A 55454-nucleotide genomic window follows, 5' to 3' on the forward strand; every position below is an offset into this window, starting at 1 on the left:
AATCATCTTGCTGTTCTCGTCGTCGACCGGGACTGTCCAGCGAATGATGTGAAAGCGGCTAAAGTACTTCTTGGCCGACCCGTCCTCCGACGTGTATGCGTGCAGACTGAGATTTGGCAACACCTGATGCTGTACGCGGACAAAGAGCTTGTGCTTGTCGACGCGACGCGCACCTGCGCAGGCGAGGCTGCGGCCCTTTTGAACCGGAACGAAGTTCATGTCGGGTGCCACTTCCATCGACGCGGCGCCGACCTCATCGAAGGTCGTCCCCTGATAATGGCCCCCTACGACGCTCTTTCCCGCATGCAGGGCAGTCGGGTGATAGTTATCGGCCGCATTGTCCTGGACCTGCAGCCAGTTGCAGTGCTGAAAATTGCTGTACGGGACGAGCTCGTCGCCTTCCATCACCGTAAAGTCGCCTTCCCACTCGGGGAACGGCGGCTCTTCATCAGGCGGCCCCATATAAGCGAAGACAAGACCATTACGCTCAACTGCCTTATAAGCGCCTTGGCGAATCGAGCACGCAAACTTTTCCGCTTCCTTTTCTTCGCCCTTCGGAAAGGGCACGTGCAGACACGCACCGTCGACATCGAACACCATGCCGTGATAGCAGCACATGATGCCGCGCTCCTGGATTGCGCCGTATTCAAGGGATGCGCCCCGGTGCACGCAATGCGCATGCAGCAAGCCCACACGACCGCTGCCGTCGCGAAAAGCAACCAGCTCTTCAGTGAGGATTTTGAGGAAACGCGGCGTGTCTGTCAGTTCGATGGACATGCACACTGGATGCCAGAACCGGCGCATGAATTCGCCCATCGGCGTACCCGGGCCAGTCTCGGTCAATTCCGGGTCGTGGTCCGGCACCTTATTCGCGTAATAGCCCCCGAACGGAATCAGTTTCTTCACGACCGCGCCACCGCCGCCGGTGCCCTTCTGGTCGTCCATCTTGTCCGATTTCACGCTCATGATTTCCTTCCTCCAATAATTGATAGGACCACCGCATCTGTTCGTGTTCTGACCTCTGTATACAGAGAGTAGTATTCGGAGTTCAAATTGTCTGTATGGGTAAACGCTGATACGAGGGAGGGGTAGATGGCGCGAGAGAGCCAGGCGCACCGATTGATTGCAAGCGCAAGGCCGGCTGAAAGGTCGTCGCAAAGACGTCAGGCGGCGTGTCCGTCGAACTCAGGAACGCTGGAGGCGCGGCGTCTGCGGCGTTAAGGAGATGAACGGTGAGAAACCGTCCCGTTACCTGAACGGAAAACCTGCTGGAGCGGAACATGAAAACACGAACGAGCAGTCCCTGCGTTGTCAGGTCGAAAAGTGGCTCGCACCGGCGCCCACGATGCACGTTCATGTAACCAGATTCAGTCGCACCGCAGGGAATGGGAGACGCTACATGTGCGTCGAAACGTCGTCACCAGCCGGAGCGCGCGGGTTGTTTTTCCTCAGGAACGGTGACGGCAGGTGGAGCGTGTTCCCGCCCACTGCCAACAGGCGGAAGTCAACTGCAGAGCCCCCTCTCGTGCAGGTGGCCGCCGCCACGTTTTGATGACGGTCACGAGTTTGCCGCGCTCACTCCCGGCGCTCGGGATTCAAACGATGCCAAGGGCTTCGGATTTATCACGCCGGACGACGGCGGGGACGACCTGTTTGCCCACTTCTCGGAAATCAGTGGGCAAGGTTTCAAGTCGCTACAAGAGAATCAGAATGTCAGCTTCGACGTCAAGATGGGTCCGAAAGGCAAGCAGGCCGCGAATATCAAACCGGTCCAGGAGGAAATCTGTGTGCTGGTGGCGCACGATTCCCGGTCCGTCGGACATCGCATTTTCAGGGCAGAGTCGGCGCAAGAGTGCCGCCCGGCACCAAGCGCCGAGATTCCGCGTCACGCGAAGCTTGGTATAGGCGGCGCCTGGCTGGACTGTCGTCGCGGTCGCACGCAGCGGCAACGAAGGAACACCGCGCCGCCGTGCAATTCGCCAGCAAGAGGAATGAAATGGCCTGGGTTATGGCTCGGCCACGCACTCAACGGCGTGGCGACGCCTCAGTCCCTAGCCGGTTTTCGTCACCCCTGGCAGCCGGCCCTTCGGGCCGTCTCCGTTGCCGTCGGCTTCCGATTCTTCCTCATCTATCTGAAACCGCGCTTGTTCCCAATACTCGTCGGCGCGTCCCTCCGGGCTGCCGTCTTTTTCCCAGAGCTGATAGGCCCTTACACGAATCTTCTCTTCCCGCGAATCGTTATCCATTGCATGGCTCCTGGGCAGGTTCCCCACGACCAGCTACTCATCAATTTGTACAGCGACCCTTTCGATGGCAGAAGACGCAGGCGCTGACGACAGAACAGACCAACTCAACGTCGGCGAATATGTGAAAGCTGCCGGCATCTGACGTTCCGGACGCTCTCCTGCGTTCCCCGGCAACCGGCAGCATAACGCTCCCTGACCGGGAGCCTGACCATGCAGATTGCAGGGTACGCCTCAAACATCACCGCCGTTAATAAGCCTTCTTCATTCCGCCACTGTCGGAGGCTGGCGCAGCCATTCCCCCCTTTTTCTGCATCTTCGGCTTCATCTGCTTTTGCGACATTTCACCTGACTTTCCCATAGTGTTTGCACCCGACGCGCCAGATGGTGACTCTGTCGTTCCGCTTGCATTCGGGGTTCCCATTCCAGTGCCACCCTGGCCTGCACCGGCGCCCCCGCCACCAGTTGTTCCCGCACCCTGCGCGTAGAAGGCGCCCGACAGACTCAACATTAACGCCGAAGCAAGCAAGATTCCTTTCGTAGCAACTCGCATGATGGGCTCCTCCGTGTGCAGAGCGACCGGCTGCGACCCAGGTCGGTGCAGTCCGTGTCCTGGTTACCGCAATTCCCGTGCCGCTGGTGGCCCTGGCATAGGCTCCTCAGTATCACCATCGGCCGTCATGAACTAAACTGCCGCGCGCACAGCGACGTTGTTCCGCGCGCTAACCCGCATACGCCGCTGCAGCGCGTGAAGGGAATTCCGCCGTGCGATTCTTTCCGTTTGCAAGATTGCAGTCCGGCGGGACGGTGAGACTTTTAGGAAGCAGTGTGGAATCCCCCCGAGGAGCGCATTGCTGGCGCTGGGATTTATGTCGTCGCTATCGGCTCCAACCATATTCTGGAACATGAACGTCACGCCTGTGCAGAGGATGTGCGCAGTCTGGTTTCTGAGCCGTTGACGGCCCCAATTTGTTTGCTTTTCAGTTCGAACCTTCTACTCTTCGGTTGAAGCCCGGCCAATATCAAGGGAGGCTTCGCGTTCCGCTGAATTGGTATGTTTTGCGTTCCGAGTCGGTAGGCCCGCCGCGTGTGGCCAGTGGTTCCGGCGCCGCGATGCACGTTTGCCTTACTGAACCGGTCGAAGAAAAAAGGAGGAGCAAATGAAGGCAACAAGGAACACGGTCGTCGGACTGTTATCAGCTTTTGCGCTGGTATTCGGGAGCGGTACGGCCCGGGCGCAGGAGACTGGAGCGCCGAAAATGGAACAGAAAGTGTTTGTCGATAATGAAAGAGTGAAAGTAGCCGAGAACACTTTCAAGCCGGGAGCGGAAAGTCCGAACATCGCTCGCCCGTTTCGGGTCGTGCGCGCTATCAAGGGCGGCAAATTCCAGCGCATTTACGCCGATGGCAGAAAAGAGGTTGGCCAGTACCAGACTGGCGACGTAGAGTCCTTCGATGCCGGCCCGCCGCACATCTTCAAGAATTTGGGGGACACTGAAATCGTCCTGTATATCGTGTACATCAAGAAATGAGAATCTCGCTTTGGTCAGCCGAGATGGGACGGTTGTTCAGTTGCCCCCAGCATGCACCACGATTCATTATCGCAGCACGTCCAGTATCCCGAAGGGCGTGCCGGGCCACAAGGCGGTGACTATCCCGAAGGATGTGACGCTTCTCATCACGATGGGTTCGTAGGGCTTGCCAACCGCGAGTACCACTCGGGTCGTAAGGTCATCGGGCGGTGCCGAGCACCGCCGCCTGGCCAAGGTTGGCTTGGCTGCTTGCCAGGCCTCAGTAGTTGCCACAACCGGTCTACGTTGCTGCCACAAGGTCATCAACCAACACGTGCTTAAAAAGGAGGAGGTCATGCTTCCGCGCACCGGTTTTTGGCACGTTGTCTTCAATGCGTTCTGCCTACTCATCGCTCTGCTGCCGGACACCGTACACGCACAGGCTGCGCGTATGGAAGTCACCCCCTTTGAGTCGCTGACACTGACCGACCAGGAATTCTTGACAGGCCGCGAGGACGGCAAGCCGGTGACCATCGCCGGCGAACTGCGCCTGCCGCGCGCGGGCAACGAGCGATTCCCGCTCGTCGTTCTGCTGCATGGGGCGTGCGGCGCCTGCGGCCTTGTCCTCGATTGGGAGCGGGATTTGCTTGCGATGGGCGTCGCGACTTTCGTCGTCGACAGCTTCACGAGTCGCGGTATCGTCAACACGAACGACGACCCATCGCGGCTCGGCCAACTGGCGCAAACGGAGGATGCGTACCGCGCGCTCGCGCTGTTGGTAAAACATCCGAGAATCGACGCAACGCGTGTGATGCTGATGGGTTTCTCCAGAGGCGGCCACAGTACGCTTTACGCGAGCCTCATGCGGTTTCAGCGCATGCATGCAGCTGCGTCAGAGGCCCATTTCGCAGCCTCTGTTGCTTTCTATCCGAGCTGTAACTTTCGGTACCGCGACGATGACGACCTCACTGCGCAGCCAGTGCGTGTGTTTATGGGGACTGCCGATAACTACACCTCGATTGGGGCATGCCGGGACTACGTTGACAGGCTGAAAGCCAAGGGTAAAGACGTTCAGCTTATCGAGTACCAGGGGGCTGGACATACATTCGACGCTCGAGCGTACAATCCGCCGCGAGTGCTGCCACAAGCGCTGACGACCCGAAACTGTCAAGTGGAGGAAGGAGACCACGGGCAGTTCGTTAATGCCAAAACCAAGCAGCCGTTTTCATACAGCGACCCCTGCGTTGAACGCGGCACGACCCTGGCATACAACGAGGCAGCAGCGACGCAAGTTAGGAAGGACATGGCCGAATTTGTCGCGATGACGCTCAAGCCAACGCGCTCGCCATAGCTTTTTGACCCACGCGATGGCCGGAGCGCCGGCGTGCGAGCTGCCGCTTGAGCCCGAGGCTAGCCTCGCTTGGCCTTTAGAGGCGCCCAAGCCCTTCGAACTCCGCGAAATCGACCCGCATCACTTCCCGGGAGAAAAACGCCGCAGTGATTTCTGGAATTCTTCTTCGGACTGCACCTTGTCCGCAAGCGCGGCCTTGAGACCCTCCTCGGCATCGTGCAACAGGACGAGCCGACCGTGCTCGGCTTCGAGAGCGTGGTCGTAATTCAGCTTTCGGGCGTCGACAATCGCGACGTATGCCGAACCATTCTTCGTCAAGACTTTCTCGGCACCTGCGACGACGTCTTCGGCGAGCTCCGTCCGTCGCGAAGAGGCCTCGCTAATGGGAATCACATCTTGAGCGCGCGAGCAGTGCTCGATTCTCGGAATCAAAACCGTCGACATTCGACGTCGTGGTTGCCATGTGTTCCTCTTTGGCTGCTCGACGCGGCCAGGTTCGCTCAACAAACCGTGCTTGAGTTATTGCGCGGAATGGCCACCATCACTTATCGCCATGTTTTGTTGGCAAAGATGTCATTCAGGTCGTCAGCCGGCGGTAAGCATTCAAATGACGCACCAGGCCCTGCTGGTCGCCACGTGTCTCGAGCAGTATTACCAGATTGTGATGTGCGTCCGCGTATGACGGATTAAGCTCGAGACATCGTTTATAACTGCGCTCTGCGTCATCAAGCCGGCCTAATTCCTCAAACGGGGCTCGTCGCCACAGGAAAGCCGCAAGCGGCATCAGCGAAACAATGAACGTGGAGACGTCTAGGCTTCCGCGCCAGCCCGAGGAGTCGGCAACTTGAAATCGCGAGCGAGCCCGGCATTATGCTGCGCTCGCTTTTTATGTTTCGGCCGAGTCAACGCATGACGAGGTACGAGGTTTTGCCTTACCATGGTTTTCTGGGCGGGCTGGCGGCGCTTGACACATTGCGGAAGGCGAATATGACAGTGCTCTCTTTGGTCTGGAGGAACCCTCCGATTATCCGTGTTGCCTCTAATCGGCGTGCTTCTCATCGTCTGGCTGCGACGTGCACAAGCTCGCTATGTCAACGAGGGTCGCCTGCTGCCGAATTGGATGCGGAAAGCAACCCGAGGCTCCGATGTTGACAGGCTCAACGTCGGCGAAAAAAGTCTGCATTCAACTATGGGTCCCGAAACAATAGTCCGGACGGGTGACATGGAAGAGCTTACGGCCGAGTCCCAACTACAGGCGGAAGGTCAGACTTCAGTGCCACGCACGGTCAGAGATGCCCTCGCTGCACAGCCAGGTACGATTCTTGTTTGGAACATCACGATGGAGGGAAGCGTCTGCGTACGCGCGAAAGCAGAACGGCATGACCGTGTGGTGTGACTGCGAGGAGTGGGCGCTCCATTCCGGCCAAGAGCTGATGATGATTGACGCTACGTTGAAGATGGCTGGAATCGACACCCAGCGCCTTAGCAGTAGGGTACTTGTCGAGCCGCGCGAACCGAGCCAAATATTGGTGGGGAGTTGTACGGAGGGCCTGCAGAGGTCAACAGATGCAAACTGAAAAATATCGTGGATATACGCTTTGGGGCCATGCAATCCTGCACCAGGAAAACATCCTGCAACGGAGACGATTCGCAGGAAGCGGCACAATCATGCGCGACACCAAGGTCGTAGAGGTGTCTGGGGTGCTTAGCTCTTTCGATACTGACGAAGAGGCAGAATCAGCAGGCCTTTCGTGGTGTCGCGCGTGGGTCGATAGCCATGGCTAGTGCGAAACAGGAGGGATGTACTTCATCTTTCCCCACTCGCACTCGCTCAGATTTCGGGAAGATGCTCCGAGCGGGTTGAAGTGTTTGTCTCTCGCGACTCTCAAATCGATGCTGGGCGTATCACGACGAGTGGTGGACGAATCGATGTGAACCGAAGAAGCGGTACGTTTTCTGAACGTCTCGCATGCGTACGCAACTTCGTTTGTCCACGCCCGCTGTGCGTGAGTATCACAAGTTGCGACGCCGAGAAAGCCACCAAACCAGGCAGTGTCTCGTGGACGTGTCGCAAGAAGCCGGCATTTACGGCGACCACAAAAGAGGTGAACTCCTGGCGAGCGGAAAACACGAACCTCGACACGGGCGGTGTTGCGCTTAAGGGACTCTCATGCCTGTACAGAGGGCAGCCAGGGAGTGCGCTGGACGGCGGTGACTTCCGAACAGCTTGACGCTTCCTTAAGGCGGCGCCGGCTTGATAGCAGAAACGCCGCCCGTGCGCACAGCCCTTCGTCCTGGTTGCCATCAGCGCTACCCTCGGGGATATTCAGAGCCGTACAACAACAATACCGAGAAGATTCATCGGAACAGCTGTCTTGAGCCAATCTTAGGGGCTCCTCGCTCACGCGTAGGTTACATAGATTAAAGATTATAAGATTACCGGAGTGCTCGACCGAGAAAACGGCTTGCCTGCAGCACAGTTTTCGGAAGTGGATATCCATTTCCCGTGTGTGAAGGCCACGCAAAACGTGGGTCGAGGACAAGTTGCGCGTGGGTGAAGGACAAGTAAAACGTGGGTGGAGGACAAGTCACGTCGATGAACTTCGACAGAACAGTTGCGTCACGAGAACGATGCGCAACGCAGCTGCAGCTTTGTACGTGCTTGCATCAGCCCGTCGCCTGGACATGCCGCAGAGTTTCAGCATCCTCATGAACGGCTTGATAGGTCGAAAACCGTGCTCTGAACCAGATGAATCGTCGGCGAAGCCCGGTTCAGCCAACCAGCCGGCGATAAGCACTGAGGTGTCGAACTAGACCCTGTTTGTCGCCGCGAATCTCGCTCAGCCGGGCGAGGTTAAAGTGTGCGTCGGCATGCGTCGGGTCAAGTTCTATGCATCGCTGATAGGTCGCCGCCGCAGCGTCATAGCGTTTCAGCTCTTCGAGAACGACCGCGCGGTTGAAGTGCAGTAACGCGTCATCTGGGAAGTGCCCTAACGCCCCATCAAAAATGGACAATGCCTCGTCGCAGCGCGTTTCTGCCTCGCAGAGCAAAACGCCCAGATTGGTATAAGCGTGGTAATGCGGTGATGGCGCGAACTCCAGCACGTTCCGGTACGCCTGCTCCGCGCCAATAGCATCGGTCCCGGTGAGTTGTTCCGCGAGCGCAAACCATTCCTCCGCTTGCTGTTCGCGACTCGTCTGGTTTCGCGGTGCCGAGTCGAGGAACGCGACCTCGCCTCTAATAGGTGCGACCTCGAAGTCGAGCAGGTGCTGGCCGGAAGCGGCGTCCCATTGGGCCTGTCCTGACCTGACAGCCACCGTCTCGCCTACCGATGTGATTCGGATTCCAGACAGGGGAAGCTCATCAGGGAGTTCGGCCTTCAGCTTGGCGAGCGCCCTCAGAATCTTCCGTGATGAGACTTTGGCTGATTGCAACTGGAATGCTGTGCGCAAGACCTTGACATCCTGGAAAGAGAATCGAAGCTCGTTTCTGCGACCGCGCGCCGGGTGAACGAATCCGGCTTCAATCAGCCCAGACAGCACCCGACGCGAGACGCCCAGCAGCGATTGAAGGCTGCGCAACGAGTAATCGTTTGACTGATTCGGTCTGGTCACTTGCGTGCTCGAACCTTTGCCGGTGGCGCCTCTTTGATGTCGGCTTTCGGTGTGGCTCGTTTGACAGGGCGCCTTGGTTTGGCTGCCAACACTTCGACGTCAGCGGCGGTGGTCTTCTTCGTTGCCGTTGTCCTGGCCGGCGCCGTCTTCGCCGGTACGTTCCGTTTCGCCTTGTTGGCGCTGAGACTCGCCCGAAGCGCTTCCATCAGGTCAATTACCTGGCCGCCCGACTCACTCGTGGACTCCTCTGGAGACACAATCTCCTTGCCCGCAATTTTCTGGTCGATGGCCTCCAGAATCCGCTTCTTTTCTTCGTCTTGGTACGCCGTCGGGTCATAGGCGTCCTCCGAGACCTGGTCGATGATTTGCAGCGCAAGCTTGAGCTCAGTGTCGGTCACCGGCTCCCGCTCAATGTGCAAGTCGCTCAATGCGCGCACCTCATCTGCGAAGAGCAGTTGCTGGAAAACCATGCCGTCTTCTGCCGGCCGAACCTGAACGATACGAGTCTTTCCTTTGTACGACCATTTTGCGAGCGCGCACCGTTCGCTTTGGCGCATCGCCTGCTGCAGCAGACTGTAGGGTTTGCCACCCCGTTTGTCCGGCGCAATGAAATACGCCTTGTCGTAGTAGAGCGGGTCGACCGATTTTTCCGGCACGAAAGAGACAATTTCTACAACGTGCGTAGCACCCTCTTCAAGTGCCTTCAGCTCGTCCGCAGCGAAGATGACGAACTGTCCCTTCTCAAACTCGTAACCCTTCTGCGTGTCGGCGCGAGCCACCACCTCGCCTGTCGCCTCAGAGATGTACTGCTGCTTCACCCGCCCGCCTTCTGGCGTCAGGAGATTGAAGCCAACCCCTGAGGCACTCTCCGTGGCCGAGTACAGTTTGACCGGGATGGAAACCAGCCCGAAGGAAAGCGTCAGAGACGCGATGGAACGAGCTGCCATGGACTTCTCCTCGTAGCCGGCGGCAGGAAGCTCGCGCGGCTTCCGATTACGGCTGCACAAGCCACCGGTCGGAGGTCAGTCGCTATCCTCCCGGCTTTTTTGCAAGCTTAGCACCGGAAAACCAGTTTCTGGAAAGCCGAAACAAGTGCGGCTACGGGATGCCCCTTCCCATTGAAGAACATTCGGTCAGACGACAACTCACAATGGATACGACCGGACGGAGCGGACTTGCTCCCCTGGAGGTCCGGTTTTTTTGGAATGCCAATGCATTGACGGTTCTTCCCCGCACGGAGGGTCTGCGCTGATTTGCGCTGTTGGCGCGGCTCTACCATCGCTCGCCTTCTTGCCGCGCAGGCTGATGCCGCTTCAGGAACAGCCGTTGCGGCCTCTCGGAACACAAACCATCAGGAGTTGGAAATGGCTACCCATCCTACCGAGCAACGCGCGGCCGACGACAAATCGGAAAAGGACGTCGATACAGCTGTCGAAGATACGTTCGCTGCGAGCGACCCGCCGTCGACCGGTGGAGCGACGAAAATCGGGCCGGACGCGAATGCTGGAACGCAGACAGACAGCGACGTTCCAGGAACAGAACCGGACGAAGACGTTCCCGACGAGGAGACGCCTCCGGAGCCGTCTCCCGGCGACCAGCCGCCGGACGAAAAGGCACCGTGACGGGGTATATATCCGCGTGTGCAACCAGACCCGAGGCTCGCCCGATTTGCGGCGGGCCCATCCGGGCTGGCAGTAAAGGGCATGAGCTGGATGCGTCGCGCCGAAGCAGTGTCCCGTGGGCCGCCGTCGGCGATGTGGATACACCGTGCGGAATCAACGGCCCCGAGCGGCGTTAGCTCTTCCCCTGACCTGCTAGCCCACTCAAATGTCGGTGCGGCGGATGATTCCGCCTCCGGCTGGTTTTGAAATGCAGCGGTGGCGATGCGCGACAATCGTCCTGGCTTCGTATGCCCTCGGGTGACTGGAATCTGACACCGAGCCGCACCGGCTAGAATACCGACGGTTTTCGAGCCGCACATCGGTTGAACAGGCCGACGACGAGCGACCGGTCGCCTGGCCTGCATGCTCGCGTCTCTTTGGGATTGTCCCCTCAATACGCTCGCCACGCGGAAGTTATTTCGCGCTTGAAGCAACGTCAATTCTGACGTTGAAATTTCGAACGCGGATGCAAGGCGGCATGCTTAATGCGCAAAATCGATATGTCCCGAGTTGCTGCGCTATGGCTCTCATTCTCCTGGTCGACGATGACGGTGAATCACTGTGGATGCTTCAGCTGGTTTTCGAGCGAAGTGGTCACCGGGTGCTGCTCGCGGATAGCGGTGAACCGGCGCTGGCGTTGGCGGGGCGCCATCTGCCTGATTTGATTATCACCGACTGGAACATGCCGGAAATGGACGGCATCGCCCTCTGCGAGCGGCTGAAATTTTACCCTTCACTTGCGCAGATTCCGGTGGTGATGACATCTGGCGAGTTGCCGCCCAAAGATAGGTCCGCGCTGTGGAACATGTTCTTCTGCAAGCCCGTCGACCTGAAAGCCCTTGAGTCTGCCGTCAGCTCGCTCCTGGCCCGGCGTTTGTGCTGTTCCGAAAAGCGCGTCAATGTGCCGGCTCCGGCGCCCGAGCGTTGGGCCCCGATGCCCTCAAGGTATTGGGCGTAACCGGTGAACGAACGGCATTCCGAGAGCGCCTCGCGTCTATTGAGGGCGCCATGTGCCGAAGTTCACGTCGGTGCGATAGGCGTCAGCGGCGAGATGTCAGGCGCATCACTAAATGCCTCCGTGAATCCGCCTGAAGGCTCAATTAACCACCGCAGGGGGTCGCAGAATGTTCGGGTCGTCATCAACAGGAAGTATCGTGGCCATGGGTCGCGCCGTGCTCGTATCGAAAAATCAACGTTGCTGGAACTGGAAGGACATGAGGTCAAGCGGGCGACGAATGGACCTGACGCGCTCGCGATAGTCGAGTCTTTCAGTCCTGATATTGCCCTCATTGATATCGCAATGCCAGGCATGGACGGTCAGGAACTGGCAGAGCTGCTCCGTCTTCGCGCGCAATGTTCGCAGACGAAGCTCGTGGCCTTGACGGGCAGCAACCGCGCAACCGGCATGCCCGGCAACCGACGAACGAATGTTCGACGCTCATCTCATCAAGCCGCTGTCACTCAATGACCTCGCGTTGGTCCTGCGGGCTTAGCGCGAACGTCAGACTGAAGTTGCGCATCCGGAGACCGTCCAGCCTTTCGCGCCGAATTCGTGGGCACCCGCCTGCGGAGGTATGCTGCTTGCTCGTTACGGAAGCACCATTTTCGATGGAGGTGAATCATGGGCTCAATTAACCCGCAACGTGGCCCTCAAGGCGGAGCCAACATCGTCGGCGGTGGTATCGGCGACGGGCCGGGACCAGACGTCATGGCTGCCGCGACGCTCGACGGGACCAAGGTGATGTCTTCAGACGGCGAACACGTGGGAAAGATTTCAGACATCATGCTTGATGTCCGCAACGGACGCATCGCCTATGCGGTGCTGTCTGAAGGCGGTTTTCTTGGGATGGGGTCTAACCTGCATGCCATCCCATGGAGTGCGCTGACCCTCGATACGGACCAGAAGTGTTTCTTCGTCGACATCACGGCACAGCGCCTCAAGGACGACCCGGGCTTCGACAAGGACCACTGGCCCGCCATGGCAGATGCGAAATGGGGAGAGTCAACGTACAGCTACTACAACCGGCAGCCGTACTGGTCCGCGACCCAAGAGGTGGTGGAAAGTGACCCAGCTTTCCGGCCGAGTGAGCATTGAACACTATCGGTAAGCTGTCCCGGGCGGAGGGCTTATCTGCCGCTCCATCGCCTATGCCACTATGGCTTGCTTCGGTGGCATAGGCGCATTGCTTTCCTTAACCACCAGACGCGCGCGAATAATCGGCACTGCAATCTGTATCGCGCTCGCCGCGAAGACGGCGAAAGCGCCATCGTGGGCGTACTGCCGAAACTCACCCCTAGTAGGTTTTTTCATTTCACTACTGGAGGCCGGCGAGCTCATCGCCCCTTTTTCTGCATCTGATTTTTCGACTTGCTGCCAGAGTGACCCATCGTGTTCGCGCCGGGCACCCCAGACATCGTGTCCGTCGCGCCACTCGGCACCCGACAAATCCAAAATCAGCATCCACAGCATGACGACGATTCTCGGAGTAATCGTTGGCGCGACGCTGCTGGCCGCTGTCGACTACGGTGCTGCGGTCGGGCTTCGCACACGTCGTCGTGAAACGCTGGATGCGCAGCGCAGTCCTTTTCGAGAGGTTTATCTTGGCGGCGGACGCAGCAGTCACCCTGAGAGGGAGCAAAGCGCATCCGGCACTAAGGTGCGAGGGCACTCCAAATTGCAACATTCAAGCGTCGAGCATTTGAACTACGCCGCCGTAACGGCATGGGGTGCGAACCCCTTTTTTTGCCTTGCGCCGCCTGCGCCTCTTTCCTATCCTCCGAACAATTGAATTAAGGAGCTGCTTATGTCCCAGGTAAGAAAAAAGATTTCCGTGATATTCACTGCTGCTCGCCTGAGTGCACTCGATGACCGCTCGGCAAGCCGGTTTCGAGGTCGGGTCGGGCAGGTCATAGCGTATGAGCCCACGGGAAAGCACGTAAGCGTCGAATTCCCGCTGGATGGTGAGCGGCGGCCAGAACGGCTTGAGCGGGTTCCGCTGGAATACCTTGAGGTCGTCCACGCGCACTCTAGCGCTCCAGCCCACTCTCGTGCACACTCACCGCACCCGAATACAGCTCGAATACAGCACTCTGCAAGGTTCAAGCGAAGTTAGATTGCCCGCGCATGCCTGACCACGATAGGAGAAGAATGTGACCCGAAAAGGGAAAGACCGACAACTACCAGTCCGCTGCGGGTTGCGTTCGGGCCACCGCCGCCGTCTGCCGTCTATGAGCAGCGCGCCCCTACGCGCCAGCGCGAGTCATCGCGGGCCCTGAATTAGTCATCGGCTGGCATGGTGACCGGTATTGGGACGGACATCATTATTGGAATAGGCGCGACTGGGACGCGCGCGGATATCACGACTATCGCCGCGGCTAACTTCCTCCTCGGGCCAGTTAAGCGACAGGGACCACGACCGATGCGACAGTACGAGGTCAGCGTCGAAACGCTAGGATGGTCGACGGAAGAGACATTATGAAATTGGTCGGAGTTCGCTCAGGACATTCAAAAGCCCGGCAGGTCAAGCGTAAGCAACATCTTGGGACTGGTCAGCTGAGGATGCGCTCCACCAGCTGACGACAGGAGGTCCAACATGAAACTTGACGATGCCACTTTCCGGCAATTGCGCCGTCTCGCTCCGGTTATCGACGACGTACTCAACGCACGAGAGGTCGAGCACGCAGACCAGGCCGTCGGCCTGGATTCAATTGCTCAGTTGTGCTCACTGTTGTTCGACGCGTACCACGACCAATACCCGGTCGAGATTGCGCAAGCGCGAGCTGACGCCGTTGAGTCGCAGTAACACACTTCCTCTGGACCGGCTGGCGGCTTCAGGTATCGCCGGTACAATCGAAGAACCTGTCCCATTGACCTCAGAACATGACTGCACGCCCATGCGTGCAAGGCGACTTATTGGCCTGGAAAAAGCCGGCGCGAGGTGGGCCGGCTCTCCGACACCACTTCACTTTGGGTTTTATTGCCCCACCAACTGGCTGACGAGCCGACGAGCGGGCGGAAAGAAAAGCACGAGCACAGTCGCACCGGCTTGAATCGATGGCGCGTCGGGCACACCTGGCGTATCGCGTACGGACGCACGGCACACCGAGCCGATGCTCCGCCATCGTCATGCAATGCGGATTAGGCGTCCCGACTCTGCCCTGTGCAAAGCCAGTGAACGTCGAGGTTGAGGTCGGCGGCAAGACGCGTACAGGTGTTCAACGGCGGCACGGTGATTCCCTGTCGCCAGTAGTCCACGTGGTATTTGCTGACACCCAGCGCCGTTGCTGCGCGCGCAGAACTGAGGCCTGCCTGTTTGAACGCCCTGTCAAGGCGGGCCGCCAATGCCCGTCTGAGGCGGTCGTTCCCGATGCTACGTTCAAGGTGACCGCTCGCGGTATCCTGGTGCATCATTTTTGATATCTCTCAGTATATTTTTTAATCGCTGCCCGACGAATCGCGGCCCGGAGTCAGGCTACTTTCCGCTCATGACGGGTCTTGCGACTTTGCATCGCGACAGCCCGTCAGGTTCGTGACCAATGCGACGAATGGTTGAAAATTCCTGATGAGGGATGCCTTGCTGTATTACCAACATGATCGAGACTTCGGTGGCAAGCGCTGCTGCAAGAACCGAGAGGGTCCCGCCGAGCCACATCGTGAGCCTGTCGACATTCTTCTGCGAGAAGCGGAGCGGAGAAGCCATTCGGCGAATGGGTTGAGCAATTTCATGTCGTGCCTCTTTCGTGTCGTTGACGACCGCGACTTGTGGCCGGGGCGGCGTGCACTTCAGCATTTCGATGAATTCTCGGTCGCAATTCGGAAGACACAGCTTCTCGGCCTACGTCTGAAGCGCTCGCGCCTACGCATCGGCCTTTGTATGCGACGTAGCGCCCGTTTGAACATGCGTCCGATGCGTCGGGATGGCAGCTTAAGAATCGTGTCGACCTCATCCGGCGCGTGCACGCAAATCATGTACGCCACGCGGGCGATGTCCGCCCGCGCTTTGGCACCAAGTCTCCTTGTCCGCCGCCCAACACCCATGTGGCGATAGCGAATGCGGGTATCGCTACGCCCTCCAACGCGGAGATATTTTGCATCCGTGCCGGAAAAATGGTTTGCCGTGTGTTTTACCGTCACTGCGAGCCTCCAGTTATGTACTCGCCATCGTAAAGCGATATCGAAAGCAGGTTCTACGTCGCGTTTCATATTCACGTTGATAGATTTTGGCCGCCGCAGGCACCGCCAGCAGCGGCCGGTTCTCCCGTCACACACTTACAGCAAGTCGATGCATCTTCGAGCCTTCGTTCAGTTGACTGCTACCAACCGAGCAACACGCGCAACCGTGCCATCAGCCAATCCGTTTCCATGCGCTCCGTCCATTGCTTTCGTTCGATGGCCCTCCGCATCCGCCTTATCGTCACCTCGCGCGGATGCTCTGGGTACTTGGCTGCATCTTCAAGAGTCTTTCGAATAAGCTGCTGTGCGAGGTCTTCGCACATATCCCATCGGATATACCGCTCTTCCGCAGTCAAGCCGACGATAAGCCTGCCGTCAACCCAACGACCCGCGAGTTTTGGCTGCGTGCCTGACAGCAATGCAGGCGTTGGGTTCCATGGAAAGTCAACCGGTACGCACGAGGTCAATCGCTCATCGCGATGACGACGCTCAGCTTCTCGCATCATTTCGATAACGCTTATTTCTTCATCGAGCTGGTCCCAGTGCAGACCAGCGCCAGACGCAGAAATGCGGACGTCGCTACGTTGCTCGGGCGTTGTTACCTTCAACTTTTTAAACCATTCCATGAGCACGTGTAGCACGCTGCTGGCGCCAAGACGAACGGTGAAGCCGCTTTCGTCGAATGTCGCTTCGATGGCTAAAAACCAGTTCCTTTGCCTCGTGTGACGAAATGCGCAGCGACGAGATTTACGCTTGTCCGTAGACGCCGCACTCAGGTCATCGCGTCGATGTAACACAAGGCGATGTCCGCCGACCGGGCAAGGACGGCGAACAGGCACGTCAGCATGTCACTTTCAAGTCGCGCACCGTCGAGTCCCGCGTGGCGCAGAATTGCTGCTGCAAGCCTGCTGCTGGCTACATCACGATGCCCCTGCCATCTACCATGCTCGATGTCTGTGGCGGACAGGCAGTACGTGCATTCCAAATCGCACTCGTCGGGCGGAATGATGAGATGACCGAAAAGCTCGCCGACGGCTGCGCCGACGTAGGTGATGGCAAGTTCGTGAGAATTCATAGCGTATGGGAACGTGATGGTAATCCGACGTATAGCGCGCGCACCGTACCCGCATCTGCACCGGCAATCTTTCGCCCGGAAGATGCCCTACTCCGGCCATACAACATGAAAGGGCTCGCCGCAGCGAGCCCCGTCGAATCAGGTGATGCGATGCCATATGGTCAGACTCGCCAATGCCCTGTCAATGGAAGCTGGCGGCGGAGACCGTTCGCGCGAACTGGTCGACCACGGTAAAAACCGCCTCCGGAATGACGAAAGAAACACAGACATCTGTGACCTCTGGCAAACCGGGAAACCGCTTCATCGAGTCGATGCGCATTGCGCTTTCGAGCACATGCTGGCCGTTCGCCACTACTGCGGCTGCATCCACATCCTCGAGTGATTGCATCAAGGTCTGCACCTGGGTTATTCCCTGCACGAGCAGCTTCTGGCGAATGAGCAGCGCTTCCTCCGTGTCGTTGCGGCCAAGCGACAACTGTACCGGCGCGTCCTGGAGCGACTCGAGCAGCCCGGCGACGGACGGCTCGAACAGCGGCAGCACGAACCGGTGCTGCAATGTGCCGACCTGCTGCGCGAACAGGCCGTAGTTACCAGCCGCCCCGCCTGTCAGCACGGTCATCTGCATGGTGCACTCACCCCTGGCGGCGGCCAGCGCGTAGAACATCCGCTCATCGACGTCCCCGCACAGGTACCAGCCGCTCACCCTTCGCTGCAGTGCCGGTCTCTCTGCCAGGCTGTCATTCACTTCGTCGGGTCGCATCACACGACCGCTACTGACCAGCACACCCTCGATGACCATCGGTTCAAAAAACATCTTCTTTGTCCTCACACGTGCGCGGTATTGCGCACCCCCGTGTAGCGACCGGGGAGAGATGGCCATTGTATTAACCCGACGCCGGACTCCCCTCGTAGGCTGACCGCGACTCGGTGGCAGATGTCTGCGGGCGTCCCGGACTTCCATCTTGTCAAGCCGGTTATGGGATTCGTTCATGGTGCGAGCGACTGGGCTTGATTGCGAGCTTGGCGAAGCGCCCCTGCAGGCTGTGCTCTAGGCGTTCTGCCGGTTCCCACAGGCGGAGATGCGCCGGGCTATGATTCACGCGGTCCGGCAGATACGCCAGGTCCAAAAAGCAGGTCCGCTTGCTGCCGCCTAACCGAGGCGCCCACTCCGTAGTACCGGGTGCTGGACGGTGGCTCCCGATTGACGCGCCACCGTTCAATCAATCGGGGCCGCTAAGACAGCCGACCGTAACCACCATCATTCATCGCCCGGAGTTGTTGCCGTCGCGAAATGCATGCAGGCGTAACAGCGCATGGAGTGGGTCCAGAGCGCTACCTGAGTCCACGGAAAGAACTCCGAGAAGTCGAGAAGAAGTAAGGCCCGCGAGTGCGGGCCCGCAACCAAGCGCAGTTTGACTCTACGCGCAGCAACAGGTAGTGGGACTGCAACGCGCGTTATCACTGATAGGTCCTGTCAAGAGCGACGGCCCTGGTTGTCCCGGAATGCAAGCAACCGCAGGTGGCGGACAATTGTTCCGTAGCTGCCTGTTCCGAGCTCAAGTCGAACGTTTTTTGGACCAATTCGCCGGCGCTGCTTTCGCAGGGACACGCAAGCCCGCACTACGTCGACTGCCGTAATACCTCTTCTTCCTCTCATCCATGGCCTCTCACAAAGTGCCCCCTTCAACAGGCGGGCTCACTGCGTGTAGCGACCAGGCAGAATTTCGTAACCGAAAGTCCGTGCAGGTTCTGAAAACGTACATCATCCTTCGACCTGGACGCCACAAAACAAGGGCCATCAAATGAGCACAACCTGCCTGGACACAAAATCGGAAGGAGTTCGAACTGTTATTCACATGTCACCGGCAATGATGGCGGCAGCCGTCATCTCCGCCCAGAAGTGCGGATTGAACCTGCGTGAGTGGCTGGACCGCGCGGTTGCCAGTCTTATCGCGGATGACTATCCAGACGGAGCGGCACCATGGTCGGCGCAGTCTGCCGACCTCTTTGCGCAGGTGGCCAGCTGTTCTCCCGAAGTTCTGCATGGACGCTGGGCCCTGCTTTACGAACACGTGCTACTGGAGCGCGACCTATGGCATCACTCGGAACCGACGCAAACAGAAATTGAAGACGGATTTTTGCCAGAGGCGCCCTACATCGTGCCGGCACGGCTGCGGAAGGCTTGGCCGAGGCTGGTTTCAACAGTCTTCGTCCTTTAGTTGCTGCGAGGACCTGACCTTTCCACGCCACCTCACGACACGCATATGAAATACGAAGACTTGTTACGCGATGCACGCAATGATGCCCCGACCGCACCGACGAGAGTACGCGCCGCTTTTGACGCCGTATATACGTGCTGCAGGCCACCGCAAGACGGAACCATCGAGCACGCATTGGCGACACCCCGACTGTGCGCCGGCGACGCCGCGCTTGTTAGCAAGCTGGCCGGCTGGGTGCTGCATGTGGCACCGCTGGGGCCACTGCCCATGTCGCCAGAAGAAGCGGTGGCACTCACCGAGCGTGTTCACAAAGCCGAGAGGGACGCATGTTAAGGGTCACTATAGAACTTTGGCCAGGCGGCCGCGAGTCGGGCAAACGTGTGATTGCAACGGCGGACATCGCGCGCGTTAAAAATGGCGCACTCGCGGACTACGAGGTGGAGCTGCGCGAATCGCTGCTTGATGACATCGGGGTCGGTGAAGTTGCGCATGTCCGCACGTATCCGCGGTGGTCTGCTTCGGTGTGGGACCTTGTAGGCAGATGTATCGCCGCTGCACTAAACGGGGGCAAAGAGGAACTGCCTGGGCGACCTGTGCTGCCCGAAGTGCCGGTGCATGTCAGCCGGGACGGCAGAGCGTACGTGCGGTTGCGCGAAATTCCCGAACCGTCTCGCACACTTTTCGAAAACAATCTGCGCAGCTCTGGGTGCCCTTTCGTGCTCGATGACCCCGAGCCACGGGACTGCGCGTGGTCGCATGACTGGCAGGACTTTCTGAATGGCTACCGGTAATGCGACGCGCAGACCTGCTGTCAGTGTCGGAGGTCGCGAGGCTACTTTTTGTTAGCCCCCACTATGTGCGCAAAACGCTTATGCGTAGGCATGTCCTACGCCCCGTTTTGGTCATCCGTGGCCGCAAGTTTGTGCTGCGAGAAAGAGCCGAGGCGTACCGACGCAAGCGGCGGAGAATTGCGTGCAGGGCGCTACGCGAACTGGGGCGGATGCAGCAAGAAGCAGGGCTGTACGACAACACAAAAATAGTCAGATGAGCGTGATTCCTACTCCGCCTCCCGCAGTGCCGCCGCCTGTGACTACCGGCGGTCTGATTCTTTATCTCGATTTTGACGGTGTGTTGCACCCCGAAAATGTCCTCATGCGGCCCGGAAAAGGACCATTTATTGAGTCGCCTGATGGACATAAGCTGTTTGAGCACTGCGAGCTGCTCGAAAAAGTTTTGCTGCCATATCCTGGCGTCAAGATTGTGCTGAGTACGAGTTGGGTGCGTGTGTATAAAAGCGTCGCGCGAGTCGCACGCAAACTGACACCCGAACTGCGGGCACGAGTAGTGGGGGCTACGTATCACGAGGCGATGGACCCTGAGTCGTTTAAGCAAGCACCGCGCGGCATACAGATTTGGTCAGACGTCCTGCGCCGCCAACCGACAGATTGGATAGCGGTAGATGATGACTACCTGCACTGGCCGACATGGTGCCGCGACAAACTTGTCCGCACGCACGAAGTACGTGGCATCAGCCCGCCGGTCGTGCTGGCAGAGCTGCGCGCGAAGCTCGCGCTGATGCATGGGGAGTCACCATGAGCACTACAAGCTATAAGGTGCCGGAGCCGCTCGTAGACACGCGGGTGCGCATTTACGCGGAAAGCATGAGCACGCTTTGCCAGCAATCGCACTCGCGCCCGGTATGTGAGGGGCGGTCGACTATGCTCGAGGGTACCCCGTGGCATCAGTGCATTGTTGCGCTGCGCTCGCGGTCTGTCGCGGGACCGTTTCCTGTATCCAGCGCGATAGCTGTAGTTGTCAGGCAGCGAGCGCTCACTGTGCCTCCCACGCTAACGACCTGGCTCGTTGACATTGCGGTCGCGGACGGTACTGCGCATGCGTGTGTACAGCACGCTACCGAGGGTCGACGTTGGTTCCATTGCGATTTCGACTACGGACGACGTCATGGCCGTCGCCATCAAAGTTCTTGAAGCTGCCGATGCTTGAAATATCGTTTTACGACGGCGAGTACATAGGCGATGCGGCATTGCTCACGAAGCTCTGCGAAATTGAAGGCAGCGTCGTGCCAGATGGTCTTCCGCCTTACTCAGAGCTGGAGGAAACACTGCGCGCGCTTGAGATGTGCGCCGAGCGGTACAGCACACCCCATCCAGTGAGTGAGTGCTTTACCGTTTTCATTGGTCGCGGAACTGACGCCAAGGTCAAGCCATTGATGCGTCTCGATGTTATGGCTCGCGAAGGCTGCGCCAGCGCAAGCGTGCTGAGTGAAAACAGACCATGCGAGGATACATAAAGCGTCGCTTACGACTCAAACGACGACGTCGTGACGATTGTGACCAAAGTACTAACGAGCCTTGTTCAATGACGCCGATGCTAACCACGCTATCGGCGCAAGCAAAGGCCTGCCTGGCACTCGAGATTTGTTAGCCACACTTCTTGTGTGCATGGGAACCAAGCATGATGAAACTCGAAGACCGCGTCATGCGCTTCATTGCAAGGCGGCACAGCGTCGTAATTCTGCGGTCAGAGCTCGCGCAATTGGGGAGCCCTGCGCAACTAAGCCGCGTCTTATCCAATCTGGTCAAGACCAAAAAACTGGTGCGAGTCAGCGTGGGAATTTACGCCAAAACGCGGCTCAATAAATTCACGCATGAGCTTGCGCCGGCCGCTACGTTTGAGGAAATAGCAGCAGAAGTTTTCCGGAAGCTAGGAATCAATATCGCTCATGGCAAGTTGGCTCGCGACTACAACGCAAGCAAAACGACTCAGGTGCCAATGCTTGCGATAGTAGATACGGGGCGACGTCGCATCACGCGGCGAATTTCTCTGGGAAGCAGGTTTATCACCTACGAGCGAAGCGGCGCACACCGGCGTAAGGAGCAGCAACCATGAAAGTACGAGACATTCTGTGTCGCTTGCAGGAAGCAGACCCCGAGGCCGTGGTCCTCTACCTAGCGCCGTACGCCGACGCCGACGACGGCGAAGCGGAAGAAATCTGCGACGTGGTCCTTGTGCCTGACGCGTGGAGATGCGAGCGTCACCGGTGTGGCGACGGATGTTTTTCGCATATACATCACCCCGCCACCGGCGGCCTTTCTTTGGGCTGGGACCAAAATACCGATGAGCAATGGCTTGAACAAGTGGTCATCCTGTCATCAGTGCAGCGAGGTCAACATGGCTGACAGTGGCTGGGACATTGCGATGCGCCGCATCGACGCGGAGTACGACCTCGCTCAATTTGTCGCCTAATCGCTTGTGCGCAAAATCGCGGCGAACGGTTTCCGGCTACCGGCGGCAGACCGCGTTAAGTTTCAGCAGTTGCCCGACGACGTGATTGAGCGCATCGAAAGACTCGTTCGCGATGCATACCTTGATGCCGGTGAAGACGTTGGAGGCGAAGTCTTGCGTAAGCACTTATGGCAGCAGGTCCTAACTGCTCGACGCAAAATGGTCGCAAATGGTCAACTGATTTCAAAAAACCTATTCCGCGAACGCCTCGGCCTGACCGAGCGAAGGCTTACCACGACAGATTGCAGGCAATCTGCCGCATCCTCGTTCCCGCACCTGCTGGGAGTCGCCTCCACTTTCTGTCGTCGACACGAGGCAGCCTGAGCGGACGAAGCCCGGTGCAGATGCTTGATGACGACGATGATTTCAAACGACTGCGACAAGTGGCTGCAGCGTGGGCGGCCGAGTGGTCGCGCACGTCTGTCAAAGTCTACGAAGGCATGCACGAGACTGAACCGAATGGCGCCACGCAGTTGTACACGGCAAGCGCGGAAATCGACCCGCGCCGGCCGCTGGGGAACGTGCGTCAGAGGCGCTACACGCGGGAGGATACGAACGGCCGGTAGGTCCATATCCTGACGTTCGAAAATTTACCCTCTTTGTTGAGCGACAAACAGCCGGAGATGCTACGCCGACGCAGGAGGCTTGCGTGCAAATCGTTGTGGACGGCGATGACATCCGGGTCCGCATCGTCGCTGCCCCGGGGCACTGTGCTGCATTCAGAAACGGTACCTGGTGGCAAGCACGAGAGTTTCATCGACATTGCTAAGCGTGTCATCGGCTATCTCTTCAAGCACTGACCATCGACTGTGAGTGCGCATAGGAAAATGAAAAATCCTAACGAACCGGTGGCAATCGGAGTAACTGTAAGTGAGAAAGATTTCGCGGTCTCGTTGAAGGATGGACGCATATTTCGAGTTCCCTGGCGATGGTTTCCCCGCTTGCTGGCAGCGACGCCCGAGCAGCGAAGCCAGGTTCGAGTCTCCGCATCCGGCGCAGAGTTGCACTGGGACCAACTTAACGAGGACATCAGCGCCAGCGGACTGATGCGTGACTACGAGCAACTTCTACTGGAGGAGCAGTTGGGCTCTCAGGTCCCCAACGATTTTCCGTGCGACACGACGCCCGCATCACTGTCCGGCACACAGCCGAAACTCGCCGGGCGGATAATTGCAGGACGGTTTGTTGTCGGTCTAACGGCGCCAGAACGATTCGAACGCTGGGATTTGTGCGAGGACCTCGCGCAGCAGCTTGTTCAAAAAACCCTAAAAGATGCAGCTAAATATCCGCATCATCCGCACGACGTCACACTGCGGCGGATGAGGAGGGCGATTGAACGCAAAGGGTGGACAAGCGTCGTCGAAACGGATTGGTTGATGGAACGGTTGGGCATCCTGCTCGGCTGGTAGCAGAACCTCACACGGACACTTATATGCACATCGACTTGTGGCAGGTTTGGCGTGAGAACTCGCTGTTGCTCGCGATACCGGTGTGCGCGGCAGTCGTCGGGCACGCAATCGGCCGACTCATTCGCGGTCGCAGATGACACTCTCTGGACTCCCACGTCGGCTCAATGGCTTTACGTCCGCAAAATCGTGTCCGTTGGTGAGCGACTCCATATGGGCAGCAGGAAGCGATGCAGAAAGGTACTCATCTGTTGCGTGAAGACGGCGCAATTTACTGACGACGCTCCTTGGAACACGGTCATCTGCATAACGCAGTTGTCCTTGATTCGCGACCAGCGTGTCAGCCATTTGTCGTAGCACATTCCCGCACAGGCGCCAGCCGCCAACGACCCTTCGCCCCGCCGGGCGGCCCGCCAGGCTTTCTCGCACTTCCTATGGTCGCATCATGCGACCCATGCTCGCCCAAACCCCGTCAATAATAACAGGCTCAAGAAGCACGCTCTCCCCCGCACATCGACGCGATATTGCGCGCTACGTGTAGCGAGTGACCATGAGGGGCCCAGCGCATGCCTACTGACGCTGGAAACTGGTGGGCATACTCAAGGTGTCTCAGGTGCTGGTAGCCGGCAACAAACGCTGAAGAGCCAGTTCTTCGCCGCTAGCGGGCAGGTCGATGAGTTTTAGGTTCTCTGGGTCATACTGGGTCAGGATGGAGCGAGTCCGCTCAGACAAGGGCTTGCGCCGAGCGAGTTCCAGCATGAAATCCGTGACCGTATTCGATAATGCTCGCAAGTGGCTCAACTTTTCTCCGATATACCGACGAGTTATGGCATCTTGCGTGACAACCATTCCCTCGGCAGAGACCGCCCATCTATGCGTGAGCAAAGCGCCTACCTTGCGCGTGTTGTAGTCGAAGCATAGATTGGCGACAGTGGCAAACGTTCGACGCAAGTCTTGTGGGCACGACCGAAAATTGAACTCTTCGGAGACGGCCTTCATCGCGTCATGCATGCGGCTTTGATGCGGATAAGACTTGCCATGGTGTGCCCGAAATACATAGTCGCCATCGCTCTGTTTACGTTGCTCAAATCGTCTCTTCAAAAGCTCGAGAACGAAATCACTGAGCGGCAGAATTCCCGTGAAGCCCTTCCAGCCCGGCTGTTTTGGTTGAACGAAATAGAAGCCTTGCTCGAAATCAATCTGGTCCCACCGCAATCCCAAGCCAGCCAGCAAACGTGTGCCCGTCATCATGACAAGCGTGACTGCATCTTTCGAACTCTGTCGGCTCAGTCCGGCGTCAATGGCGTCAAACAGATGCGGGAGGTTGACCGTGTCTACGTGCCGCTTCTTCTCCGGCGGTTTTGGCAACACGCGAAGATAGCGAGCGTTGTTCATCGGATTGGAGTCCAGCACTCTCAGTGCAACGCCCATCCCGTAAATACCGGAAATAATACTTTGGCAGTTTCTCGCCTTCGACAGACTCTTGCCCTTAATCCGCACCAAGAGTTGCATCCACTGCATGACTTTCGTATCTGCAAGATTCCATTGCGAAGGGGGGGTTTTAAACCCTTCCTCGGCCAAGAGGTTCTTCCGGAGATATTGGTTAAACACCTTCTCGTAGTTTGTCTTGGTCTCCTTTTCTAGCGGCTCGTTCTTCAAAGTTATCCGATTCGCGAGGTAATAACGGAATCCGTCCTCCAGCGTGTCGAAATGCGTACGGTCAGATTCTTCCCGTCGCTCAGATTCGGACTTCGCTGCGTCGCCTTTAATCCTCGCGACCTCTGCTTTCGCCTGCTCGTAGTCCAGCGTTACCCGACCGTCGCCGTCTGCAGCGACTGCCGCGTACTTAAGGGTTCCTTCCCTGAGCAGTCCATCCTTGTCGCGGAATCTGTAGTACCAAACGGCCTTCTTGAGCGGCGACACACGTATCTGTAACGAGGTCGGATTTGAATCTGTCTTCCGGCCAGGTTTCATCAGTGCGGCTGTGAGAGCCGACTTCGTCCCGAAGTTCACTTTAGTTGTGCTCCGACGACCACCCTCGTCTGGATTCTCTTTCGGCACGGTTTTCCCCAAAGGCGTCGAATATTTCCCACAATTTTCCCACAAACTTTATACGTTTTCGATGGTTTTGTGGGAAAACAGAGTCATTACGCCTGAGTTACGCATATTTTTTATATAATAATCATGTAGTTGTACGTTACATCATATGACGCAGGGGACTCAAAATCCCCCGCCGCAAGGCGTGCCGGTTCGATTCCGGCCCTGGGCACCAAAAGATGTTCCGGCAAGTGCCGAAGTATTCCGAGAAACCCCGTAAGATCAAGGTCTTACGGGGTTTTTTATTCTCCGACGGTCCGAGTTGACCTGTCGACTGCCGCTGGTATGTGGTGGTATTTTTGGTGGTATCTGGCTCGTTACCAGGTTTTATCCGGCGGGAGATACCACCATGCAGGCTCGCAGCGGCCGACTCTTTCGAGGCAGTCGCGCGCGGCTGGATGGATGAGCGCAAGAGCGGCGTCGCGCCCGCCCAGCACGCGAAGACGCTGGCCCGCATGAAAAACGACGTGTTCCCGTGGCTTGGCAAGCGCCCGATTTCCGACATCGACGCGCCCGAGATTCTGGCCGTGCAACCGTAGACGCCCTGCTCCACTGAGTCAACTTTCAGTTGGGCGAAAAAACCTCGACTGTGGTGAGCGGTCTCCATCGCATTTGCGTTTGATCTGAGACGATTGCTTCGCGGTATGCTCGCACTTGTCTTGCGTTTGAAGACAGAAGGAGCACCGGCACGCGCATCATGTCAACCGACCTAACGGTCCGTTCAGTAACGATTCAACAGCATCCTTCGGCGATCTGATTGCCTTTGAAATCGCACGTCAAAAACAACAAAGAAAATAGGAACTGCAGGATAGGCTCGCGCCCGTTATGGGCACCATGCCCGTTATCATCTTTCAATGACGCTGGAATCGGGGAAGGCGCCTCACAGATTTCGCAACCGGATGCAACGCGATTCGATCCCTCGCGTGGGGCTTCGGTGAAATCGCGGGCTAGCGCCGTTCACTGGCCTTGCATCTGTTCGAGGCGCGATGGTTCTACGGGGTCAACGGTGACCGCAGTGTGGTGTTCGTCGCGCGCGTGCCGGACCCTCTGTCGCTCAACATCGTCGCGCAGGTGCTCAACGCTTTGCTGCTGCCGTTGGTTGCAGGATAGCTGATCGCGCTGGCGAGCGGCACTGTGTTGCCCGCTGCAGAGCGAGTGCGCGGCGCATTTCGCGTGGCGCCGATCATTGGCGTGAGCATCGCGTGCCGCATCGGCATCGTCGGGGCGCTCGGCGTATTGCTGTGAGGCCGATCAGACATGCCGGGCGATCATCGGCCGGCATGTCAACAGTCGGCCACGATAAAGCGGCGCAATTGACGCACAAACTCCGCGCGGGCGGCGGCAGGCAGTTGCCGTCCGACGGGAATACGCTGCCAGCCGTCGCAAAGGTAGACGGCGCCATCGCTGTCGCCGACAGACACGGCCAAGCGGGCCGCATTCATCCGATGCATCGTGCGGCGTCCGCGCTCGTGTATTTCGACGATCACGAACGGGGGCGCGAACGTCAGCACCTCGCCGTCCGTCGCGTGCCTGGAGTAAGCGATAAAGGCGATGCCGACGGCCACGGTGCAAAGCATCGAGAAGGGCAGCGCGAGCCACACGCCGAATGCGAATGCCGCTACCACGCCGATCGCGAGGACGAGCGCCATGAGGAACACGGTCGCGGCGAGCGACTGCCGCGGCGTGAGGGAGCAGTTGCGCTTGAGGCGCCACTCGCGGGTCGGCACACCTCCCTCGCCGTCAAAAGGGCAAGGCCCGTACGACCGCCTGAAGTATGCGTACATGATCGAAAGTCCCGCATCGTGGAGCCATTCGTGACGCGCAATGCGCGTGCCGCCAGCGTCCACGCCGCTTGCAATGTCACCGTTCCGCTCGCTACGGTATCTACCTGTGGCACTTCATCTGCGTGCCGTTCGTCGCGATGGTGCTGACGGTGCTCGCCGCGTCTATCGCGCATCATCCTCGCACATGTCGAACGGCGCTTTCACCGGAATGGCCGAGCATGACGATCTCGACGAGGCGCTCATGTTGTTGCGCGGCGAGCCTTTTCTGCTCTGGAGACCGGTCGATCAACACGGCACCGGACTACGACGGGCCGCCCGCGTCCGCCTTGACCCTAGGGGATGCGTTGCGCTCGAGTCTCATGTACAGGTTCGCCGCCACGATACCCAAGACGATGTGAGTGAACAGGCTGGCCCAGTTGCGCGCTTCTGCGAACCACGGAAAAAACTGTGTCATGCCGTAGAAATTAATCAGGTAAACGGCTACAGCGAAAGCGCCACCGGTCAGTGAAGCCATCCCCATGCTCGAGTCAAGGTTGAATGACGTCATGATCAGACCGAGGATAAGCGCGAATACGATGGCAAGGGCAAAATGCACCACAAAGGCCGCGAGCACGATGCCAATTGAGAATGCTTGCGGCGATCGCAATGCACCTCGTCCCAGAATGATCGCGGCGACCATGTGTGGGGGCTCCAGCAGACTTCCGCCCGTCGTCAGTGCCATCAGGATAACCCCTAGCACCAGGAACACAACGCCCGCAATGACGCCTGCCAGCACGGCTGCCCGCCAGTCGAGCTGGCCGTGTGTGAAATGATGGGAATCCATGTGAAGTTGCACAATTTGTCTCCCGATTGATTCGAATAATTCATTCTAGTCCTCCAACTCGCGAGACTGATAGCTTCGCATGGCTGTCGACACCCCGACGGATGATCCTCGTTCTGGCGACGACGTGGCGTGATGAACTGTACGTGCAAGAGGCCCTGGAGGCACGTCAGCTGTTGGCCGCGGCAGACCTGTCAGCGGATCGATAATTAGTCTTTTCAGACACTGCGCTTTACGGCGCCCGTCGACGGCGAGCCGGTTGAGTGCGGCAATTACCGCCGAGGCGCTGGAAGATCATTTCGGCGCCCATTCCGCGCTGGAATCCGCCTTAATGGCTGCTTTCGACAACGGCCGCAATCCTATCCGCTCGGTTTGCGCGGAATCGATCGACCAGAACGGCGGCAAAGGAGTAGTGTTACATAGCGGACTGTTCAGAGTGGACGGCATGGAACCCGATCGCGGCATCACGGCATAGTCCCGGCGCGTGCCACCGCATGCACCTCTGTCTCGGCGCGGGTGAGGTGGGGCGGCATAGTCTGCAACCGCTAGTCACCGATGGAAGGAGGCCACATGTCACTCATCGTCGCAGCACGCTTTACGACATTCCCCGCCGCTGAAAACGCGGCGCAACGGCTCTTCAATGCCGGTTTTGTCGAGGAGGACGTCACGCTGTTTTTCGTCAATCCGATCGGCCAGCACGCGCGTTTTCGGCCCGGCGGCGATATCAGCGCCGACGCAAACGCGAGGGAGGCGCCGAAGGGTGCCGAGATGGGCATCGCGATTGGCGCAGCGGTTGGCGCCGTGGTCGGCGTTGGGATCTTCGCGGCGTTTTCGGCGCCGCTTATCATGTCGCTGATCGCGGCCGGGGTGAGTGCGTATGTCGGTTCATTGGTCGGCGCGATGATGCGCACGCTTGAATCCAGCAACGAAGAAACCCGTGATTCCGGCGTGCTGGTGGCCGTACACGTGTCGCCGGACAGCCAGTTGGACGCCGCACGGGTGCTGCGCGATGCGGGAGGCGCGGCGATCGAACGCGCGACCGGACGCTGGCAACAAGGGCGGTGGGCCGACTTCGATCCGCTCAAGCAGCCTGAGCCGCTCAACGAATTCAGTGAGAAGCACGCCTGATTTGAAGGTGTTTTTCGCTGAGATTTTCAGCGAGCCAGGAAACAAAAACGGCCCGGCATTTGTCGGGTCGTTTTGTATTCAGAGCGGTGCGTTCCAGGCACTCGCCTGAGGAACGGTCGGCGCAGGGGTCAGTGGAAGAAGAGTTCCCGCATGCCGAAGGTGTGATGCGCTTCGGCAGCCATCAGCACCATCAGCACCAGCAAGCCCAAGGGCGGCATCAGGATGGCGTACACCAGCGCCAGCCGCTCCCACATCATGTGCATGAAAATCGACACAATCAGCCCGGCCTTGGCGATCATGAGCACGACGATCAGCGCCCAGCGCAGCAGGCCCTGCACGTGGAAGTAATCCACCATGTACGACATCGTGCTCAGTACGAACAGCAGGCCCCAGATTTTCAGGTAGATGCCGATCGGATGCTGCTGGCCGTGCGCGGCGTCGGGCCGATGGGCGGGATCGGTGTGGTCCATGGTCTGCCTCACCACAAATAGAACAGCGCAAAGATGAACACCCACACCAGATCGACGAAGTGCCAGTACAAGCCGGCAATCTCCACGATCTGGAAGTTGCCGTGCTCGGTGAACCCCGGTTGCAGGATCTTGCGTGCGATCAGCAGCAGGTAGATCACACCGCAGCTCACGTGAAAGCCGTGGAACCCGGTGATCATGAAGAAGCACGCGCCAAACTGCGCCGCGCCCATCGGGTTGCCCCAGGGGCGGATACCTTCATGGACGATCAGCTTGGTCCATTCGAAGGCCTGCATCGATACGAAGGTCGCGCCCAGCAGCGCGGTCGCAAGCAACAGTGCGGCGGCGCGCTTTGCGTTGCGCCGGTAGCCAAAGTTGACGGCCATCGCCATGGTGCCGCTGCTGCTGATCAGGACGAACGTCATGATGGCGATCAGCAGCAAAGGCACATCCACGCCGCCCACAGTGAGCGCGAACACTTTGGAAGTGTCAGGCCACGGCACCGTGGTCGACATCCGCACCGTCATGTAACCGATCAGGAAGCTGCTGAAGATGAAGGTGTCCGATAGCAGGAAGATCCACATCATCGCCTTGCCCCACGGCACCTTGAAGGCTTCGCGGTCGGCCGACCAGTCCGTGACGATGCCGCGCCAGCCGTCAGGCCCGGCGTCGGTGGGCGTGGTGGCAGCGGATTCGGTGGGGAGCGTGGGCGTGGTCATGGCGCGGCTCCATACACCGGCCCGCAGATGGCGGCGACGAACTCAGGGGTGATCCACCACATCGCCGCCAGCAGCACGAGCCAGACAGCCAGCAGGAAATGCCAGTAGATGGCGCAAAGCGTGATGGCGCGGTGGGTTCGGAAGGGGTCCGCGCGCTGGAGAAGCGCGATCGTCACGGCCCAGGCCACCAGCCCGCCCAGCACATGCAGCCCGTGCAGGCCGGTGAGCAGGTAGAGGAAGCTATTGGAAGGATTGACGGTGACGGTCTGCCCGGCCGCCGACAGCATGCGCCAGGCGGCCAGTTGTCCGATTACGAACACGGCCGCCAGCACACCGCCCGACACCAGCCACGCCGCGCGGTGCAAGGTAATCTGCCGGGCACGCTGCATGGCAATGCTTGCCAGCACCAGCGCGCCGGTGTTCCACCACAGCAGCGCTGGATGCGGGATCGGCTGCCAGTCGGGCTCGCGCATACGCATTGCATAGGCGAACAGCAGCAGTGAAAACAATGTCGTTGCCACCGCCATGAAGACGATCAGGCCGATGCGGCTCGCATTCGGCGAGACAGGTGGCGCGTCAGGAACGAAGGAGCGGGGCAGTGTGGTCATTCGCGTGCCTCTCCGGGTTGAAGCGTCGGGTGGGAGGCCGGTTCAGGCGCCGTCGCAGGCGGCTGGTTTTGCGGGACGAAGTCTTCCTCCTGCCACGTCGGGCTGTATTCGTACGCCCAGCGGTAAACGACGGGCGGCGCGGCGCCCCAGTTGCCATGCACTGGCGGCGTTTGCGGCGTCTGCCATTCCAGCGTGGTGGCCCGCCAAGGGTTGCTGTCGGCACGCTTGCCGCGCACCAGGCTCCACGCCAGGTTGTACAGGAACAGCAACTGCGCCACTGCAACGATCAGCGCAATGACGGTGATGAACGTGTTGAGCGTCTGCGCCGAAGATGGAATGAAACTGAAGCCCTCATACGCGTAATACCGCCGCGGCATGCCCAGGATGCCGAGATAGTGCATCGGGAAGTAGATCGCATAGGTGCCGAGGAAGGTGACCCAGAAGTGCATGCGCCCGAGCGTGTCGTTGAGCATGCGGCCCGTCACCTTCGGATACCAGTGGTAGATGCCGCCAAACACCACCAGGATCGGCGACACGGCCATCACCATATGGAAGTGCGCCACCACGAAGTACGTGTTCGACAGCGGAATGTCCACGCTCACGTTGCCGAGATAGAGCCCGGTCAGCCCACCCAGGACGAAGGTGCTGATGAAGCCGATGGCAAACAGCATCGGCACGGTCAGGTGGATATCGCCGCGCCACAGCGTCAGCACCCAGTTGTAGACCTTGAGGGCGGTCGGGATGGCGATGATGAGCGTGGTGGTGGCAAAGAAGAAGCCGAAGTACGGATTCATGCCGGCGATGAACATGTGGTGCGCCCAGACCACGAAGCTCAGCGCACCGATGACGACGATGGCCCACACCATCATCTTGTAGCCGAAGATGCTCTTGCGCGCGTGCGTGCTGATGAGGTCCGACGCAATGCCAAAGGCCGGCAGCGCGACGATGTAGACCTCCGGATGCCCGAAGAACCAGAACAGGTGCTGGAACAGCAGCGGGCTGCCGCCGGCATGCTTGAGCGTCTGCCCCATCGACACCACGGCCGGTATGAAGAAACTGGTGCCGAGTGCCCTGTCAAGTAGCATCATCACCGCTGACACGAACAGCGCTGGAAACGCCAGCAGTGCCATGATGGTCGCGATGAAGATGCCCCACACCGTGAGCGGCATGCGCATGAGCGTCATGCCGCGCGTGCGCGCCTGCAGCGTGGTGGTGACGTAATTCAAGCCGCCCATCGTTGCCGCGACGATGAAGATCGCCAACGACACCAGCATCAACACGATGCCCCATTCCACGCCCGGCGTGCCCGGCAGGATGGCCTGTGGTGGATACAGCGTCCAGCCCGACCCGGTCGGCCCGCCTGGCACGAAGAAGCTCGCCACCAGCACGAGCACGGCCAGCAGGTAGACCCAGTAGCTCAGCATGTTGAGAAACGGGAACACCATGTCGCGCGCACCCAGCATCAGCGGGATCAGGTAGTTGCCGAAGCCGCCCAGAAACAGCGCCGTCAGCAGGTAGATCACCATGATCATCCCGTGCATGGTGACGAACTGGTAGTAGTGGTTGGCGTCGATGAAACTGAACTTGCCCGGAAAGCCGAGCTGCAACCGCATCAGGTCCGACAACACAAGGCCGACCAGACCGATGGCGATGGCCGTCAGCGAATACTGCACGGCGATGACCTTGTGGTCCTGGCTCCAGACATAGCGGGTCCAGAAGCTTTGTGGGGCGTGGTCAGTGTGCGCGTAAGGCATTACGTCTGCTCCGCTAGGGATTGGTTGCGTTGCTGGCGGCCGGGCCGCCTTGCGATTCGATGTAGGCCACCAGCGCGGTCAGCTCCTGCTCGCTCAGGTCGAAGGTCGGCATGATGGGTGCGAAGCCCTTCACGACGCGGGCCTTCGGGTTGCGGATGAAGGCGCGCAGATAGGCTTCGTCCACCTTAGCGGTGCTGCCGTCGGCCATCGTTTCGGTCTTGCCGTAGAGGCCCTTCCAGGTGGGGCCCACGCGCGGACTGCCGTCCACGGTATGGCAGGCGAAGCAGCCTTTGCCCTCTGCGAGCGTCTTGCCCTGGTCAGCAAGCGCCTTGGCGCTGCCGCCTGCAGCAGCGGATGCGGCCTGCACCGTGGCCTGCTGCCGCTGCGCGAACGTGCTCTGCTGCGCCAGCCAGCGCGAGAACGATGCTTTGTCTTCCACCACCACCACGCCGCGCATGTTGGAGTGCCCGATACCGCAAAGCTGCGCGCACAGGATGTCGTAACGCCCTGCCTTGGTCGGCGTGAACCAGAAGGTGGTCACCATGCCGGGCACCATGTTCATGCGCGCCCGGAACGCCGGTACGTAGAAGTCGTGCAGCACGTCGCGCGACCGTGTCAGGACCTGGATCGGCTGGTTGAGCGGCAGGTGCACCTCGGGCGTCTCGATCAGGTAGTTGTCACGACCGTTGGGGTCGGCGGGGTTCAGGCCGAAAGGGTTGTCGTTGCTGATGTAGCGCACGTCCGTCGTGCCCAGCTTGCCTCCGGGGCCGGCAAAGCGGAAGCGCCATTGCCATTGCTGGCCGAACACTTCCATCTGCAGCACGTTGGGCGGCGGCCGTACGAAGTCTGCGTAGACGAAGAGCCCCGGTGCCAGCAACGCTGCCACGCCGACAGTGGTCAGCCCGATCAGCCACCATTCCAGCCGCTTGTTGTGCGGCTCGTAAGCAGCGCGATGCCCCCTGCGGTTGCGGTAGCGCACCAGTGCGACCACGATGAACAGGTTGATCGCGATGAAGAGCGCGCCGGTAATGACGAGTGTGATCGTCAGCATGTCGTCCATGCGCACCCAGTTCGAGGCGATCGGCGTGATCCACCAGGGACTGGCAAAGTGAAACCCTACCGCCAATGCGATGATCAGGCTCAGGGCAATCGCAAGCGCCATAGTCCACCTCGCTGCGCGTCACTCGCTGGAGCCGCTAACAAAAAAGGCTCCTGGCCGTCGTTGTGCCGCCTGCCGTACTTCGTACTGCCTGCGCCGGCACTTCTGCCAGGACCGCTTCGCTGAGCATTGTAAGCGGCTCTAAAGCAAAGGTAGTCCTCTCCTCTGCATCGTGCAAGACAGCGCCAAGGGGGAAGCGCGCCCCCTATACGGATCGGGCGAATGGAGGAGTCCCTTGCCGCGATGCAATGCAAAACGGCCGCCTCCAGCATTGGTTGCCGAGGCGGCCGTTTTCCCAGGGCGCCGGGTGTTTAGGGTCTGTTCACGTGTGCGACGTGCGCACGACGACTTGCTGCAGGCGCGGATCACATCGCGACATATCTATGTCCTCGCGAATCACAGTGTCGCACTCGAACAGTTACCCGAGGCATCCTTGCTGCAAAGCAGCGACGTCGTGCACCCGCAAGCGCCGACGTATCGTCGCTAGACTATAAAAAGGCCCTTTGATATTCTCGCCGCGATGAATATTTCCAATCACCGCGCGCGGGCCGCGCTCGTCTTTCTGCTCGCTTTTCTCATCATCTGGTCTCGTGCAACAACCCGGCTTGAGCAGGGATTCCTGTGGGCCGAGGACGCCCCCATCTTTATCCTGCAGGCGCATCAGTTGGGCTTGCGCGCCGTGCTGACAAACTATGCTGGCTATCTGCATCTGATACCTCGGCTGATTGCCGAGACCCAGCGCGCTATCGTGCCATTCAACGCGACTCCCTACTTTTTTGTGTGGTGCAGCGCCGCGCTTACGTCAGGCGCATGTGCATACATCGCGTTTGCTCTGAGGCAGGTCACACCGGTTACGGCAGCATTCATGGGTCTTGCGCCGGTTCTCGCCCCTCAGAACGGCGAGGTGCTGCTCTCGATCACCTACCTGCAATGGGTCCTGCTGCCCGCGCTGCTCGTGCTGCTGTGGGAAGCAATATTTGAAGGCCAGGGGCGCCGCTCGCTGCCGCGCATCATTGCAGTCGGATTGTTGACGCTGACCGGCCCGTTCGGTGTTCTGCTGATGCCGGCCGTCGCGATAGCGATCGCGCTGCGCCGGCTGCGACCAGCAGCTGGGACGATAAACTGGCCGATCGTCGTGACATACTTCGTCGCCGTTGCAGTGCAGACCGTCGTCATGCTGCGCCATCCGCAGGCCCCGAAAGGAGTACACGATGTCCCCTGGGTCACATGGATGACTCAGGCGATGTTTACGGATTTCCTGCCCTCGGTGCTAGCCACCACCATGGCCGGCTATCTGTTCGCCGCGCTCCTGATAGGCGTGTGCGTTCTGTCGCGTGCGCGGCTGCTTTTCGCATGGCTGCTTTACTTCAGCGTGCTTCTGTGGGGTCTGGGTATCACGAGAGTGGCGCCGCCCGTGCAGATTGCCTGGTACGGAACCGGCGCGCGCTACGTCTATCCATGGGGTATTTTCATGCTATGGACATTGACGCTGTCAATCGTCAACACGAGGATTACGTCGCTCAGGCCGATAGCGGCTGTCCTGATTTTCGTGATTCTGCTTGCTTCCGGCGAACGATTCGAAGCGCAACTTCTGCAGCAGTGGGAAATTCGGTCGGGCGCTACGTCCTATCACGTGACTGTTCCGCCAGGGTGGTCCATCGACGTTGCTCGGTAGAACCGATTACGGCATGCCAGCGGCGCCGTGGATCAGCTTGACCGGCCGGCTCCTCGCGAGAATGACTCATACGGCCCGCTGCGCGCGCTGTCGAACCACCGTCGACGGCGAAAAATACCGCGCGACGCAAAGCCCATAAATAATCGCCGCCGCGACGGTATAGGACACGAACCTCGCTGAGAAAAACAGCAATAGCACGGTGAATGCGCCGAGCAGCATCTCCAGCCTGGGGCCGAGTGCGGAGAGCTGCCTGTCGCGTGCTTCGAAGGCCGTGCCACACAGGATCAGCAGCGGAATCAGCGCCAGCATCATGTGGATGGGCTCCAACACCGGATAGGCGACCAGCATCGTCATCGCGGCGAGCGCGTAGTCGATGCGGCTGTCCTGATGGCGGCGAAACACCAGATACGCGGACAGCAGGCACGCGGACAGCACCAACGCCATCGAGACCGTCGACAGCACGGCGCCGGACAGCGGCATGCCGACGGTCGCCGACAGTGTCTGCAATGCACCTTGCACGGAGTTGTTCATCGGCGCGCCACCGCCGCTCATCGCTAGCGCCATGCCGTTCAGGTGGGGCATGTCCACGGTGAAGTAGTGCCATACAACACCGAAGCCGAGGCGTGCTGCGGTGAGCAACGTCAGCACGGCCGCGACGACGACCGCGACCATGAAGGTCCGCCATTCACGCCGCAGCAACAGCAATCCGGCGACAGCCACGGGGGTCAGCTTGATTGCCATCGCAAATCCGAGGAAAAGGCCCGCGGCATAGCGGTCGCCACGCTCGATCAGAGCGAAGGTTGCGATCAGCAGAAAGAACAGCAATTCGTTCGACTGGCCGTCGTAGGTATCTTCGACCAGCGGGAAGCTCAGCAGAGCGAGCGCCACCAGCAGCACGTTCATGCTGCGCTCGGCGCCGCGATACGCCATCTTCACGATGAGGTACACGCCCGCGGCGAACATCGTGACCGATGCGGCCATCCAGATGAATTTCGCTGCGAGCGGCGTCAGCAGCGCGAGCGGCGAAAACACCAGCGCGAACTGCGGCGGATAGGCGAAGAAGATGTCGTCGCCGGTCGAGCGCGCGCCGATCCGCTGCAGAAACGCGACGAGACCGTCGTGATCGTAAAGGCGCGTCGGATCGTGCAGAACGACGTTGAAGGCGTACAGGTAGAGATTGAAGTCGCCAAACGCGTCGGGCGGACTGGCGCGAAACTTCGCGACGATGTGCACGCAATGCAGCGCGAGGCAGGCCACCGCAGTCAATAGAAGAAGCACGGCACCCACACCGACACTCGACCCCAACCTGGTACGTCCGGCGCTCGCGTTGAACATGGTGTTCCCCTGTGCGTTACGTCAATGAACGTGCGGTTGTTGCACCTTCGGACCCGCGATACCGCGGTGACGTGCCACCCGGCCATGCCACCGCTCAGGACAGCGGCGACGTCGCTTCGACGCATCGCAAGAGAGAGGATAGGTTCACGTCCGGTGCCGTCCAGCGAAGAGATTCGGGGACAGCAGAGCTTGTCGGCGTGTGCCGGCTTCGGACCGGGCGATCGGACAGAGATTACCGATTCGCGAAAATCGATCTGTGCGCTTGGGCACATCCATTCGCCCTATCGCGGGAATACCGCGCGTGTCCGTTCAGACAGCGCGCTCGTCAAAGCCCAGGCCACCCCACCCGCGTCACACGAAATGGTCGCTTATCTTCCCGCGGCCTCGATGCCACCACGCACCCCCTCCCGCCGCCGCTTGACCAAGACCGCTGCATAAGGCAGCGTTGCGGCCGCATTAATCAGGCCCTACAGCATGGTCCGGCCCGGCAAACCGGCGATTTTACCGCGACCGGTATTCCTCTGACATACGGAGCCGCCCCCTTTCGTTGTGCGCCGCACTTAAGCGCGCGGATTGTGATTGTCAGGGGGATGGCACCTGGGTATGTTGCCGAAGTCCACTTCTCGACCCGCGGAGCTTCAACATGTTGCCCAGACGTCTGCTTTGCGCCGCCGTGTTGTGCCTCTGTTTCGCGGGCGTGAGTCCGTCCGCGCTCGCGCAGACGGCGCCGGCCGCCCAACAACCGGCTGATGACGCCAGTTCGCAGCCAGGCGCCCAGCCAGCGCCGTCGCCCGCCAATGCTTCGCTCGGCGGCCCGGTGCGCAACATCGTGCTCGTGCATGGCGCGTTCGTCGACGGATCGAGCTGGAACGGCGTAGTCGCGAAGCTGCAGCAAAAGGGTTATCACGTAAGCGCGGTGCAGAACCCGCTGACGTCGCTCGCCGACGACGTCGCCGCGACCCGCCGCGTGCTCGATCGCGAGAACGGTCCGGTGCTGCTGGTCGGTCACTCGTGGGGCGGCGTCGTGATCACCGAGGTCGCCGCGAATGCGCCCAACGTCGCTGGTCTCGTGTATGTCGCCGCGCTCGCGCCGCAACTGCACGAATCGGCGATGGACGTGATGAAGGCCGGCGGCCCGATGCCGGCCGGTCAGAGCATCAGCAAGGACGCGAACGGCTTTTTGTGGGTCGACCGCGCGCTCTATCACGCCGACCTCGCCGCCGACGTGTCCGAGACCGTCGCGCGCGTGCTCGCGGCCGCGCAGGTGCCGATCGCCGCGAATGCATTCGACGAACAGGTCGATCAGGTCGGCTGGAAAAACAAACCGTCGTGGTACGTGCTGACGACGAAAGACCGCGCGGTGTCGCCCGATCTGCAGAAAATGATCGCCGGGCGAATCGGTGCGAAGGTGGTGCCGATCGCGTCGAGCCATCTCGTGCCGGTGTCGCACGCCGGCGCGGTGGCGGAGGCGATCGATCACGCGGCGCGCGAGTTGAGTCGGCAGCAGCAGTAAGCCGCCAGCGGCTCGACGCCCCGTGGCTCAGCGCAGCGTGAACGACATCGCGGACAGGCAGTTCAGCATGCGCACCGCATGCTCGGCCGACGCCGCACTGAAGCGCAGTGTCACGCCATCGACGCGCGTGAGCGTCGGCCATTGGCAGAACAGATCGGCGAGCCCGCTCGTTTGCACGCGCAGTTCGCAGTCGACCGGCTGTGGCTGCGCGCGCGGCGCGGCAGGCGCGCGGCCCGCTTCGACCTGCTGACGGACCACGTCGGACGCGGCGGCCCGCAGCGCTTCGCGCACGCTCGCGGGCGACTGCGTGACGCCGCTGGACTGGCCGGTCGCGGTCTTCGTCACGACGAAACGCGCGTCTGGAAAACGCGGCACGGTTTCCTCGGCGAACACGTCGTCACCCGATAAGAGCACTACACGTGCGCCATATTCTTCAGCGAGCGCGCCGTACAGCCCGGCTTCGCCCAGCTCCACGCCATCGAATGCGACGCGCGCGAACGCGAAGCTGTTGATCGTGTGCGCGAGGACGCCGCGCGTTTGGGCCTTCGCGTGATAGCCGAGCATGAAGACGAGCGCCGCGCCGTATTCGAGCCCGGCCATCATGCCGAGCGTGCGCGGCTTGCCGAGCACGACTTGCGCGCGCGGATCGAGCAGCTCGGGCAGCAGGTTGCGAAAGCCACCGTGCGAATCGTTGACCCACACGTCGATCGCGCCGCCCGCGAACGCGCCTTCGATTGCGGCGTTGGCTTCGAGCGTCATCCAGCGTCGCGCGGCTTCGTATTCGCCATTGCCCGCGCGCGTCTGCTCGGCATGGAAGACGCCGGCGATGCCTTCGATGTCGGTGGAGATCAGGACTTTCATCGCGCGGCATTCCTCAGTAGTTGGGCAAGGCCCGGCACGCTGTCGCGCAGCGACAGCCGTCGATGGCCGTCGCGACCCGTGACGGATTCGGCGCGCCACAACGCGCCGACGATCGCCTGTTCGACGCTGTCGGCGCAGGCGCGAAACAGCGGGTCCATACAGTGATCCGCGACCAGCGGCGGCAGCGCGACGAAGTCCGCGCCCTGCGGCACCGTGTAAGCGGTCGAAAACGCCAGCGCGATATCGCCGCTGCCGTGGCCGTACACCGAGCCGGTACGCGCAAGACCGGCCGCCGCGCGCAACGACAGCCGTTTCAACTGGCGCGCATCGAGCGGCGCATCGGTCGCGACGATCATGATGATCGAGCCTTGCTCGGGTTTGTCGGAGGCGGCATTAGCAACAGCGTTCGCAGCCTCTGCCGCGCCCGCCCGTTCGGCCAGCATGCGGCCGAGCGGCGTGCCGTCGATCGTCAGCATCGGCAGGCGGCCGAAGTTGGCAAGCACGAGCGCGCCAACGGTGTAGTCACGACCCGCCGCACTCAGCACGCGCGACGCGGTGCCGATGCCGCCCTTCAGATCGAAGCACGACATGCCGCGCCCCGCACCGAGCGCGCCGCTCCCGACGTCCGCGCTGGCCGCGTCGAATGCGTCGTTGAAGTGCTGTTCGGCAACGGCAAGCGCCTGAATATCGTTCAGGTAGCCGTCGTTGCATTCGAACACGAGCGGATTGACCGTCGGCCAGTCGCGGCCGATGCGCGGATTCGCGCGAATCGCCGCGCGGATCTGCGCCTGCGCGAGCACGCCGACGCTGAACGTGTTGGTCAGCGCGATCGGCGTCTCCAGCGTGCCGAGTTCGTCGAGTTGCAGGAGCCCGATGCTCTTGCCGAAACCGTTGATCACCGACGCGGCGGCCGGCACCTTGTCAACGAACGGATCACCGCGATGCGGCCGGATCACGGTCACACCGGTTTGCAGCGCGCCTTCGGCAAGCGTGCAATGTCCGACGCTCACGCCGTCCACGTCGGCGATCGTGCCGAGCGGTCCAGCCGGCAACGTGCCAATATGCGGCGCTCGCTCGGCCGAATGGTTGCTGATGCTCATGGCCGATCCAGCTTCGGATCGAGCGCGTCGCGCAGGCCGTCGCCGAGCAGGTTGAACGCGAGCACGGTCAGAAAAATAGCGAGGCTCGGAAACAGCGCGATATGTGGCGCGGTCACCATGTCGGCGCGCGCCTCGTTGAGCATCGCGCCCCACTCGGGCGTCGGCGGCTGTGCGCCGAGGCCGAGAAACGACAGGCTCGCCGCCGTGATAATCGATGTGCCGATGCGCATCGTCAGATACACGATGACCGATGAAATCGTGCCCGGCAGAATGTGCCGCATGATGATCGTCCAGTCCGACGCGCCGATGCTGCGCGCCGCCTCGATATAGGTGAGCTGCTTGAGCATCAGCGTATTGCCGCGCACGAGCCGCGCGAACGCCGGAATGCTGAAGATCGCCACGGCGCAGATCACGTTGATCATGCCGTTGCCGAGAATCGCGACCACGCCGATCGCGAGCAGAATGCCGGGGAACGCGAACAGCACGTCGGCCACGCGCATCGTGATGCGATCCCACCAGCCCTCGTAGTAACCGGCAAGCAGGCCGAAGAACGTGCCGATCACCGCGCCGATCGCGACGGACAGAAAGCCCGCCTCGAGCGAAATACGCGAACCGACGAGAATGCGGCTGAAAATATCGCGGCCCAGCGAGTCGACGCCGAACCAGTGCGCGGCCGAAGGCCCCGCGTTCAGCGCGTCGTAGTCGAAGAAATTCTCGGGGTCGTACGGCACGATTTGCGGCGCGATGATCGCGATCACGATCAGCAGCAGCACGAACACGCCAGCGGCCATCGCGACATGCTGCTTGCGGAACTTGCGCCAGAACTCGCTCCACGGCGTGCGGATCGCGCGTTCGGAGGCAGCGGGATTGGCCGCATTCGGCCCGGTGGCAGTGGTGCTCATGCGGACCTCACTTGAAGCGGATGGTCGGGTTGATCACCGCGTACAGCACGTCGACGATCAGGTTGATGATGATGAATTCGAGCGAGAACAACAGCACCTCGGCCTGGATGATCGGATAGTCGCGCATCGACACCGCATCGACGAGCAACCGGCCCAGGCCCGGCCAGTTGAACACCACTTCGACGACGATCGAGCCGCCGAGCAGAAAGCCGAACTGCAAACCCATCATCGTAACGACGGGAATCAGCGCATTGCGCAGGCAGTGCTTGATGATCACGAGCCGCTCGGGCACGCCCTTCGCACGCGCGGTGCGCACGAAGTCCTCGTGCATCACTTCGACGAACGACGCCCGCGTGAAGCGCGCCATCACCGCCGCGACCGCCGCGCCGAGCGTCAGCGACGGCAGCACGTAGCTGCGCCACGAACCATCGCCGACGATCGGCAGCCAGCCGAGCTGCACCGAGAAGACCTCCATCAGCAGCATGCCGAGCGCGAATGCCGGAAACGAAATGCCCGATACCGCGAGCGTCATGCCGAGCCGGTCCGGCCAGCGGTTGCGCCACACCGCCGACGCGATGCCGATCGCCATGCCGATCACGACCGCCCACACCATGCTCGCGATCGTCAGCCACAGCGTCGGGAAGAAGCGTTCCGCGATCTCCTGGCTCACCGGCCGCTTGCTGCGCGTCGACATGCCGAAGTCGCCATGCGCCATCCGCCAGAAGAAACGGACGAACTGCTGCGGCAGCGGCCTGTCGAGGCCGAGGTCGGAGCGCACTAGCGCGACGGTCGCCTCGTCCGCTTCGGGGCCGGCGGCGAGCCGCGCCGGATCGCCCGGCAGCAGATGCACGAACAGGAACACCAGCACGGCGACGATGAACAGCGTCGGCAGCAGGCCTAGCAGACGTTTGACGAGGAAGTTCAGCATGAAACCCAATCCGGCAAATAAGCGGCAAATGATGCGGGCAACGAGGAATCGTGTGCGGCGGCGGCGCGGCGGCGGCGCGAACCGCCGCCTGCGCATGCCGCCTCGTCAGCTCATCACTTGATCGCGATCTCGTCGAAGTTGAACGAGCCGTCCGGCGCGACGTAAGCGCCCGACAGACGCTTGCTGCGCGCGTACACGACCTTCTCCTTGACGAGGAAGATCCACGGCGCGTCGGCCCAGATGTGCTTCTGCGCGTCGGCGTAGAGCGCGGCCTTCTGGGTGCGGTCGGTGGTTTCGAGCGCCTGCTTCAGATCGTTGTCGACCGCGTCGCTCCTGTAGTACGACGTGTTGACCATCTTCGGCGGGATCGAGTAGCCCGCGAGCAGCGGGCTGATCGCCCAGTCCGCTTCACCGGTCGACGACGACCAGCCCGCGTAGTACATGCGCACCGGCGCGGTCGCCGGGTCCTGCGCGCTTTCGACCTTGGCGACGCGCTGACCCGCTTCGAGCGCTTCGACGCTCGCCTTGATGCCGACCTGCGCGAGCTGCTGCTGCACGAACTGGATCACCTTCTGCGCAGTCGAGTAGTTATACGCGGACCACAGCGTGGTTTCGAAACCGTTCGGGTAGCCCGCTTCCTTCAGCAGTTCGCGCGCCTTGGCCGGATCGTACGGCCAGGGTCCGAGCTTGACCGCATAGTCGACGCCCTGCGGCACCACGCCGTCGGCCGGCGTCGCGTAACCGGCGAACGCGACCTTGGTCAGCGCTTCCTTGTTGACCGCGTAGTTCAGCGCTTCACGCACCTTCGGATTGTCGAACGGCTTCTGGTTCATGTTCATGCTGATGTAGCGCTCGATGATCGACGGCGCCGCGATCAGGTCGACCTTCGGGCTCGACTGCAGTTGCGCGGCCTGTTCGAACGGCACCTGGAACGCGAAGTCCGCTTCGCCGGTACGCATCAGCGCGGCGCGCGTGTTGTTGTCGACGACCGGCTTCCAGTCGATCGCATCGATCTTCGGATAACCCTTCTTCCAGTAGCCGGCGAACTTCTTCACGGTCAGGTCGCCGGCCGGGTCCCACTTCACGAGTTCGAACGGACCCGTGCCGACCGGATGAAACGCGATGTCCTTGCCGTACTTTTTCAGTGCGTCCGGCGAAATCATCACCGCCGACGGATGCGCGAGCACGTTGATGAACGCCGAGAAGGGCGTCTTCAGCGTGATGCGCACCGTGTACGGATCGACGACCTCGGTCTTCTCGATGCGGCTGAACATGTTGTAGCGCTTCAGCTTGTTCGCCGGATCGGTCACGCGGTCGAAGTTCGCCTTCACCGCGGCCGCGTTGAAGTCGGTGCCGTCCTGGAACTTCACGCCATGGCGCAGCTTGATCGTATAGACGCGCGCGTCGGGGCTCGCCTCATAGCTGTCGGCGAGCACGTTGACGAGCTTCATGTCCTTGTCGAAGCCGAACAGCCCCTGATAGAACGACTTCGCGACCGCCTGCGACAGCGTGTCGTTCGCGTCGTACGGATCGAGCGACGTAAAGGTCGACGCGACGGCCATCACGGCCGTGGTTTCAGCGTGCGCCAGATTGCCCGCGAGCATCGCGAACACCACCGCGCCGCCGCTGACGAGCGCGCGCAAACGAAACGAAGAGGACGGGAACAGCAGGTTCATGAGGTTGCTCCAGGCTGCGAGTTGAGGGTGTGACGAAGTCGTTATGGTTGGTGCTTCGCTCAATAGGCGCCGCCGACGCGATGCTGCGCGACGAAGTGATCCGGTCCCACCGCGACGAGCGGCGCGACGACCGGCTCGTCGTGCAGCGCGCGAATCGGGCTCGGAATATCGTCGGCGGCGAGCATGCGCTGCGCGTGACGTCGCGCGGGATCGGCGACCGGCACCGCGCTCATCAGCTTCTTCGTGTACGGATGCCGCGGCGCCTCGAACACCGCGCGGCGCGGCCCGATCTCGACGATCTGGCCGAGATACATCACCGCGACGCGATGACACACGCGCTCGACGACCGCCATGTCGTGCGAAATGAACAGATACGCGACGCCGAGTTCGCGCTGCAGATCGAGCATCAGATTGACGATCTGCGCCTGCACGGAGACGTCGAGCGCGGACACCGATTCGTCGGCGATCACGACTTTGGGATTCAGCGCGAGCGCACGGGCAATCGCGATACGCTGACGCTGGCCGCCCGAGAACTCGTGCGGATAGCGGCGCGCGGCCTCGGCCGGCAAGCCGACTTTCTCGAGCAGCCACGCGACGCGCGCCTGCGCCTCTGCACCCTGCGCGACACCATGCACGAGCAGCGGCTCCATGATCGAGAAGCCGACGGTCAAGCGCGGATTCAACGACGCGAACGGGTCCTGGAAAATAAACTGGATATCGCGGCGCAGCGCCTGCAATGCGGGCCCGCTCAGCGCGCTGATTTCCTTGCCAGCGAATTCGATCGAGCCGCTCTGACTTTCGACCAGCCGCAGCAGCGAGCGGCCCGTGGTCGACTTGCCGCAGCCCGATTCGCCGACCAGCGCGAGCGTCTCGCCGGGCCGCAGGTCGAAGCTGACTTTTTCGACCGCATGCACGCGGCCCGTCATGCGGCCGAACAGGCCGCTGCGAACCGGAAATCGCGTGACCAGATCGCGCACGCGCAGAATTGGCGGCGTGTCGTCGCGCACCGGAGGCTGCGCTACTTCGGCGACGGCCGCGGCGGGCTGCACCGCGGCATCGGCGCCGTTCGCACCGGCCTGCTCGACGCTCAGGATCGGGAAGCGCGCGGGCTGATCGGTGCCCTGCATCGAGCCGAGCCGCGGCACCGCCGCGAGCAGCGCCTTCGTGTACGGATGCGATGGCGCGGCGAACAGCGTGTTCGACGCACCCTCCTCGACCTTGTCGCCGCGATACATCACGAGCACGCGGTCGGCCACTTCGGCGACCACGCCCATGTCGTGCGTGATGAAGATCACGCCCATGTCCATCTCGTCCTGCAGGCCGCGGATCAGTTGCAGAATCTGCGCCTGGATCGTCACGTCGAGCGCGGTGGTCGGCTCGTCGGCGATCAGCAGCGCGGGCTTGCACGACAACGCCATCGCAATCATCACGCGCTGGCGCATACCGCCCGACAGCTGATGCGGGAAACGCGCCGCCACGCGTTTCGCCTCGGGAATGCGAACCAGTGCGAGCAGACGCAAGCTTTCGGCCCGCGCGGCCTCGCGGCTCTTGCCCTGGTGCAACGCGATCGCCTCGCTGATCTGATCGCCGACCGTGAAGACCGGATTGAGCGAGGTCATCGGCTCCTGGAAAATCATCGCGATGTCGGCGCCGCGAACCGTGCGCATCGTGCCGGACGACGCCTTCGCGAGATCGAGCACGCTGCCGTCGCGCCGCCGGAACGCGATGCTGCCGCCGGCAACACGCCCGCCGCCATGCTCGATCAGGCGCATCAGCGCGAGCGACGTGACCGACTTGCCCGAGCCCGATTCGCCGACGATCGCGAGCGTCTCGCCGCGCTCGACCGTGAACGACAGGTTGCGCACCGCGTTGAAGCTTGCGTCGCCGTGGCGGAACGCGACCGTCAGATCGTCGACCGCGAGCACGCGACGCGGCGGCAGGGTTTCGATAAGCGGGCGGGCGGTGTGCGAGGAAGTCGGCACGGTGATTCCTTTGCTTTGAATTCGAACGCGGCTAACAGGGCTTCAAGGGCTTCAGGCCAGGTGGCGACGCCCGCCGGTGGCTAGCGATAGATCGCCGTCACGGGCGCTTCGCCCAACCGCGCGAAACCGCGGTACATGCCTTCGGTATTGAACGGCAGCGTGACGTTGCCCTGCACGTCGACGGCGACGAGTCCGCCCCGTCCGTCGATCTTCGGCAGGCGGTTCATCACGACGTCGTGGGCGGCCTGTTCGAGCGAGACCTGGCGATAGGCCATCTGCGCGGCGACGTCATAGGCGGCGACCATGCGCATGAACATTTCGCCGGAGCCGGTAGTCGACACCGCGCAGGTCGCGTCGTCCGCGTAGCAACCCGCGCCGATCAGCGGCGTGTCGCCGACGCGGCCCACCTGCTTGTTAGTCACGCCGCCGGTCGAGGTCGCCGCGGCGAGATGCCCGTGGCGGTCGAGCGCGACCGCTCCGACGGTGCCGAACTTGCGGTTCGGATCGATCGGCTCGTGCGGCGTCGGCTCGTCGTTGCTCGAAGCCGCGCACGCGAGCGTCGCGGCGTCGTGATCAAGCATCGGACGCTGCAGCTCGCGCGCGAGCTGCCATTGGCGATAGCGCGCGTCGGTATCGAAGTAGCCGTTGTCGACGAGTTCGAGACCCTGCGCGGCCGCGAACGCCTCTGCGCCTTCACCGGTGAACAGCACGTGGTCGCTGCGCTCGAGCACGCGGCGCGCGGCAAGAACCGGATTGCGCACACGCTTCACGCAGCAGACCGCGCCCGCGTCGAGCGTGCGGCCATCCATGATCGCGGCGTCGAGCTCGTGCGTGCCGGCCGCCGTGTAGACCGCGCCGTGACCCGCGTTGAACAGCGCGCAGTCTTCAAGCAGCCGCACCGCTTCGCTGACCGCGTCGAGCGCGCTGCCGCCATCGGCGAGCACGCGCTGGCCGGCGCTCAGCACCGCATTGAGCGCCGCGTGATATTCGGTTTCGGCGCTGGCCGACATCGACGCGCGCAGGATCGTCCCTGCCCCGCCGTGAATGGCAATGACTGCGTTGGAGTTCATCGTTTGGATCGTGGAGTGCGGTTGGTTCGGGCAGGGCGGGCTGCAGTGCTGGCTTTTGCTTCGGTATCGCTGGCTTTCATGCTTTTGGCTTTGGCTTTGGCTTTGGCGTTGTCGGCCTGCGCGGCGCCGGCCGCGCCGGACTGCGGATCGAACAGCCACGGCAGCACGAACTCGCTGACCTCCGCGGCCGCCTTGACCGAGCGTTGCGCGCGATACGCAACCGCGTCGCACAACGCCTCGATGACCGCGAGCACGGCCGAATCGGCATTCGACGCAAGACGCCGGTCGGTGCGCACATACAGCGCCAGGTCCGCGCACTGCACGAGCGGCGAGCGTGGACCGTCGGTGAGCGCCAGCACGCGCGCGCCGCGTTCGGACGCGCGGCGCACGAGCTCGATCGTGTCCTCGACATAGCGCGGAAACGCGATGCCGATCACGAGATCGCCCGCACCCGAGCGCACCAGGTGCCGCGCCGCATGCGACGGCCCGCCGATCAGCGCCAGCGAATGCACGTTGTCGTGATACGGGCTCAGGCCGTGCTCCATCAGGCTCGCCAGAAACGCGCTGGCGCCGAAGCCGATCACGAACACGCGGCGCGCGGCGATGATCGCGTCGACGGCGGCGTCGGCGCTCGCGCGATCGATCGACGTACGCGTCGTCTGCAGATTGTTGGCGGCCTGCTCGAGCGACGCGTCGATCAGATCGTCACCGGCCGCGAGCGTTTCCTGCGCGCTGCGCAGCCGCTCGACCGGCGCGAGCGTCGCCTCGAAGCCACGCACGAGCGCCTCGCGAAACTGCGGATAACCGTCGAAGCCGAGCGCGCGCGCAAACCGGTTCGCGCTCGCGACCGACGCGCCGACCACGCTCGCCAGTTCGTCGATACGCATCGTCGCCGCACGGAACAGATGGGCCAGCACGTACTCGCCCATGCGCTGGTGGATCGGCGTGAGCGTCGGCATCGCGGCGGTGATGCGCGTGGCAATGGCCTGCTCGGCGGGGTTCGGCACAGCGGACGAGTGATGGATCATGCGAACGGACCGGCGTGGCTGTTCAATGCGTATCGGATGAAAGAATATTTACATGAAACCCACGCCAAAAAAAATTCATTTTCATCGTTTCGAGGGTTTTCACCGTGCTCAGCACGCCGCCGCGCTCTGCTCGGGGATGCCCATGAGCCGCGCCGCCGGCGACATCACGATGATCAGCGCCTGCACGGCAAACGCGAACGCCGCCGCGATCAGGCACACGTCGATGCTCCAGCGCGCGCTGAGCGCGGCGCCGAGCAGCGCGCCCACCGGCCGCGCACCGTAGGTGGCGGTGCTGATCAGCGCGGACACGCGGCCGATCATCCGTTCCGGCGTGATCGCCTGACGCAGCGTCGTCGAGCCGACGACCCACAGGATCGGTCCCGCGCCGAGCAGGTAGAAGCTCGCGAGCGCGAGCCAGAACGATGGAACGACGAGCGTCGCTGCCATCACGAGCGATGCCAGCAGGCCGCACGACGGTCCGACGATCAGCAGACGGCCGAACGCGAGACGCCGCGCGACCGCGGGCGCGGCGAGCGCGCCGCACACCATGCCGACGCCGTACGCGCCGAGCGTCACGCCGACCGCCGATGCATTGAGCCCCAGCCGATGCACCGCATACGGCACATAGACCGCCTGCAGGATGAAGAAGCCGAGATTGAAGAACACGGCGGTGAGCAGCATCGGCAGCAGCAGCGGATCGCGCAGCACAAAGCGCGTGCCGTCGCGCAGCTCCAGCATGAAGTGCCGCCGCGGCGTAGCCGCCCGCGGCGGCTCCCGCAATCCCGCCAGCAACGCGACCGCGAACGCCGACAACACCACCGCGCCGCCATACGCCCAACCCGCGCCGATCCAGCCGACCAGCGCGCCGCCCAGCGCCGGCCCGGCCGAGTACGCGACGCTGCGCGCGAGTTCGAGCCGGCCGTTCGCGTTCGCATAGAGCTCGCGCGACACGATCGACGGCACCAGCGACGGCGCCGCGACGTTGTAGGCGACCGTGCCGGTCGCGGCGACGAAGCCGAGCGCGCCGAGCAGCGGCAGATTCAGCGCATGCGTGAGCACGAGCAGCAGCACGCACAGCATCGCGCAGACGCGCACGCTTTCGGCCAGCGTCATCAGCACGCGGCGCGAGCGGCGGTCGGCCCATACGCCGAGCGGCATCGACAGCAACAGGAACGGCAGCGTCTGCACGGTTTGCAGCAGTCCGGTGTCGCGTGCGTTGGCGCCGAGCGCGAACACCGCGACGAGCGGCGCGGCGGCGAGGCTGATCTGCTCGGCCGATTGCGCGCACAGGTTCGACCAGGCGAGGCGCTGGAACGCGCGGGGCAGACGTTGCGCGGTGGAAGATGAAAACGGCGAAGCGGAAGACGTGGCGGACATCGAGGCACTCCCGAGGTTGACGTGACGCATCCATCGTCGACGCTACGGGCCCGCGGGGCGCTCCGGTTCTTGCGGTGTTATTCTTCGCTCGCCATGAATCTCGAAAGTATTCTCTTTACTCAAGGTTTCGGTTCGCGTCGCCAATGCCGCGCGCTGATCGGCGCCGGCCGCGTCTGCGTAGACGGCGCTATCCGCACCGATGCCGATGCCGATTTCGCCACTGACAGCGGCGCGTTGCGCTTTAGCGTCGACGGCGTCGAATGGCCGTATCGCGAGCACGCGTATCTGCTGCTGAACAAGCCCGTCGGCTACGAATGCTCGCGCGATCCGCAGCATCACCTGAGCGTGTTCAGCCTGCTGCCGCCGCAGTTCGCCGAGCGCGGCGTGCAGTGTGTCGGCCGTCTCGATCAGGACACCACGGGCCTCTTGCTGCTCTCGGACGACGGCAAGTTCGTGCATCAGTTCACGTCGCCGAAACGCAAGGTGCCGAAGCGCTACATCGCGACCACGCGCCATCCGCTCGACGACGCGCAGCTTGCCGCGCTGCGCGACGGCGTGCTGCTGCACGGCGAGATCAGCCCGAGCGCCGCGCTCGACGCCGAGGCGCGCGACACTCACACGCTCGCGCTCACCGTGCTCGAAGGCAAATACCACCAGGTCAAACGGATGATCGCGGCCTCGGGCAACCGCTGCGAGGCGCTGCATCGCGAGCGGATCGGCGGGCTCGCGCTGCCCGCGGCACTCGCGCCCGGCGCATGGCAATGGCTCGACGAAGCGGGCCTCGCCGCGCTGCGGGCCGGGTAAACGACTACCGCGCAGCGAGTGCCGGTCTAAGCCCTTGATGCGCCGCAGAAAGCCCGCGCGCATTGCGGTGCGGCGCACATAGGCGGTGGCGATGCAGCATGCCGTGGCATGCATGTCGCCCTATACTTGCTTGAATAAACGACTACAAAGGCTTCGAGGAGGCGCGCCATGCATATCGCCGGCACGATGGCGTTTTCGCACGCGATGTTTGCGTTTATCTGGTTTGCGCTGCTGCTGGTTGGCGGATCGCTGGTGATCATGCGGCTGCGGCACAAGTACCATCCGAATCTGATCGGCGCGCTGCTCGGCGGCATGCTGTGTTTTCTGTTGCTGGAAGTGCTGCCGTCGCTGACCTGATGCCGGGTGGACCGCCTGGCGCGTTTTGCGCGGCGGCTTAATGCGGTGCGGCCTGGCCGCCCTTGCCCACGGTTTCGCGCAAAAAATCGTCGACGCTCGGATAGCGCAGACGCATCCGCAACTCTTCCTTCAGACGCCGGTTCAAGAGCCGGCGCGACTCGCGCATGAACGACAGCAGCATCGGGTCGATCTGCTGCTCCGCCTGCACGCGCGTGATGCGCGGCGCACGCGCGAGCCCGAACGCGTCGGCGACCGCGTCGAAATACTGCCCCATCTTCAGCGACGAATCATCGGAGGCGTGCAGTGCGCGCCCGGGTCGCCCATGCGTGGCAAGACGCACGAGGATCGCGGCGAGGTCGTCGGCGTGGATGTGATTCGTGTACACGTCGTCGGCATCGACGAGCGCCGGCGTGCCTTTTTCGAGCCGCGCGAGCGGCAGCCGGTTGCGCGCATAGATGCCCGGAATCCTCGCGATGCTCGCGGCGACGCTGCCACGCGCGGTCGCGCGCCGCAACTGCCGCTCGGCGGACACGCGTCGCGTGGCGCGCGCATTCGCGGGACGCGTCGCGCGTGTCTCGTCGATCCACGCGCCGCCGCAATCGCCATAGACGCCCGTCGTGCTCGCGTAAACGATGCGCACCGGTGCGCGCGAAGCGCCGGCCCGGCGCACCCCGTCGGGTACAATATTGGGCGCTTCAGCGTCCCGAACTGAGGCGCGCGCACGGCGCAGCCGCGCGATGGGCACCACGGACGACCTTGCCGCGCAAGCGCCAATGCGGCCCGCGGCACCTAGCGTCGCCAACAGTGCGCGAGTGCGTCGATCATCGTCGCCGGACTTCTGTGGCGGCGCGAGATGCAGCACTGTCGGCGCGAGGCGCGCGAGCCGTTTGAGGCTGCGGCGCGCGTCGAGATCGCCGACGAGCGGCGTCACGCCGGCGGCGCGCAACTCGTCGCAGCGCCCGGCATGGCTCGTCAACGCGAAGACGTGCGCGCGCGGCCGCAATAGAGGCACGCAGCGCATGCCGACGTCGCCGCATCCTACGATCAGCACGCGCGGCCGGCGCAAGTGTCGTGTCGCTTTCATGGTGGACGCATTGTAGCGGTCATACGCAACAGGTACCGCGCGGTTGGTCCGGCGGGTCCGATTACGATTCCGACTTTTCGATTCCGAACACTTTATGGCATTTAACGTCACGCTCCGGCAAACCGGCCGGCAATTTCAGGTAGAACAGGACGAACCGGTGCTCTCCGCGGCCCTGCGTCAAGGCGTCGGCCTGCCGTACGGGTGCAAGAACGGCGCGTGCGGTTCGTGCAAGGGCACGGTCGTGAGCGGCGAGGTCGAGCAGCGCGCGCACTCGTCGTCGGCGTTGTCGAACGACGAAAAGACGCGCGGCATGGCGCTGCTGTGCTGCGCGACCGCGTGCTCCGATCTCGAAGTCGACATCCGCGAAGTGGCCGGCGTCGGTGACGTGCAGATCAAGAAGCTGCCATGCCGCGTGAACGCGATCGAGCGCAAGGCCGACGACGTGATCGTCGTGAAGCTGCAACTGCCCGCCAACGAACGTCTGCAATATCTGGCCGGCCAGTACCTCGAATTCATCCTGAAGGACGGCAAGCGCCGCAGCTATTCGATGGCGAACGCGCCGCACGTCGAGGGCCCGATCGAGCTGCACATTCGCCACATGCCCGGCGGCGCCTTCACCGATCACGTGTTCAACACGATGAAGGAGCGCGACATCCTGCGCTTCGAGGCGCCGCTCGGCACATTCTTCCTGCGCGAAGACTCGGACAAGCCGATCGTGCTGCTGGCGTCGGGCACCGGCTTCGCGCCGCTGAAGGCGATCGTCGAGCATGCGGTGTTCAAGAACATCACGCGGCCCATGACGCTCTACTGGGGCGCGCGCCGCAAGAAAGACCTGTATCTGCTCGAACTCGCCGAACAGTGGGCGCGCGAGATTCCGAACTTCAAGTTCGTGCCGGTGCTCTCCGAGCCCGACGCAAGCGACGCGTGGACGGGCCGCACGGGCTTCGTGCATCGCGCGGTGATCGAAGATCTGCCCGACCTGTCGGCCTACCAGATGTATGCGTGCGGCGCGCCGGTGATGGTTGAATCGGCGCTGCGCGACTTCACGCAGCATCACCAGCTGCCGGAAGACGAGTTCTACGCGGACTCGTTCACGAGCGCGGCCGATCTCGCGAACGCGGTCTGATCGCACCGCGGCAAACGGCCCGCCCGCGCGCTTGAATGAGCGCTCGCGTGGGCCGTTCGCGCCGAACATGTCAATGTCGCGACGTGTCGGCAAATTCGCCTCGATGCGGCGCCAGGGCAAATTCATGGTTTACACCAGCACTTTTCTTATCGTATTCTTTCGCGCATGAACCGCATCCAGTCCGAACTCCGACGTCGCCGCTCGCCGCTCCCCTAGGGACGCCGCTGGCTTCGTCACGGACTCGCGCCACACACAAACCTGGGCGCAAGCTGTTCGAATCATGAAAGCCACGGCATGCCGTGGCTTTTCTGTTTTTCCGGCCGAGTTTCGTTGGCCAAACCGTCACCGTTTCTTCACATTGCTCTCACCCTTTTGCCCTGGAGCCTGCCGTCATGAATTTCAATGAGTATCCAATCGATTCGCTGATGTACATCACGAACCGGCCCGAAATCGTTTTCACGCATGGCAAAGGCTCGTGGATTTACGACAGCAACGGCAAGCGCTACCTGGATTTCATTCAGGGCTGGGCGGTCAACAGCCTCGGCCACTGCAACGACGGCATGATCGAAGCGCTGAACCAGCAGGCCAGGCTGCTGATCAACCCGTCGCCGGCGTTCTACAACGAGCCGATGGCAAAGCTCGCGGACCTGCTCACGCAACACAGTTGCTTCGACAAGGTGTTCTTCGCGAACAGCGGCGCCGAGGCGAACGAAGGCGCGATCAAGCTCGCGCGCAAGTGGGGCAGAAAGTTCAAGAACGGCGCGTTCGAGATCATCACGTTCGATCACAGCTTCCACGGCCGCACGCTCGCGACGATGTCGGCCAGCGGCAAGCCCGGCTGGGACACGATCTATGCGCCGCAGGTGCCGGGCTTCCCGAAGGCGGACCTGAACGACATCGCGTCGGTGGAAAAGCTGATCAACGCGAAGACCGTCGCAGTGATGCTCGAGCCGATCCAGGGCGAAGGCGGCGTGATCCCCGCGTCCCGCGAGTTCATGCAGCAACTGCGCGAGCTGACGAAAAAACACGACATCCTGCTGATCGTCGATGAAGTGCAAAGCGGCTGCGGTCGTGCCGGCACGCTGTTCGCGTATCAGCTGTCGGGCGTCGAGCCGGACATCATGACGCTCGGCAAGGGCATCGGCGGCGGCGTGCCGCTCGCGGCGCTGCTGTCGAAGGCGGAAATCGCCGTGTTCGAAGCGGGCGACCAGGGCGGCACCTACAACGGCAATCCGCTGATGACCGCGGTCGGCTACTCGGTGATTTCGCAGCTGACGGCGCCGGGCTTTCTCGAAGGCGTGCGCTCGCGTGGCGAATATCTGCGCACGAAGCTGCTCGAGCTGTCCGAAGAGCGCGGCTTCAAGGGCGAGCGCGGCGAGGGTCTGCTGCGCGCGCTGCTGCTCGGCAAGGACATCGGCAACCAGATCGTCGAGAAGGCGCGCGACATGCAACCCGACGGCGTGCTGCTGAACGCCGCACGTCCGAATCTGCTGCGCTTCATGCCGGCGCTTAACGTGACGACCGAAGAGATCGACCAGATGCTGGCGATGCTGCGCTCGGTTCTCGACTCGCTGTAATCAACCACGGAGCGCACCGGTGACGACGAACACGACGCTGTCGATCCGCCGCTTCGACGCGAGCGATACCGAAGCGGTGATCGCGCTATGGCAGGCGGTTTTTCCCGAGTATCGGGATGTGACGAGACCGCAGCGCAATCCGCGTCTGTCGATCGCGAACAAGCTCGCGACGCAGCCGGAGCTGTTCTTCGTCGCGGTGCTCGAGGGCCGAATCGTCGGTACCGTGATGGGCGGCTATGACGGACACCGCGGCTGGCTGTATTCGCTAGCGGTCGACGCATCGCTGCGGCGTCATGGCATCGGAACGCGACTCGTCGCGCACGTCGAGAGCGAGTTGACGAAGCTGGGTTGTCCGAAGCTGAATCTGCAGGTGCTATCGTCGGCGACGCCTGAGGTGCGCGCGTTCTACGATGCGCTCGGTTATCGCGCCGATGCGGTGATCAGTCTCGGCAAGCGGCTCGGCGAATACGCGGACGCGGCTCCGGCGGCTTGATTCGCGTCGCACGCCTGATTAAAAAGGCCGCATGCGCTGATTGGCGTATGCGGCCTTTTCAATGGTTCTCCAACGAGCGGCAGATATCGGCGGATTCGGACAAACAGCGGATGGCGGGCAGGTGGATTGTCTAAACTCGTTTACGCACGAGACGACGCCGGGGCTGGAAAGACAGGTTTGCGGCGATTCGGGACCCTCGCCGGGGCGGCTCATGCGTCCGAGTCCCAACATGTTGGAATCGTAAGGGGAATCTTCATGGCGACTTATGTGGTGCTCCTGCAATTTACGGATCAGGGTATCCGCACGATCAAGAACAGCGCACAGCGAGCCGGGCAGGCGGCAGAGATGGCGAAAACTTTCGGCTGCGAAATGAAGCAGATCTACTGGACCTTGGGGGAATACGACGTTGTCTCGATCGTCGAAGCGGCAGACGAGCAGAGCTTCCTCGCCTTCGGTTTCGCGCTCGGCTC

General features: G+C 61.6%; 56 protein-coding genes and 4 pseudogenes (2 of these 60 running past the window's edge). 30 read left to right on the top strand and 30 right to left on the bottom strand.

Going from position 1 to position 55454, the window contains the following annotated elements; all coding sequences use genetic code 11:
* Positions 1-966, bottom strand: partial view of a Rieske 2Fe-2S domain-containing protein gene (locus OKW43_RS28715; protein ID WP_187639135.1) — the 5' portion only. 579 nt of this gene lie to the left of the window's left edge; the window shows 966 of its 1545 coding nt (coding positions 1-966); it begins with the start codon at positions 964-966; its stop codon lies off the left edge, out of view.
* A 632-nt stretch (positions 967-1598) separates the two neighbouring features.
* Between OKW43_RS28715 and OKW43_RS28720 the strand changes: the two are divergent.
* A pseudogene (locus tag OKW43_RS28720) lies at positions 1599-1772 on the top strand (cold-shock protein); the annotation flags it as partial.
* 279 nt (positions 1773-2051) lie between these two features.
* On the opposite strand, the gene OKW43_RS28725 reads toward OKW43_RS28720, so the two are convergent.
* Positions 2052-2246 carry a DUF2934 domain-containing protein gene (locus tag OKW43_RS28725; protein ID WP_429451162.1) on the bottom strand — a complete coding sequence of 65 codons (195 nt, stop codon included), beginning with the start codon at positions 2244-2246 and terminating at the stop codon, positions 2052-2054.
* Between the two features lie 247 nt (positions 2247-2493).
* Positions 2494-2796 (bottom strand): hypothetical protein, encoded by a 303-nt coding sequence (locus OKW43_RS28730; protein ID WP_187639130.1) that lies wholly within the window; start codon positions 2794-2796, stop codon positions 2494-2496.
* Positions 2797-3403: 607 nt separating this feature from the next.
* On the opposite strand from OKW43_RS28730, the gene OKW43_RS28735 reads away from it, so the two are divergent.
* Both OKW43_RS28735 and OKW43_RS28740 read left to right on the top strand, forming a co-directional pair.
* Positions 3404-3775: a cupin domain-containing protein gene (locus OKW43_RS28735; protein WP_429451106.1), complete on the top strand. Its 372-nt coding sequence runs from the start codon at positions 3404-3406 to the stop codon at positions 3773-3775.
* Between the two features lie 334 nt (positions 3776-4109).
* The gene (locus OKW43_RS28740; RefSeq protein WP_429451108.1) at positions 4110-5105 is read left to right on the top strand and encodes a dienelactone hydrolase family protein; all 996 of its coding nucleotides are present in this window, start codon (positions 4110-4112) and stop codon (positions 5103-5105) included.
* Between the two features lie 120 nt (positions 5106-5225).
* Here the strand turns inward: OKW43_RS28740 and OKW43_RS28745 are convergent, their stop codons facing one another.
* Positions 5226-5609 (bottom strand): hypothetical protein, encoded by a 384-nt coding sequence (locus tag OKW43_RS28745; RefSeq protein WP_429451164.1) that lies wholly within the window; start codon positions 5607-5609, stop codon positions 5226-5228.
* Positions 5610-6671: 1062 nt separating this feature from the next.
* Here OKW43_RS28745 and OKW43_RS28750 point away from each other — a divergent pair.
* Complete coding sequence (locus tag OKW43_RS28750; protein WP_246530501.1) at positions 6672-6890, top strand: hypothetical protein; 219 nt, start codon at positions 6672-6674, stop codon at positions 6888-6890.
* A 987-nt stretch (positions 6891-7877) separates the two neighbouring features.
* Here OKW43_RS28750 and OKW43_RS28755 read toward each other — a convergent pair.
* Both OKW43_RS28755 and OKW43_RS28760 read right to left on the bottom strand, forming a co-directional pair.
* Positions 7878-8720, bottom strand: coding sequence for a tetratricopeptide repeat protein (locus OKW43_RS28755; protein WP_429451166.1), 843 nt, complete (start codon positions 8718-8720; stop codon positions 7878-7880).
* Positions 8717-9667 (bottom strand): Ku protein, encoded by a 951-nt coding sequence (locus OKW43_RS28760; protein WP_429451168.1) that lies wholly within the window; start codon positions 9665-9667, stop codon positions 8717-8719. Before OKW43_RS28760 ends, OKW43_RS28755 begins: the two co-directional genes overlap by 4 nt.
* A 417-nt stretch (positions 9668-10084) precedes the next feature.
* On the opposite strand from OKW43_RS28760, the gene OKW43_RS28765 reads away from it, so the two are divergent.
* The 4 genes from OKW43_RS28765 to OKW43_RS28780 all read left to right on the top strand — a co-directional run bounded on the left by OKW43_RS28765 (position 10085) and on the right by OKW43_RS28780 (position 12476).
* Positions 10085-10342 carry a hypothetical protein gene (locus tag OKW43_RS28765; protein ID WP_429451169.1) on the top strand — a complete coding sequence of 86 codons (258 nt, stop codon included), beginning with the start codon at positions 10085-10087 and terminating at the stop codon, positions 10340-10342.
* A gap of 559 nt (positions 10343-10901) precedes the next feature.
* The gene (locus OKW43_RS28770; protein WP_187639369.1) at positions 10902-11339 is read left to right on the top strand and encodes a response regulator; all 438 of its coding nucleotides are present in this window, start codon (positions 10902-10904) and stop codon (positions 11337-11339) included.
* A 120-nt stretch (positions 11340-11459) separates the two neighbouring features.
* A complete protein-coding gene (locus tag OKW43_RS28775) occupies positions 11460-11849 on the top strand; it encodes a response regulator (RefSeq protein WP_312893015.1) in 390 nt (129 codons plus the stop codon).
* A gap of 153 nt (positions 11850-12002) precedes the next feature.
* Positions 12003-12476, top strand: coding sequence for a PRC-barrel domain-containing protein (locus OKW43_RS28780; RefSeq protein WP_429451172.1), 474 nt, complete (start codon positions 12003-12005; stop codon positions 12474-12476).
* A gap of 51 nt (positions 12477-12527) precedes the next feature.
* Here the strand turns inward: OKW43_RS28780 and OKW43_RS28785 are convergent, their stop codons facing one another.
* Positions 12528-12851 carry a hypothetical protein gene (locus tag OKW43_RS28785; RefSeq protein ID WP_429451174.1) on the bottom strand — a complete coding sequence of 108 codons (324 nt, stop codon included), beginning with the start codon at positions 12849-12851 and terminating at the stop codon, positions 12528-12530.
* Between OKW43_RS28785 and OKW43_RS28790 the strand changes: the two genes are divergently transcribed.
* Together OKW43_RS28790 and OKW43_RS28795 are read left to right on the top strand one after the other, a co-directional pair.
* A complete protein-coding gene (locus tag OKW43_RS28790) occupies positions 12850-13170 on the top strand; it encodes a hypothetical protein (RefSeq protein ID WP_429451176.1) in 321 nt (106 codons plus the stop codon). The two genes, OKW43_RS28785 and OKW43_RS28790, sit on opposite strands and share 2 nt — an antisense overlap.
* 804 nt (positions 13171-13974) lie before the next feature.
* Positions 13975-14184, top strand: coding sequence for a hypothetical protein (locus OKW43_RS28795; RefSeq protein WP_187639366.1), 210 nt, complete (start codon positions 13975-13977; stop codon positions 14182-14184).
* A 669-nt stretch (positions 14185-14853) separates the two neighbouring features.
* Here OKW43_RS28795 and OKW43_RS28800 read toward each other — a convergent pair.
* The 4 genes from OKW43_RS28800 to OKW43_RS28815 form a co-directional block, all read right to left on the bottom strand.
* Complete coding sequence (locus OKW43_RS28800; RefSeq protein ID WP_429451178.1) at positions 14854-15171, bottom strand: hypothetical protein; 318 nt, start codon at positions 15169-15171, stop codon at positions 14854-14856.
* Between the two features lie 523 nt (positions 15172-15694).
* Entirely contained in the window at positions 15695-16351 is a 657-nt protein-coding gene (locus OKW43_RS28805) for a DUF2442 domain-containing protein (RefSeq protein WP_187639364.1), read from the bottom strand.
* The gene (locus tag OKW43_RS28810) at positions 16327-16629 is read right to left on the bottom strand and encodes a hypothetical protein (RefSeq protein WP_187639363.1); all 303 of its coding nucleotides are present in this window, start codon (positions 16627-16629) and stop codon (positions 16327-16329) included. Before OKW43_RS28810 ends, OKW43_RS28805 begins: the two co-directional genes overlap by 25 nt.
* A gap of 181 nt (positions 16630-16810) precedes the next feature.
* Complete coding sequence (locus OKW43_RS28815; RefSeq protein ID WP_187639362.1) at positions 16811-17443, bottom strand: hypothetical protein; 633 nt, start codon at positions 17441-17443, stop codon at positions 16811-16813.
* Between the two features lie 988 nt (positions 17444-18431).
* Between OKW43_RS28815 and OKW43_RS28820 the strand changes: the two genes are divergently transcribed.
* From OKW43_RS28820 to OKW43_RS28850, 7 genes are all read left to right on the top strand, one after another.
* A complete protein-coding gene (locus OKW43_RS28820) occupies positions 18432-18848 on the top strand; it encodes a hypothetical protein (protein WP_429451181.1) in 417 nt (138 codons plus the stop codon).
* 326 nt (positions 18849-19174) lie between these two features.
* Positions 19175-19639, top strand: coding sequence for a hypothetical protein (locus OKW43_RS28825; protein WP_429451183.1), 465 nt, complete (start codon positions 19175-19177; stop codon positions 19637-19639).
* Between the two features lie 253 nt (positions 19640-19892).
* Entirely contained in the window at positions 19893-20444 is a 552-nt protein-coding gene (locus OKW43_RS28830) for an HAD domain-containing protein (RefSeq protein ID WP_187637142.1), read from the top strand.
* A 388-nt stretch (positions 20445-20832) separates the two neighbouring features.
* Entirely contained in the window at positions 20833-21159 is a 327-nt protein-coding gene (locus OKW43_RS28835; protein WP_187637143.1) for a hypothetical protein, read from the top strand.
* 164 nt (positions 21160-21323) lie between these two features.
* Positions 21324-21758, top strand: coding sequence for a DUF6088 family protein (locus tag OKW43_RS28840; protein ID WP_429451185.1), 435 nt, complete (start codon positions 21324-21326; stop codon positions 21756-21758).
* Complete coding sequence (locus tag OKW43_RS28845; protein ID WP_187637144.1) at positions 21755-22048, top strand: hypothetical protein; 294 nt, start codon at positions 21755-21757, stop codon at positions 22046-22048. The genes OKW43_RS28840 and OKW43_RS28845 overlap by 4 nt, the downstream gene beginning before the upstream one ends.
* Before the next feature lie 933 nt (positions 22049-22981).
* Positions 22982-23563: a DUF2442 domain-containing protein gene (locus OKW43_RS28850; RefSeq protein ID WP_246530231.1), complete on the top strand. Its 582-nt coding sequence runs from the start codon at positions 22982-22984 to the stop codon at positions 23561-23563.
* A 606-nt stretch (positions 23564-24169) separates the two neighbouring features.
* Here OKW43_RS28850 and OKW43_RS28855 read toward each other — a convergent pair.
* Entirely contained in the window at positions 24170-25621 is a 1452-nt protein-coding gene (locus tag OKW43_RS28855; RefSeq protein WP_429451187.1) for a tyrosine-type recombinase/integrase, read from the bottom strand.
* A gap of 386 nt (positions 25622-26007) precedes the next feature.
* Between OKW43_RS28855 and OKW43_RS28860 the strand changes: the two are divergent.
* A pseudogene (locus tag OKW43_RS28860) lies at positions 26008-26187 on the top strand (phage integrase central domain-containing protein); the annotation flags it as partial.
* A 436-nt stretch (positions 26188-26623) separates the two neighbouring features.
* The gene (locus OKW43_RS28865) at positions 26624-26767 is read left to right on the top strand and encodes a hypothetical protein (RefSeq protein ID WP_187637146.1); all 144 of its coding nucleotides are present in this window, start codon (positions 26624-26626) and stop codon (positions 26765-26767) included.
* Between the two features lie 173 nt (positions 26768-26940).
* Here the strand turns inward: OKW43_RS28865 and OKW43_RS28870 are convergent, their stop codons facing one another.
* Entirely contained in the window at positions 26941-27384 is a 444-nt protein-coding gene (locus OKW43_RS28870; protein ID WP_187637147.1) for a DUF2244 domain-containing protein, read from the bottom strand.
* Positions 27385-27742: 358 nt separating this feature from the next.
* A complete protein-coding gene (locus OKW43_RS28875) occupies positions 27743-28264 on the bottom strand; it encodes a hypothetical protein (protein WP_222945735.1) in 522 nt (173 codons plus the stop codon).
* A 222-nt stretch (positions 28265-28486) separates the two neighbouring features.
* Between OKW43_RS28875 and OKW43_RS28880 the strand changes: the two are divergent.
* Both OKW43_RS28880 and OKW43_RS28885 read left to right on the top strand, forming a co-directional pair.
* Positions 28487-28736: pseudogene (locus tag OKW43_RS28880) on the top strand (DUF1488 domain-containing protein).
* Positions 28737-28831: 95 nt separating this feature from the next.
* Positions 28832-29389 (top strand): hypothetical protein, encoded by a 558-nt coding sequence (locus tag OKW43_RS28885; RefSeq protein ID WP_187637149.1) that lies wholly within the window; start codon positions 28832-28834, stop codon positions 29387-29389.
* Positions 29390-29517: 128 nt separating this feature from the next.
* Here the strand turns inward: OKW43_RS28885 and OKW43_RS28890 are convergent, their stop codons facing one another.
* Genes OKW43_RS28890 through OKW43_RS28910 form a run of 5 tightly spaced genes read right to left on the bottom strand, consistent with a single transcriptional unit; the run spans position 29518 to position 34099 of the window.
* Positions 29518-29859 carry a cytochrome C oxidase subunit IV family protein gene (locus tag OKW43_RS28890; RefSeq protein WP_184011180.1) on the bottom strand — a complete coding sequence of 114 codons (342 nt, stop codon included), beginning with the start codon at positions 29857-29859 and terminating at the stop codon, positions 29518-29520.
* 8 nt (positions 29860-29867) lie between these two features.
* Entirely contained in the window at positions 29868-30575 is a 708-nt protein-coding gene (locus OKW43_RS28895; RefSeq protein ID WP_128585146.1) for a heme-copper oxidase subunit III family protein, read from the bottom strand.
* Positions 30572-31183 carry a cytochrome c oxidase subunit 3 gene (locus tag OKW43_RS28900; RefSeq protein ID WP_429451191.1) on the bottom strand — a complete coding sequence of 204 codons (612 nt, stop codon included), beginning with the start codon at positions 31181-31183 and terminating at the stop codon, positions 30572-30574. The genes OKW43_RS28895 and OKW43_RS28900 overlap by 4 nt, the downstream gene beginning before the upstream one ends.
* Positions 31180-32937, bottom strand: a complete 1758-nt coding sequence (gene ctaD, locus OKW43_RS28905; RefSeq protein WP_429451193.1) for a cytochrome c oxidase subunit I — start codon at positions 32935-32937, stop codon at positions 31180-31182. Before ctaD ends, OKW43_RS28900 begins: the two co-directional genes overlap by 4 nt.
* Positions 32938-32950: 13 nt before the next feature.
* Positions 32951-34099 (bottom strand): cytochrome c oxidase subunit II, encoded by a 1149-nt coding sequence (locus OKW43_RS28910; protein ID WP_187637152.1) that lies wholly within the window; start codon positions 34097-34099, stop codon positions 32951-32953.
* Between the two features lie 304 nt (positions 34100-34403).
* Here OKW43_RS28910 and OKW43_RS28915 point away from each other — a divergent pair.
* Both OKW43_RS28915 and OKW43_RS28920 read left to right on the top strand, forming a co-directional pair.
* Positions 34404-34556: pseudogene (locus tag OKW43_RS28915) on the top strand (DUF1269 domain-containing protein); the annotation flags it as partial.
* A 60-nt stretch (positions 34557-34616) separates the two neighbouring features.
* Positions 34617-35771 carry a hypothetical protein gene (locus OKW43_RS28920; protein WP_429451195.1) on the top strand — a complete coding sequence of 385 codons (1155 nt, stop codon included), beginning with the start codon at positions 34617-34619 and terminating at the stop codon, positions 35769-35771.
* Positions 35772-35837: 66 nt separating this feature from the next.
* On the opposite strand, the gene OKW43_RS28925 is transcribed toward OKW43_RS28920, so the two are convergent.
* Positions 35838-37106, bottom strand: a complete 1269-nt coding sequence (locus OKW43_RS28925; protein ID WP_429451197.1) for a glycosyltransferase family 87 protein — start codon at positions 37104-37106, stop codon at positions 35838-35840.
* 643 nt (positions 37107-37749) lie between these two features.
* On the opposite strand from OKW43_RS28925, the gene OKW43_RS28930 reads away from it, so the two are divergent.
* Positions 37750-38619 (top strand): alpha/beta fold hydrolase, encoded by an 870-nt coding sequence (locus OKW43_RS28930; RefSeq protein WP_429451199.1) that lies wholly within the window; start codon positions 37750-37752, stop codon positions 38617-38619.
* A gap of 27 nt (positions 38620-38646) precedes the next feature.
* On the opposite strand, the gene OKW43_RS28935 is transcribed toward OKW43_RS28930, so the two are convergent.
* The 9 genes from OKW43_RS28935 to OKW43_RS28975 form a co-directional block, all read right to left on the bottom strand.
* Positions 38647-39480: a M55 family metallopeptidase gene (locus OKW43_RS28935; RefSeq protein ID WP_429451201.1), complete on the bottom strand. Its 834-nt coding sequence runs from the start codon at positions 39478-39480 to the stop codon at positions 38647-38649.
* Positions 39477-40580: a P1 family peptidase gene (locus tag OKW43_RS28940; RefSeq protein WP_429451203.1), complete on the bottom strand. Its 1104-nt coding sequence runs from the start codon at positions 40578-40580 to the stop codon at positions 39477-39479. The genes OKW43_RS28935 and OKW43_RS28940 overlap by 4 nt, the downstream gene beginning before the upstream one ends.
* The gene (gene gsiD, locus OKW43_RS28945) at positions 40577-41482 is read right to left on the bottom strand and encodes a glutathione ABC transporter permease GsiD (RefSeq protein WP_429451205.1); all 906 of its coding nucleotides are present in this window, start codon (positions 41480-41482) and stop codon (positions 40577-40579) included. The genes OKW43_RS28940 and gsiD overlap by 4 nt, the downstream gene beginning before the upstream one ends.
* Before the next feature lie 7 nt (positions 41483-41489).
* Positions 41490-42410 carry a glutathione ABC transporter permease GsiC gene (gsiC, locus tag OKW43_RS28950; RefSeq protein ID WP_429451207.1) on the bottom strand — a complete coding sequence of 307 codons (921 nt, stop codon included), beginning with the start codon at positions 42408-42410 and terminating at the stop codon, positions 41490-41492.
* Positions 42411-42523: 113 nt separating this feature from the next.
* On the bottom strand, positions 42524-44086 hold the full coding sequence (gene gsiB, locus OKW43_RS28955) for a glutathione ABC transporter substrate-binding protein GsiB (RefSeq protein ID WP_429451209.1): 1563 nt from the start codon (positions 44084-44086) through the stop codon (positions 42524-42526).
* A gap of 59 nt (positions 44087-44145) precedes the next feature.
* Entirely contained in the window at positions 44146-46068 is a 1923-nt protein-coding gene (locus tag OKW43_RS28960; RefSeq protein WP_429451211.1) for a dipeptide ABC transporter ATP-binding protein, read from the bottom strand.
* A gap of 80 nt (positions 46069-46148) precedes the next feature.
* A complete protein-coding gene (locus OKW43_RS28965; RefSeq protein WP_187637161.1) occupies positions 46149-47138 on the bottom strand; it encodes an isoaspartyl peptidase/L-asparaginase family protein in 990 nt (329 codons plus the stop codon).
* Positions 47135-48166, bottom strand: coding sequence for a MurR/RpiR family transcriptional regulator (locus OKW43_RS28970; RefSeq protein ID WP_187637162.1), 1032 nt, complete (start codon positions 48164-48166; stop codon positions 47135-47137). Before OKW43_RS28970 ends, OKW43_RS28965 begins: the two co-directional genes overlap by 4 nt.
* Before the next feature lie 108 nt (positions 48167-48274).
* A complete protein-coding gene (locus OKW43_RS28975; protein WP_187637163.1) occupies positions 48275-49543 on the bottom strand; it encodes an MFS transporter in 1269 nt (422 codons plus the stop codon).
* A 93-nt stretch (positions 49544-49636) separates the two neighbouring features.
* Between OKW43_RS28975 and OKW43_RS28980 the strand changes: the two genes are divergently transcribed.
* Positions 49637-50347, top strand: a complete 711-nt coding sequence (locus OKW43_RS28980) for a pseudouridine synthase (protein WP_429451214.1) — start codon at positions 49637-49639, stop codon at positions 50345-50347.
* 168 nt (positions 50348-50515) lie between these two features.
* Positions 50516-50704, top strand: coding sequence for a hypothetical protein (locus tag OKW43_RS28985; protein WP_187637165.1), 189 nt, complete (start codon positions 50516-50518; stop codon positions 50702-50704).
* A gap of 37 nt (positions 50705-50741) precedes the next feature.
* Here the strand turns inward: OKW43_RS28985 and OKW43_RS28990 are convergent, their stop codons facing one another.
* Positions 50742-51788 (bottom strand): NAD-dependent epimerase/dehydratase family protein, encoded by a 1047-nt coding sequence (locus tag OKW43_RS28990; RefSeq protein WP_187637166.1) that lies wholly within the window; start codon positions 51786-51788, stop codon positions 50742-50744.
* A gap of 94 nt (positions 51789-51882) precedes the next feature.
* On the opposite strand from OKW43_RS28990, the gene OKW43_RS28995 reads away from it, so the two are divergent.
* The 4 genes from OKW43_RS28995 to OKW43_RS29010 form a co-directional block, all read left to right on the top strand.
* Positions 51883-52914, top strand: a complete 1032-nt coding sequence (locus OKW43_RS28995; protein WP_429451217.1) for a CDP-6-deoxy-delta-3,4-glucoseen reductase — start codon at positions 51883-51885, stop codon at positions 52912-52914.
* A gap of 392 nt (positions 52915-53306) precedes the next feature.
* Positions 53307-54491: an acetylornithine transaminase gene (locus OKW43_RS29000; RefSeq protein WP_429451219.1), complete on the top strand. Its 1185-nt coding sequence runs from the start codon at positions 53307-53309 to the stop codon at positions 54489-54491.
* A gap of 19 nt (positions 54492-54510) precedes the next feature.
* Positions 54511-54984 carry a GNAT family acetyltransferase gene (locus OKW43_RS29005; RefSeq protein WP_187637169.1) on the top strand — a complete coding sequence of 158 codons (474 nt, stop codon included), beginning with the start codon at positions 54511-54513 and terminating at the stop codon, positions 54982-54984.
* Positions 54985-55239: 255 nt separating this feature from the next.
* A protein-coding gene (locus OKW43_RS29010) for a GYD domain-containing protein (RefSeq protein WP_187637170.1) crosses the window boundary here: on the top strand, positions 55240-55454 show its 5' portion. 79 nt of this gene lie beyond the right edge of the window; the window shows 215 of its 294 coding nt (coding positions 1-215); it begins with the start codon at positions 55240-55242; the stop codon falls past the right edge of the window.

It is taken from the genome of Paraburkholderia sp. WC7.3g (genome assembly GCF_050436345.1).
GTDB lineage: Bacteria > Pseudomonadota > Gammaproteobacteria > Burkholderiales > Burkholderiaceae > Paraburkholderia > Paraburkholderia podalyriae.

Coding starts and splice junctions, on each gene's coding strand:
- OKW43_RS28740 (WP_429451108.1), top strand. CDS start 4,110: ATGCTTCCGCGCACCGGTTTTTGGCACGTTGTCTTCAATGCGTTCTGC.
- OKW43_RS28885 (WP_187637149.1), top strand. CDS start 28,832: ATGTCACTCATCGTCGCAGCACGCTTTACGACATTCCCCGCCGCTGAA.
- gsiD (WP_429451205.1), bottom strand. CDS start 41,482: ATGAGCACCACTGCCACCGGGCCGAATGCGGCCAATCCCGCTGCCTCC.
- OKW43_RS28725 (WP_429451162.1), bottom strand. CDS start 2,246: ATGGATAACGATTCGCGGGAAGAGAAGATTCGTGTAAGGGCCTATCAG.
- OKW43_RS28820 (WP_429451181.1), top strand. CDS start 18,432: ATGAGCACAACCTGCCTGGACACAAAATCGGAAGGAGTTCGAACTGTT.
- OKW43_RS28765 (WP_429451169.1), top strand. CDS start 10,085: ATGGCTACCCATCCTACCGAGCAACGCGCGGCCGACGACAAATCGGAA.
- OKW43_RS28770 (WP_187639369.1), top strand. CDS start 10,902: ATGGCTCTCATTCTCCTGGTCGACGATGACGGTGAATCACTGTGGATG.
- OKW43_RS28910 (WP_187637152.1), bottom strand. CDS start 34,099: ATGGCGCTTGCGATTGCCCTGAGCCTGATCATCGCATTGGCGGTAGGG.
- OKW43_RS28845 (WP_187637144.1), top strand. CDS start 21,755: ATGAAAGTACGAGACATTCTGTGTCGCTTGCAGGAAGCAGACCCCGAG.
- OKW43_RS28890 (WP_184011180.1), bottom strand. CDS start 29,859: ATGGACCACACCGATCCCGCCCATCGGCCCGACGCCGCGCACGGCCAG.
- OKW43_RS28830 (WP_187637142.1), top strand. CDS start 19,893: ATGAGCGTGATTCCTACTCCGCCTCCCGCAGTGCCGCCGCCTGTGACT.
- OKW43_RS28900 (WP_429451191.1), bottom strand. CDS start 31,183: ATGACCACACTGCCCCGCTCCTTCGTTCCTGACGCGCCACCTGTCTCG.
- OKW43_RS28785 (WP_429451174.1), bottom strand. CDS start 12,851: ATGCTGTGGATGCTGATTTTGGATTTGTCGGGTGCCGAGTGGCGCGAC.
- OKW43_RS28840 (WP_429451185.1), top strand. CDS start 21,324: ATGATGAAACTCGAAGACCGCGTCATGCGCTTCATTGCAAGGCGGCAC.
- OKW43_RS28815 (WP_187639362.1), bottom strand. CDS start 17,443: ATGTTTTTTGAACCGATGGTCATCGAGGGTGTGCTGGTCAGTAGCGGT.
- OKW43_RS28965 (WP_187637161.1), bottom strand. CDS start 47,138: ATGAACTCCAACGCAGTCATTGCCATTCACGGCGGGGCAGGGACGATC.
- OKW43_RS28735 (WP_429451106.1), top strand. CDS start 3,404: ATGAAGGCAACAAGGAACACGGTCGTCGGACTGTTATCAGCTTTTGCG.
- OKW43_RS28970 (WP_187637162.1), bottom strand. CDS start 48,166: ATGATCCATCACTCGTCCGCTGTGCCGAACCCCGCCGAGCAGGCCATT.
- OKW43_RS28930 (WP_429451199.1), top strand. CDS start 37,750: ATGTTGCCCAGACGTCTGCTTTGCGCCGCCGTGTTGTGCCTCTGTTTC.
- OKW43_RS28795 (WP_187639366.1), top strand. CDS start 13,975: ATGAAACTTGACGATGCCACTTTCCGGCAATTGCGCCGTCTCGCTCCG.
- OKW43_RS28850 (WP_246530231.1), top strand. CDS start 22,982: ATGAAAAATCCTAACGAACCGGTGGCAATCGGAGTAACTGTAAGTGAG.
- OKW43_RS28780 (WP_429451172.1), top strand. CDS start 12,003: ATGGGCTCAATTAACCCGCAACGTGGCCCTCAAGGCGGAGCCAACATC.
- OKW43_RS28730 (WP_187639130.1), bottom strand. CDS start 2,796: ATGCGAGTTGCTACGAAAGGAATCTTGCTTGCTTCGGCGTTAATGTTG.
- OKW43_RS28940 (WP_429451203.1), bottom strand. CDS start 40,580: ATGAGCATCAGCAACCATTCGGCCGAGCGAGCGCCGCATATTGGCACG.
- OKW43_RS28980 (WP_429451214.1), top strand. CDS start 49,637: ATGAATCTCGAAAGTATTCTCTTTACTCAAGGTTTCGGTTCGCGTCGC.
- ctaD (WP_429451193.1), bottom strand. CDS start 32,937: ATGCCTTACGCGCACACTGACCACGCCCCACAAAGCTTCTGGACCCGC.
- OKW43_RS28925 (WP_429451197.1), bottom strand. CDS start 37,106: ATGTTCAACGCGAGCGCCGGACGTACCAGGTTGGGGTCGAGTGTCGGT.
- OKW43_RS28985 (WP_187637165.1), top strand. CDS start 50,516: ATGCATATCGCCGGCACGATGGCGTTTTCGCACGCGATGTTTGCGTTT.
- OKW43_RS28810 (WP_187639363.1), bottom strand. CDS start 16,629: ATGAATTCTCACGAACTTGCCATCACCTACGTCGGCGCAGCCGTCGGC.
- OKW43_RS28750 (WP_246530501.1), top strand. CDS start 6,672: ATGCAAACTGAAAAATATCGTGGATATACGCTTTGGGGCCATGCAATC.
- OKW43_RS28800 (WP_429451178.1), bottom strand. CDS start 15,171: ATGCTGAAGTGCACGCCGCCCCGGCCACAAGTCGCGGTCGTCAACGAC.
- OKW43_RS28995 (WP_429451217.1), top strand. CDS start 51,883: ATGGCATTTAACGTCACGCTCCGGCAAACCGGCCGGCAATTTCAGGTA.
- OKW43_RS28935 (WP_429451201.1), bottom strand. CDS start 39,480: ATGAAAGTCCTGATCTCCACCGACATCGAAGGCATCGCCGGCGTCTTC.
- OKW43_RS28875 (WP_222945735.1), bottom strand. CDS start 28,264: ATGGATTCCCATCATTTCACACACGGCCAGCTCGACTGGCGGGCAGCC.
- OKW43_RS28760 (WP_429451168.1), bottom strand. CDS start 9,667: ATGGCAGCTCGTTCCATCGCGTCTCTGACGCTTTCCTTCGGGCTGGTT.
- gsiC (WP_429451207.1), bottom strand. CDS start 42,410: ATGCTGAACTTCCTCGTCAAACGTCTGCTAGGCCTGCTGCCGACGCTG.
- OKW43_RS28975 (WP_187637163.1), bottom strand. CDS start 49,543: ATGTCCGCCACGTCTTCCGCTTCGCCGTTTTCATCTTCCACCGCGCAA.
- gsiB (WP_429451209.1), bottom strand. CDS start 44,086: ATGAACCTGCTGTTCCCGTCCTCTTCGTTTCGTTTGCGCGCGCTCGTC.
- OKW43_RS28920 (WP_429451195.1), top strand. CDS start 34,617: ATGAATATTTCCAATCACCGCGCGCGGGCCGCGCTCGTCTTTCTGCTC.
- OKW43_RS28790 (WP_429451176.1), top strand. CDS start 12,850: ATGACGACGATTCTCGGAGTAATCGTTGGCGCGACGCTGCTGGCCGCT.
- OKW43_RS28990 (WP_187637166.1), bottom strand. CDS start 51,788: ATGAAAGCGACACGACACTTGCGCCGGCCGCGCGTGCTGATCGTAGGA.
- OKW43_RS28895 (WP_128585146.1), bottom strand. CDS start 30,575: ATGACCACGCCCACGCTCCCCACCGAATCCGCTGCCACCACGCCCACC.
- OKW43_RS28825 (WP_429451183.1), top strand. CDS start 19,175: ATGTTAAGGGTCACTATAGAACTTTGGCCAGGCGGCCGCGAGTCGGGC.
- OKW43_RS29000 (WP_429451219.1), top strand. CDS start 53,307: ATGAATTTCAATGAGTATCCAATCGATTCGCTGATGTACATCACGAAC.